This window comes from Flagellimonas taeanensis, from assembly GCF_003584105.1.
Lineage (GTDB): Bacteria > Bacteroidota > Bacteroidia > Flavobacteriales > Flavobacteriaceae > Flagellimonas > Flagellimonas taeanensis.
Genome location: NZ_QXFO01000024.1, coordinates 57,672 through 115,342, shown reverse-complemented (window position 1 = coordinate 115,342; position 57,671 = coordinate 57,672). Strand labels below are relative to the sequence as shown.

Annotated in this window: 49 protein-coding genes and 2 riboswitches (1 of these 51 only partly in view); of the genes, 8 read left to right on the top strand and 41 right to left on the bottom strand. The window is 46.0% G+C overall.

What is annotated here, in order from left to right; genetic code table 11:
- The 8 genes from queA to rsgA all read right to left on the bottom strand — a co-directional run.
- On the bottom strand, positions 1-59 hold the 5' end (the start) of the coding sequence (gene queA, locus D2V93_RS12515) for a tRNA preQ1(34) S-adenosylmethionine ribosyltransferase-isomerase QueA (protein ID WP_072878487.1). 991 nt of this gene lie to the left of the window's left edge; only the first 59 of its 1,050 coding nucleotides appear in the window; the start codon lies at positions 57-59; its stop codon lies off the left edge, out of view.
- 87 nt (positions 60-146) lie between these two features.
- Entirely contained in the window at positions 147-1,376 is a 1,230-nt protein-coding gene (locus D2V93_RS12510; protein WP_119619749.1) for a 3-phosphoshikimate 1-carboxyvinyltransferase, read from the bottom strand.
- 69 nt (positions 1,377-1,445) lie between these two features.
- A complete protein-coding gene (locus D2V93_RS12505; RefSeq protein ID WP_108424307.1) occupies positions 1,446-1,772 on the bottom strand; it encodes a nucleotide pyrophosphohydrolase in 327 nt (108 codons plus the stop codon).
- A 44-nt stretch (positions 1,773-1,816) separates the two neighbouring features.
- The gene (locus D2V93_RS12500; protein ID WP_119619748.1) at positions 1,817-3,790 is read right to left on the bottom strand and encodes a transglutaminase family protein; all 1,974 of its coding nucleotides are present in this window, start codon (positions 3,788-3,790) and stop codon (positions 1,817-1,819) included.
- A 6-nt stretch (positions 3,791-3,796) separates the two neighbouring features.
- The gene (locus D2V93_RS12495) at positions 3,797-5,749 is read right to left on the bottom strand and encodes a DUF3857 domain-containing protein (RefSeq protein ID WP_119619747.1); all 1,953 of its coding nucleotides are present in this window, start codon (positions 5,747-5,749) and stop codon (positions 3,797-3,799) included.
- Positions 5,733-7,643 (bottom strand): DUF3857 domain-containing transglutaminase family protein, encoded by a 1,911-nt coding sequence (locus D2V93_RS12490; RefSeq protein ID WP_119619746.1) that lies wholly within the window; start codon positions 7,641-7,643, stop codon positions 5,733-5,735. Before D2V93_RS12490 ends, D2V93_RS12495 begins: the two co-directional genes overlap by 17 nt.
- A 77-nt stretch (positions 7,644-7,720) precedes the next feature.
- The gene (dtd, locus tag D2V93_RS12485) at positions 7,721-8,173 is read right to left on the bottom strand and encodes a D-aminoacyl-tRNA deacylase (RefSeq protein ID WP_119619745.1); all 453 of its coding nucleotides are present in this window, start codon (positions 8,171-8,173) and stop codon (positions 7,721-7,723) included.
- A gap of 6 nt (positions 8,174-8,179) precedes the next feature.
- On the bottom strand, positions 8,180-9,124 hold the full coding sequence (gene rsgA, locus D2V93_RS12480; RefSeq protein WP_119619744.1) for a ribosome small subunit-dependent GTPase A: 945 nt from the start codon (positions 9,122-9,124) through the stop codon (positions 8,180-8,182).
- A 94-nt stretch (positions 9,125-9,218) separates the two neighbouring features.
- Here rsgA and D2V93_RS12475 point away from each other — a divergent pair, with 94 nt between their 5' ends.
- Positions 9,219-9,659 (top strand): hypothetical protein, encoded by a 441-nt coding sequence (locus D2V93_RS12475; protein ID WP_119619743.1) that lies wholly within the window; start codon positions 9,219-9,221, stop codon positions 9,657-9,659.
- Positions 9,660-9,726: 67 nt separating this feature from the next.
- Here D2V93_RS12475 and D2V93_RS12470 read toward each other — a convergent pair whose 3' ends face one another.
- From D2V93_RS12470 to D2V93_RS12450, 5 genes are all read right to left on the bottom strand, one after another.
- Entirely contained in the window at positions 9,727-10,401 is a 675-nt protein-coding gene (locus D2V93_RS12470) for a head GIN domain-containing protein (RefSeq protein WP_072878700.1), read from the bottom strand.
- Between the two features lie 191 nt (positions 10,402-10,592).
- Positions 10,593-11,675 carry a bifunctional 3-deoxy-7-phosphoheptulonate synthase/chorismate mutase type II gene (locus D2V93_RS12465; RefSeq protein WP_072878471.1) on the bottom strand — a complete coding sequence of 361 codons (1,083 nt, stop codon included), beginning with the start codon at positions 11,673-11,675 and terminating at the stop codon, positions 10,593-10,595.
- An 8-nt stretch (positions 11,676-11,683) separates the two neighbouring features.
- Positions 11,684-12,544 carry a prephenate dehydrogenase gene (locus tag D2V93_RS12460; RefSeq protein WP_119619742.1) on the bottom strand — a complete coding sequence of 287 codons (861 nt, stop codon included), beginning with the start codon at positions 12,542-12,544 and terminating at the stop codon, positions 11,684-11,686.
- A 1-nt stretch (position 12,545) separates the two neighbouring features.
- Positions 12,546-13,688: a pyridoxal phosphate-dependent aminotransferase gene (locus D2V93_RS12455; protein WP_119619741.1), complete on the bottom strand. Its 1,143-nt coding sequence runs from the start codon at positions 13,686-13,688 to the stop codon at positions 12,546-12,548.
- Complete coding sequence (locus D2V93_RS12450) at positions 13,685-14,515, bottom strand: prephenate dehydratase (RefSeq protein WP_119619740.1); 831 nt, start codon at positions 14,513-14,515, stop codon at positions 13,685-13,687. Before D2V93_RS12450 ends, D2V93_RS12455 begins: the two co-directional genes overlap by 4 nt.
- 375 nt (positions 14,516-14,890) lie before the next feature.
- Between D2V93_RS12450 and gldA the strand changes: the two genes are divergently transcribed.
- A complete protein-coding gene (gene gldA / locus D2V93_RS12445) occupies positions 14,891-15,784 on the top strand; it encodes a gliding motility-associated ABC transporter ATP-binding subunit GldA (protein ID WP_119619739.1) in 894 nt (297 codons plus the stop codon).
- Between the two features lie 11 nt (positions 15,785-15,795).
- Here the strand turns inward: gldA and D2V93_RS12440 are convergent, their stop codons facing one another.
- Positions 15,796-16,197, bottom strand: coding sequence for a group III truncated hemoglobin (locus tag D2V93_RS12440; RefSeq protein WP_119619738.1), 402 nt, complete (start codon positions 16,195-16,197; stop codon positions 15,796-15,798).
- 130 nt (positions 16,198-16,327) lie between these two features.
- On the opposite strand from D2V93_RS12440, the gene D2V93_RS12435 reads away from it, so the two are divergent.
- Complete coding sequence (locus tag D2V93_RS12435) at positions 16,328-17,779, top strand: pyridoxal phosphate-dependent decarboxylase family protein (RefSeq protein WP_119619737.1); 1,452 nt, start codon at positions 16,328-16,330, stop codon at positions 17,777-17,779.
- Here D2V93_RS12435 and D2V93_RS12430 read toward each other — a convergent pair.
- The 23 genes from D2V93_RS12430 to metK form a co-directional block, all read right to left on the bottom strand.
- Positions 17,776-18,861, bottom strand: a complete 1,086-nt coding sequence (locus D2V93_RS12430) for a serine hydrolase domain-containing protein (RefSeq protein ID WP_245978226.1) — start codon at positions 18,859-18,861, stop codon at positions 17,776-17,778. The two genes, D2V93_RS12435 and D2V93_RS12430, sit on opposite strands and share 4 nt — an antisense overlap.
- Before the next feature lie 79 nt (positions 18,862-18,940).
- Positions 18,941-19,744, bottom strand: coding sequence for a head GIN domain-containing protein (locus D2V93_RS12425; protein ID WP_119619735.1), 804 nt, complete (start codon positions 19,742-19,744; stop codon positions 18,941-18,943).
- Positions 19,741-20,841 carry an acyloxyacyl hydrolase gene (locus D2V93_RS12420; protein ID WP_119619734.1) on the bottom strand — a complete coding sequence of 367 codons (1,101 nt, stop codon included), beginning with the start codon at positions 20,839-20,841 and terminating at the stop codon, positions 19,741-19,743. Before D2V93_RS12420 ends, D2V93_RS12425 begins: the two co-directional genes overlap by 4 nt.
- Positions 20,842-21,016: 175 nt before the next feature.
- Positions 21,017-21,970 (bottom strand): methylenetetrahydrofolate reductase [NAD(P)H], encoded by a 954-nt coding sequence (metF, locus tag D2V93_RS12415; RefSeq protein ID WP_119619733.1) that lies wholly within the window; start codon positions 21,968-21,970, stop codon positions 21,017-21,019.
- A gap of 5 nt (positions 21,971-21,975) precedes the next feature.
- Positions 21,976-24,663, bottom strand: coding sequence for a methionine synthase (gene metH / locus D2V93_RS12410; protein ID WP_119619732.1), 2,688 nt, complete (start codon positions 24,661-24,663; stop codon positions 21,976-21,978).
- Between the two features lie 9 nt (positions 24,664-24,672).
- Positions 24,673-25,143: a hypothetical protein gene (locus tag D2V93_RS12405; RefSeq protein WP_119619731.1), complete on the bottom strand. Its 471-nt coding sequence runs from the start codon at positions 25,141-25,143 to the stop codon at positions 24,673-24,675.
- Positions 25,127-26,140, bottom strand: coding sequence for a homocysteine S-methyltransferase family protein (locus D2V93_RS12400; protein ID WP_119619730.1), 1,014 nt, complete (start codon positions 26,138-26,140; stop codon positions 25,127-25,129). The genes D2V93_RS12405 and D2V93_RS12400 overlap by 17 nt, the downstream gene beginning before the upstream one ends.
- A 104-nt stretch (positions 26,141-26,244) precedes the next feature.
- A riboswitch (SAM riboswitch) is annotated at positions 26,245-26,356 on the bottom strand.
- Between the two features lie 141 nt (positions 26,357-26,497).
- Positions 26,498-27,259: an SDR family NAD(P)-dependent oxidoreductase gene (locus tag D2V93_RS12395; protein ID WP_119619729.1), complete on the bottom strand. Its 762-nt coding sequence runs from the start codon at positions 27,257-27,259 to the stop codon at positions 26,498-26,500.
- An 84-nt stretch (positions 27,260-27,343) separates the two neighbouring features.
- The gene (locus tag D2V93_RS12390; protein WP_119619728.1) at positions 27,344-28,261 is read right to left on the bottom strand and encodes a helix-turn-helix domain-containing protein; all 918 of its coding nucleotides are present in this window, start codon (positions 28,259-28,261) and stop codon (positions 27,344-27,346) included.
- 91 nt (positions 28,262-28,352) lie between these two features.
- Positions 28,353-29,414, bottom strand: coding sequence for an NAD(P)/FAD-dependent oxidoreductase (locus D2V93_RS12385; protein WP_119619727.1), 1,062 nt, complete (start codon positions 29,412-29,414; stop codon positions 28,353-28,355).
- A gap of 70 nt (positions 29,415-29,484) precedes the next feature.
- The gene (gene cobA, locus D2V93_RS12380; protein ID WP_182849991.1) at positions 29,485-30,261 is read right to left on the bottom strand and encodes a uroporphyrinogen-III C-methyltransferase; all 777 of its coding nucleotides are present in this window, start codon (positions 30,259-30,261) and stop codon (positions 29,485-29,487) included.
- A complete protein-coding gene (locus D2V93_RS12375) occupies positions 30,254-32,344 on the bottom strand; it encodes a HEPN domain-containing protein (protein ID WP_119619726.1) in 2,091 nt (696 codons plus the stop codon). Before D2V93_RS12375 ends, cobA begins: the two co-directional genes overlap by 8 nt.
- 73 nt (positions 32,345-32,417) lie before the next feature.
- Positions 32,418-33,665, bottom strand: coding sequence for a sulfate adenylyltransferase subunit 1 (locus D2V93_RS12370; RefSeq protein WP_119619725.1), 1,248 nt, complete (start codon positions 33,663-33,665; stop codon positions 32,418-32,420).
- Between the two features lie 10 nt (positions 33,666-33,675).
- Entirely contained in the window at positions 33,676-34,584 is a 909-nt protein-coding gene (cysD, locus tag D2V93_RS12365) for a sulfate adenylyltransferase subunit CysD (protein ID WP_072878696.1), read from the bottom strand.
- Between the two features lie 94 nt (positions 34,585-34,678).
- Entirely contained in the window at positions 34,679-35,302 is a 624-nt protein-coding gene (locus D2V93_RS12360) for a phosphoadenosine phosphosulfate reductase domain-containing protein (RefSeq protein WP_119619724.1), read from the bottom strand.
- Positions 35,303-35,313: 11 nt separating this feature from the next.
- A complete protein-coding gene (locus D2V93_RS12355) occupies positions 35,314-35,577 on the bottom strand; it encodes a DUF2061 domain-containing protein (RefSeq protein ID WP_072878429.1) in 264 nt (87 codons plus the stop codon).
- Positions 35,578-35,752: 175 nt separating this feature from the next.
- The gene (locus tag D2V93_RS12350; protein ID WP_119619723.1) at positions 35,753-36,160 is read right to left on the bottom strand and encodes an RrF2 family transcriptional regulator; all 408 of its coding nucleotides are present in this window, start codon (positions 36,158-36,160) and stop codon (positions 35,753-35,755) included.
- A gap of 54 nt (positions 36,161-36,214) precedes the next feature.
- Positions 36,215-37,378, bottom strand: a complete 1,164-nt coding sequence (locus D2V93_RS12345) for a trans-sulfuration enzyme family protein (protein WP_119619722.1) — start codon at positions 37,376-37,378, stop codon at positions 36,215-36,217.
- A gap of 40 nt (positions 37,379-37,418) precedes the next feature.
- Positions 37,419-37,721: a GIY-YIG nuclease family protein gene (locus D2V93_RS12340; protein WP_245978223.1), complete on the bottom strand. Its 303-nt coding sequence runs from the start codon at positions 37,719-37,721 to the stop codon at positions 37,419-37,421.
- Between the two features lie 168 nt (positions 37,722-37,889).
- Positions 37,890-41,276 (bottom strand): bifunctional aspartate kinase/homoserine dehydrogenase I, encoded by a 3,387-nt coding sequence (thrA, locus tag D2V93_RS12335; RefSeq protein ID WP_119619721.1) that lies wholly within the window; start codon positions 41,274-41,276, stop codon positions 37,890-37,892.
- Between the two features lie 41 nt (positions 41,277-41,317).
- Positions 41,318-42,598, bottom strand: a complete 1,281-nt coding sequence (locus D2V93_RS12330; RefSeq protein WP_119619755.1) for an O-acetylhomoserine aminocarboxypropyltransferase/cysteine synthase family protein — start codon at positions 42,596-42,598, stop codon at positions 41,318-41,320.
- 107 nt (positions 42,599-42,705) lie between these two features.
- Positions 42,706-42,812, bottom strand: a riboswitch (SAM riboswitch).
- 97 nt (positions 42,813-42,909) lie between these two features.
- The gene (locus D2V93_RS12325; RefSeq protein WP_119619720.1) at positions 42,910-44,847 is read right to left on the bottom strand and encodes a CocE/NonD family hydrolase; all 1,938 of its coding nucleotides are present in this window, start codon (positions 44,845-44,847) and stop codon (positions 42,910-42,912) included.
- A 110-nt stretch (positions 44,848-44,957) separates the two neighbouring features.
- Positions 44,958-46,211: a methionine adenosyltransferase gene (gene metK / locus D2V93_RS12320; RefSeq protein ID WP_119619719.1), complete on the bottom strand. Its 1,254-nt coding sequence runs from the start codon at positions 46,209-46,211 to the stop codon at positions 44,958-44,960.
- A 332-nt stretch (positions 46,212-46,543) separates the two neighbouring features.
- Between metK and D2V93_RS12315 the strand changes: the two genes are divergently transcribed.
- From D2V93_RS12315 to D2V93_RS12305, 3 genes are all read left to right on the top strand, one after another.
- Positions 46,544-47,158 carry a deoxynucleoside kinase gene (locus D2V93_RS12315; protein WP_072878413.1) on the top strand — a complete coding sequence of 205 codons (615 nt, stop codon included), beginning with the start codon at positions 46,544-46,546 and terminating at the stop codon, positions 47,156-47,158.
- A gap of 92 nt (positions 47,159-47,250) precedes the next feature.
- Positions 47,251-48,000: a phosphatase PAP2 family protein gene (locus D2V93_RS12310; protein ID WP_119619718.1), complete on the top strand. Its 750-nt coding sequence runs from the start codon at positions 47,251-47,253 to the stop codon at positions 47,998-48,000.
- A gap of 142 nt (positions 48,001-48,142) precedes the next feature.
- Positions 48,143-48,859, top strand: coding sequence for an energy transducer TonB (locus D2V93_RS12305; protein ID WP_119619717.1), 717 nt, complete (start codon positions 48,143-48,145; stop codon positions 48,857-48,859).
- An 87-nt stretch (positions 48,860-48,946) separates the two neighbouring features.
- Here the strand turns inward: D2V93_RS12305 and D2V93_RS12300 are convergent, their stop codons facing one another.
- From D2V93_RS12300 to D2V93_RS12285, 4 genes are all read right to left on the bottom strand, one after another.
- On the bottom strand, positions 48,947-51,340 hold the full coding sequence (locus D2V93_RS12300; RefSeq protein ID WP_119619716.1) for a sodium-translocating pyrophosphatase: 2,394 nt from the start codon (positions 51,338-51,340) through the stop codon (positions 48,947-48,949).
- A 112-nt stretch (positions 51,341-51,452) separates the two neighbouring features.
- A complete protein-coding gene (locus tag D2V93_RS12295) occupies positions 51,453-51,980 on the bottom strand; it encodes an inorganic diphosphatase (RefSeq protein ID WP_072878405.1) in 528 nt (175 codons plus the stop codon).
- 76 nt (positions 51,981-52,056) lie between these two features.
- The gene (locus tag D2V93_RS12290) at positions 52,057-54,552 is read right to left on the bottom strand and encodes a DUF5686 and carboxypeptidase-like regulatory domain-containing protein (RefSeq protein WP_119619754.1); all 2,496 of its coding nucleotides are present in this window, start codon (positions 54,550-54,552) and stop codon (positions 52,057-52,059) included.
- Between the two features lie 157 nt (positions 54,553-54,709).
- A complete protein-coding gene (locus D2V93_RS12285) occupies positions 54,710-55,690 on the bottom strand; it encodes a pyruvate dehydrogenase complex E1 component subunit beta (protein WP_072878403.1) in 981 nt (326 codons plus the stop codon).
- A gap of 172 nt (positions 55,691-55,862) precedes the next feature.
- Between D2V93_RS12285 and D2V93_RS12280 the strand changes: the two genes are divergently transcribed.
- Together D2V93_RS12280 and D2V93_RS12275 are read left to right on the top strand one after the other, a co-directional pair.
- Positions 55,863-56,609: an electron transfer flavoprotein subunit beta/FixA family protein gene (locus D2V93_RS12280; RefSeq protein ID WP_119619715.1), complete on the top strand. Its 747-nt coding sequence runs from the start codon at positions 55,863-55,865 to the stop codon at positions 56,607-56,609.
- A 73-nt stretch (positions 56,610-56,682) separates the two neighbouring features.
- The gene (locus D2V93_RS12275; RefSeq protein ID WP_119619714.1) at positions 56,683-57,651 is read left to right on the top strand and encodes an electron transfer flavoprotein subunit alpha/FixB family protein; all 969 of its coding nucleotides are present in this window, start codon (positions 56,683-56,685) and stop codon (positions 57,649-57,651) included.
- Positions 57,652-57,671 lie beyond the last annotated feature (20 nt).

Genomic DNA, 57,671 nt, shown 5'->3' with positions numbered 1-57,671 from the left:
GCGGGGTATTCGGCCAATAGTTCCTTGGGCAATTCAAAATTGAAGTTGGATAATTTCATCTAGACTTTTTTTGGATTTTTTTAAAGAGGGGCAAATATACGACCTCGTGATAGCGGATGTCAAGTAATTTGATGATTAAATGTCTGTTACATTTCGGACACGTCAAATCCGAGGGTATTGAGATCCTTCCAAAAGTCAGGATAGGATTTGGAGACCACTCCCGCATCATTGACAATCAAATCGGTCTTTAGCGCAAGTGGACCGAAGGCCATAGCCATCCGGTGGTCATTGTAGGTATCCACATCCACCCCCGATTTGATGGCAGCTATGGGTTGCAGGGTAAGGCTCTCGCTATCAATGGTCACCTTTGCACCAAATTTGGACATTTCGGTTTGCAGTGCTGCCAAACGATCAGTTTCCTTGATTGGAAGGGTGTGAAGTCCTGTGAGATGACAGCCCATACCCAATCCCAAACAGGTCACTGCAATGGTCTGGGCAATGTCCGGAGCGTTGGAAAGGTCGTAAAAGACGTTTTCCTGTCTGCTCTCTTCGGTTTTTTCCAGGGTAATCTGATTGTCCGAAAAAGTGGTGACAACGCCAAAGTCCGTGTAGATCTTGCTCAACACACTATCGCCTTGCAGTGAATCTTGTTTGTATGATGACAGCTTGATCTTGGTCCCCACCTCACAAAGAGCGGCAATACTATAAAAGTAACTGGCAGAGCTCCAATCCGATTCCACCACCAATTTGATGGCATCTACCTTTTTTTGGGGCTCCACACGGATTTTGTTTCCCTCAAAGGTGGTCTGTACCCCAATCTGGGCCAATAGACCCAAGGTCATTTTGATATAGGGCACCGAAGTTATTTTGCCCACGAGCTCCAGTTCCAGTCCGTTCTCCAAACTTGGGGCGATCAGCAAAAGTGCCGAAATATATTGGCTGCTGATGTTTGCCGGAAGGGACACTTGGGACTTGGTCAGTTTTTTCCCCGAAATCTTCAATGGCGGATACCCATCTTGCTTGACGTATTGGATGTCTGCACCAAGGGATCTTAGGGCCTCCACCAACACCTGAATGGGTCGTTCTTGCATCCGTTGAGATCCTGTGAGCACCACTTCCTTGTTGGGTTGTGAGGCAAAATAGGCCGTCAGGAACCGCATTGCGGTCCCGGCATGGTGGATGTCCACCTCGCCAGAAGATATTTGGAGTCCCTTTTGCATGACCTCACCATCATCCGAAATGGACAGGTTCTCTATGCTGATATTGGGAAAAAGTGCCCGTAGCAATAAAGAGCGGTTGGTCTCACTTTTGGAGCCCGTGACCTGTATTGTTTTTTGGATGTTTTTTGTGGAGGGTGCAGAAAGCTGGAGTCTCAATGTTCTATGGTTTGATTGAAACTTCAAAACTAGAAAAAACAGCCCTAATGTTCCCTTTGGGACACAACTTTATTTGAGCTTTTTGTTATTTTGATGCCGGTCGTGGTCGCGTTTGGTCTTCAGGTCCAATTTTTTGTCGAAGGCCTTTTGAAGATCGATCCCGGTTTGGTTGGCCAAACACAGTACCACAAAGACCACATCGGCCAGTTCCTCGCCAAGGTCCTTGGCCTTGTCCGATTCTTTTTCGCTCTGTTCGCCGTACCTGCGGGCAATGATTCGGGCCACCTCTCCTACTTCCTCCGTGAGCTGCGCCATATTGGTCAGTTCGTTGAAGTAACGGACCCCATGGTTTTGGATCCATTCATCAACCGCTTTTTGTGCATTTGCTATGTCCACCGTTTCAATTTTAAGATTTGGCCACAAAGGTAAGGACAAGCTGCTTATTCCTTTTCCAAAACCAGATAACTGTTGTTTTGTGTGGTCACCGCATTTTCAAAAAACTCCTTTACATAGGCATATCCCGCACTTGTATATTGTGTCGAGCGGAGTTGTAGGCTGAACTGGACCATCACCTGGCCCTGGGATTCACTGCAATTGAACCGCATAACACCACTGTTTTCAGGAAGGCCCAGATTGATGGGCTTGGGTATTTCCTTGACCTTATACCCTTCTGGAACCTTAATTTTCGCATAGTACATGTAGGACCTTAAATACCCAAAGTCCACTGGATAGTGACGGGTCTCTGACATGAAGGGATTGCTTTCAAAAAAACGAACAAGGAAGGTATTGAAGAAAAGGTTCTTGTTTTGGCCCAGCCCCTCCATTTCAAAGAAAAAATTCTCCACCAATTTTCTATCATCGGACTGCAGGGAATCCACTTCATAGGATTTGATAAAAATGTCCCCGTTGGAACTATCCTCTATTTTATCCAGGTATTCATCTTCGGACAACGAGGCCAAACGCTCCCTTTTGAAGAAAGCTTCGTACCCGGTTGTTATCTCTTGAAAGTTACCTGACACCAAACTGTTTTCAGGATCCAGCGACATTTCTATCCTTACTGTCTTCATATTGGGTTCTATGGGGACAATGTCATACCAATAGCTCTCCTCTTCCAGGTCCATTACCCTTCCATGATAATTCAGGCAGCGATAGGGCAACATCCCGAAGGGCAATTGCTTTTCCGTTGCGTCCAACAAATAGGTGGTCCCGTCTATCTCCGTCTTTGCAATGAGGTAATTGAAATCCGACATGACGGGATGGGATTTTTTGGGCAATCCGTTATCTCGGGTGGAGAGCACCATCATATCGGTATCTATTCCCGCTGCATTGAGCAGGTTGATCAAGGTGATGTTGATTTCCGCAACATTGCCTTTATGCTCATCAAAGGCCTGTTTTACGCGATTGTCCAAAAAAATGCCATAATCCCCGTTCCAAACATAATGGTCCTTTACAAACTGATAGATCCGTGTCGCGCGTTCCAGAGGATCTCCCGGACCGCTGATCAGGTCCACAGGGATGTTCCGTTCAAAAAAGTTGACCTTCTTGAGCTGTCTTCCAATATCATTATCAGTTTTGAACTCTTTGTCCACATCCTTCCATGTTTTGGTATATCTTTCCTTGGTCCCATCAAATCGAAGAAGCTCCGACAGTTCAAACTCCAAAGCAGAACGGTAATTGCTTGGGGACAACATATAGCTTTCATCCTCCTTAAATGCAGGGACATCCTTCATCACATATTTCAAAACCTCACAATCGGCACTTTCCGTAGCGCTTGGTATCGAAAAGCAGTCCTTTTTTATGGTTGCTTCGTTCACATCCAGGGCAATCTCCCCTATCAAGGCCCTATTGTACCTATAGTTTCCAGGAATTTTGGCATTGTATTCCGTATAGACCTTTGGGATTGCTTCCTGGAACTTCCATCCAGTGAGGTTAAAGAAAAACGGGGACTGTATCTCATAGGAATATTCCAGAATGGAGCCTTCTTTCACGTCTGGAAAGGTAAATTTTTTCACGGACCACCTTTCGCTCACATCGGCATCGAATACATTTTCTTTTCTGAGGCTATGCTTTACCACCCCATTGTGGGTAAGTGCCCTTATGTCCTTTACAATTTCCTTTGATTTGTCCGAACGGTAATAGGGTATGGTGATATTGGCCTCATCCATTCCTTGTTTGTCCAAAATTTTCTTCTTTGCATGGTATTTTTTGATCAACCACACATAATTGCCCCTGACCTCAAAATAATTTTCCCCTTTTTCGTACAGGTAAACAGCATGGGCAGTGGTATCTTTGGCATAGGTAGTGAACGCTTGCTCACTTGCCGAGAGCAGCCCAAATTCCACTTTTTGCTGTCCCCTCAGTTTTGTACCGTGGAACAGCACTGCAAGCACAAAGACTTTCAGAACAGATTTCATATAGGTTTAGGTTTTGGCAAGGATTATTTTTTCAGACTCCTTTTCCACCACTTGTCGGTAAAACTCTTTTAGGTTTTGATAGTATTGTGGAGGGAAAACAGGGGTGTTCATTTCGATTTCGACCCTAACCGAAATCTTGTCCTGGACAGTGGAGATATTATAAGTGAACTTGCCCAGGCTTTCCGGAAGTACCATACTAATAGGTTCTGGAAGATGTTCGACCTTATAACCTTCGGGAATGTTGATGGTGATCATATGCCTATCTTCCCAAGGAAAACCATAATCCACAGGAAACTCCCTTTTTTCAGTTTTGAACGGGTTCTCTTGGACAGCAAAGTGGAACAGTGGCGAAAAATAGATCTTCCCTCCTATGGTCTCATAGGCGTCTTCCTTATAAAATTCATAATCCTGTATAATGGGTTTATCAAAATCAAAGTTGTTTTTCAGTTCGTATCCATCTATCTCCACATCACCGTTCTCTTTTTCCAGATCCGAAAGATAGCTTTCCTCGGTACCACCATTGTATAGGTTCCTGAACAAAAAAGCGTTGTTATTGGTAAACTGTTGCCTAAACTTGGCCGTGATGGCGCCATCGTCGGTCAAATCCACATTCATCATTACAATGTCCATCGATTTTTCTTTGGGCATCAGGTCTATGATATCAGAATTGCCATCTTCTGATATGATCCTGCCAAACCAATTCAGGGCCCTAGTGGGCAAAACATCGATTGCAGTGAAACTGTTTGTGGCATCCAGCAAATAATACCTGTCTTCTATCTTGGCCGCTGCCACCACATAATTGAAACCTTGCAGAGTAGGGAAAATCGGCACACCATGGTCCCGTGTGCTCACCAATACGGGGTATGCCTTCACATTGGCATGGTTGAGCATGGATATCAACATCAGATTGATATCGGCACTGTTACCCACTCCTTCTTTATATGCTTTTCTGGTTCCTTCATCAGAACCAACTCCCAAGTAAGAGTTCCATTTCACCTTTTGCTTCACGAATGACAGAACTTTGCCCATTCTTGTATATGGGTCTGAGGTGTCAGCCAAAACAGCATCCAATTCTTCTTCAAAATAGTTCTTCCTTTTCAGTTCGTCCCCAAAGGAACTGCTCTGGTATATAGTTTTTACAACATCTTCCCAAGTTTTGGAATACGATTCATAAACGGAACCCGGAACTTCCAAAGAAACTATCTCAAACTTTACACCTGCACGGTAATTTGCGATGTTTGATACGAAGATCTCATCCTTCAATGCAGGTATGTTTTCCAGATCAAAGGTCAATTCCGTGACCTTTGTTCCAATGGTATGATCCGTAAACTCCCTGACCGTTGGCCTAAAGGCAAGAAATCCTTTGGATCTTTGGTTGAACTTGAAATATTCCAAGATCCTCATTTCGGCTTCCAGTTTTTTAATGGGGATGCCATGCTGGAAAACAAACTCATCAATGCTCTGCACGAATGGGGAGGTTATCTTGTACTCATATTCGACCACTGACCCTTCCTTCACATTGGGCATGGTGAACTTAACTTGGTTCAAATTCTTGGACTGCTCTGTCTTGAAAATATCCTTTTTGTCCAATTTGGTCTCCACAATTTCACCATCTTCCAAGGTATAGGTATACCCTTTGACAGAGGATACACCTTCATCGGAACTACCTGATTCATATAGATTTATGATTTCACTGGCATAGTCAAATCCATCTTTGTCATAGATCTTGATCCTGTTATGGACTTCCGTGATGAGTCTTAAACCTATGGATTTGTTATAACTATAGTATGAAGTCCTTTTTTTCAAGAGGTATGCTGCCGATGCCGAAGAATCACCCGGGTACACTTTTTCTTGGAGCTCTTCCATGGAAACTTTTCCAAACTTGTAATCTTGGGCATTTGTAATTCCCAATGCCAGCAGAGCTACTATCAGATGTATTGGTTTAATCCTGAGGTTCATTTTTTAGAAGTATTTTTTGGTTGTCCATTTTAGCTACAGATCGTAAAAAAGATCTGAATTCATCATACGATTCCTTGGGGTACTCGCCCGCTTTTAAAAGCAGCTTTCTTTTGTATACCAACTCCCTGTCATTTCTTTTCTCGACCTCTGCAACATAACTCCCAAATTCGGTTTCCATGCTGACCTTATCGGGCAAATCTGTAAAGTGGAAGCTTTCAGGTATCTCGATCGTGGTCTCATCCTGGTCATAAAAACCCCTCTGTACCATAAAAGGCAGCTTTCTGTCCCGGTACCTAGGGGGCACATAGGTGTTGTTGTTGAAGGCGTTCAAGATGAGCAGGTAATCATTTCCGTTCTTGGAAACATAGTTTCTGGCACTCAAATTCACGGTTTCGGTAAAGGAAACTTTCTCCTTATCGTTATCAAAGGAATAGTCACTGACCTCCAACCCGTTGATGTTGTCCCAAAAGTCCTTATAATATTTTTTGATGTCGTCCTTTGAACTTCTTTCCAACACAAACCGGTTATCGTACTGTGTGCCCTTGGTTTCTATGGCCACCTGTGCATCAATGGACAGGTTGTCCAAAATCTTGTAATTGGCCTTTATGTACTGCGCATTGTCAATGTCCAAATAGGAATCGGTCCTCACCAGCTCGCCACCATCGGGAGTCACCACCAAAACCATCCGGTCGTCCGTAAAGTCCCCAATAAATCCGAAGGGATGGATCTGCGACGTACAGTCCACCCAATAATATTTCCCCTTATAGGGAATGGCCAAGATGACATGGTTTCCCTGAAGCAAATCGGGAAAATCCTCTTCAAAATCAACCTTGGTCCGCCCAGATTCCACCACGGTGTAGTAGGATTCCACACCTACTGCCCTTAACAATGCCTTGGTATAATTGGTGAGCCCTTTACAGTCCCCATACTTTACTTTGTCCACCTCAATAGCGCTTATGGGCTGTAGCCCTCCTATCCCAATTTGGACGCTTATATATCTGGTATTGTCTTGGACATATTTGTAGATTATCTTGGCTTTTTCCAAGTCATCGTCGATACCCTTGACCAATTCCTTGGCCTTGGAAATGGTGCTTTCCTCCAATTCGTCCCTACCTGATAAAAGCTCGTCTTGGATCCAACCACCCAAACCCTTCCAATCGGTCACTTCCGCATCAATCCCCTTGTAATGGAACTTGGGCAACCGAACAGACAGTCTTGGCGAAAAGGTTTGAAAGGGTGGACTAAGACCCTCCTCGACAAAAGCCGGAATCCCTGAAGAGGTGTAGCTCAACATAGTCGGGGACTCCTCTTTTTTAAAATCGATTTCCTGAAGATTTTCCTCCTTGATGATGGGTTTTAAATCATTGGATGGATATGTAATGGTGTAATTACTATTTTCAACACTTACCCCATAGCCCGACACAAAGTACCACTGCGGCATCATCCCCGTATCGGAGGTCTCTATTTCATAGGTGAACTCAACTGTATAGGGATATTGTACAGGAACATAGTCATGGTACAACAACCTGTCATCCAAGTAAAGTGAAAAACCATCAGCAGCGGCCACTTCCTTGAAATCGCGCCTTTTTACCTGCTCCACTTCGTTCCCGAATGCGTCATAGATGGTGGCCTCTATTTTTTTTATTTTTTTATCGTCATCGTAAAATACCCTGGCCGCGGCATGTCCATCCCCAGATTTGTTCAGCACCGTCACAATTTGCCTGACCTGATAGGACATTTGGTTGATGGAATGAACCTGTATGGCCAAATGATCCAGTCTGATCACTGCATCCGCATTGTCCAAAAGCTCTTTTGGTATGGATTCTACACTATGGTCTTGGGAAAAAGAAAAACTGCACCATAAGAGCGCGGAAAGTATGGCAAGAAATCTCATTAAGCAATTTGGTTAGGCTTGGTTGGCTAAAGTGCTTGATTTCTTACAAAATAGATAACTTTTTCGATAAAAAACAATTATTCTTTGTTTTTGGTGTCCATCATAATGGTCACAGGACCATCGTTGAGCAGTTCCACTTTCATATCGGCCCCAAATATTCCGGTCCCGACTTTTTTGCCCATGTCCTGTTCCATCCTTTGGACAAATGCTTCATAAATGGGAATGGCCACGTCCGGTTTTGAAGCCTTGGTGTAGGATGGCCTATTGCCTTTTTTGGTCTGGGCATGCAGGGTAAATTGGCTTACCACGATGATATCCCCGCCCACGTCAAGTACGGAACGGTTCATCACTCCATCTGCATCATTGAATATCCGTAGATTGGTGATTTTTTGGGACAACCAATCCGAATCTTCCTTGCCATCGGCATCCTCGATGCCCAACAGCACCAACAAACCTTGCCCGATGGCGGAGACCACTTGTCCTTCCACGGTTACACTTGCCCTTGAAACCCTTTGGATCACTGCCCTCATCTGTCTTTATCTGTAATTGTCCGTTCGATAGTTTTCTTCCTCACCCGTCAACATTTGCACATAGCTACGGTATCTGCTCCAGGCCACCTCATCTCTTTCCAAGGCTTCCTTCACGGCACATTTGGGCTCGTCCAGGTGCAGGCAATTGTTGAACTTGCATTTGGATTTCAACTGGAAGAACTCGGGGAAATAATCCCCTATCTCATCCTGCTCCATATCCACGATACCAAATCCTTTGATTCCGGGAGTGTCTATGATCCTTGCCCCGAACGAGAGGTCATACATTTCGGCAAAAGTGGTGGTATGTTGTCCCTGTAAGTGCTGTTCGGAGATTTCGGCTGTCTTCAGGTGCAGTCCCTTTTCCAGGGCATTCACCAAAGTGGATTTCCCCACTCCGGAATGTCCCGAGAACATACTGGTCCTGTCCTTCATCAGTTGTTTTACCTTATCGACATTTTTTCCGCCCTTGGCCTCTATCGGTATGCATGTGTACCCGATCTGTGCGTATAGGTCCATCAAATACGCCACCTCTGCCTTCTCACCCTCACTATAGGTATCCATTTTGTTGAACAAGAGTACAACGGGGATGTCATAGGCTTCTGCGGTCACCAAAAAACGATCTATAAAACTGGTAAAGGTGGGCGGATTGTTCAGGGTCACCAACAAAAATACCTGATCTAGGTTGGAGGCGATGATATGGGTCTGTTTGGACAGTTTTACCGATTTTCGGATGATATAATTTTTCCTTTCGAGAATTTCGGAAATGACCCCGACCGATTCGTTCCCATGGTCCTCCAGTTCAAAGACCACTTGGTCCCCAACGGCCACTGGGTTCGTACTTTTGATCCCCTGCGTCCGGAACTTGCCCTTTATCCTGCACTCATAAAAAACACCATCTTCCGACTTCACGGTGTACCAGCTCCCTGTTGATTTATAAACAGTTCCGTTCACGATTTGTTCATATTTTCATTACAAAGAAACAATAATCCTTCTTCTTGTGCGCATATCTTTGTTAACAGTTTTAACAATCAACAATCTATCAATCATGAAAAAAATCGTTTTTATCGCAGTGATGACCCTAGCTGCCGCGTTCAGTGCGAACGCACAACAGTACAAGGTAATTACCAGTGTGGAATCCATCGTTCCCAATGGTCTTGGCCGATCTAGGATCATCAATGCCCTCGAGGACAAGGATTACAAGGAATACACCAGCGTACAGACCGAAGAGGACAACACAAGGAACAAGGCCGACAGGGGCGACATCCGGGTGAAGAACTTTGAAGAGACCAAACTGTTGAACTTCTACAACTTGGGCGGTATCCGTTTTCAGAACATCGCTGCCAACGATGCCCTGATCACCTCCATGATCAACGATATGATCTCCAACGGATGGGAACTGGCCTTTGTGGTAAGTGGTGTGGAAAGTGAAGGCGGAAAAGGGGATGGACAAGGTATCTTCATTACCCGCTACATTTTCAAGAAATAAGGGAAAGGACCCAAATAAAAAGCCCGCCTTGGATCTCCAGGGCGGGCTTTCTGTTTCATTATCAATGTCAATCCACAATGTGGATCCTTCCACCCACAAAAGTCTTTTTGTACACTTTTTTCGGCTTGCCGTATACGTTCACATCACCACCAGCCCTCACATTGATGTCCACCACTTCCGAAGCGAACACATCGGCCTCGCCACCTGCAGAAATTTTGATATCGGTATTGGCTGTCCTAAGATCGCGGCCGTCAAAAATTCCGCCAGTATTCAATACCACGGTCTGGTTCTTGGCCAATCCGGAAGCCTCTACGATGCCTCCCGTGACCGCACGGATATCGGCATAATCCACATCCATACCGATATGGATCTTGGCCCCTTCTTGGACCCTTAGTTCAATTTTGCTCTTCTGCACCATTTCGTTGCAGGTGATCTGCGCCCCTTCATTGCCATCGATTACGTCCAGGTTGGTATAGTACACCTCAATCATGGTGTCCTCGCCCTGGAATTTTTTATCCAATTGCATGCGGAGTTTCAACACACCTTTCTTGTTGGTCCAAATGATATCGTCCACGTTCCACCCCTTGATCATGATCTTGTTCTCATCGGATTGGATCAAGTTCACCTCAATCAGGTCAAAGACCTTGATTTCCTTGAATTCCCCTACCTCTGTGTCTATGATCCGTTGGGCGAACGTCAATAAAGGAAGCAATAGAAGCCCCAATGTGTATAGTTTTTTCATCTGCATAAAGTTTTTAAGTTATTGAAAATGAATGTCTTGAAATTTGAAGGTGTTTAGTGATACAGTGTTTTTACTCCATAAGGATGAACGGTTCTTCCAATTGTTACAGTTCCAAACAAAAAAACTATCTGCAATCTTGATAAATAGGTCAAGCCACAGATAGTTTTGATGAGAATCGAGAAAAAATCAGACTATGCGTTGATGATTTTTTCTTGGTGGTTGATGGATTCTTGGTGAATGGCCTTGAACATCTTCAGGATGAACTCCTCGCTCAATCCCCTCTGCTCCCCTTCGAGGATCATATTGCCCAAGATGGCGTTCCATCGGTTGCTCTGCAACACGGCAACGTTCTTTTGTTTTTTCAGTTCACCGATGCCGTCGGAAACCTTCATCCGTTTTCCGAGCAGGTCGATCAATTGGTTGTCCAACACGTCTATCTGTGCTCTAAGGTTGCTCAGTTTGCTGTTGTATTCGGCCTCTTCGTCGGTTTCCTTTCTGATGCGAAGATCCTTCATGATCTGTACCAATCGCTGAGGGGTCACCTGCTGTGCGGCATCGCTCCAGGCATTGTCCGGATCGTGGTGGGTTTCGATCATCAACCCGTCAAAGTTCAGATCCAAAGCTGTTTGGGACACGTCAAAGATCATGTCGCGCTTTCCGGTAATATGGCTCGGGTCGTTGATGATGGGCAGGTCGGGGAACTTCGTTTGAAGTTCGATGGCCAACTGCCATTCGGGAATGTTTCGGTATTTGGTCTTCTCATAAGTGGAAAATCCGCGGTGGATCACCCCCAATTTCTTGATATTGGCCGTATGCAAACGCTCTACAGCGCCCAACCACAAGGATAGGTCAGGGTTCACGGGGTTTTTCACCAATACGATCTTATCGGTACCTTCAAGGGCGTCCGCAATTTCTTGGATGATAAAAGGGCTCACGGTAGATCGCGCACCGATCCACAAAAGGTCCACATCGTATTCCAAGGCAAGGTCCACATGGGCCTTATTGGCCACCTCGGTAGCGGTTTTCAGGCCGGTTTCTTCTTTTACCTTCTGTAACCATTTCAATCCAATGGCCCCCACTCCCTCAAAATTTCCAGGGCGCGTTCTGGGTTTCCAGATTCCGGCACGGTAGTAGCTTACATCGGTATCCTTCAGTTCGTGTGCGATCTTCAGCACCTGATCTTCTGTCTCGGCACTGCATGGCCCGGCTATTACCAATGGATGTGACAGGTTCATATCATCCAACCATTTCCTCATTTCCTTTTTGTTTTCCATAATGCTTCCTATTTTTTTGTAAGTGGAATTCCTTTAAGTATTTGTTTTATTTTGTTGGTATTGCTCATTTCCAGATGGACATTTTCAAAATCGTTGTCCATGATCAATTGTTTGAAGGTGGTCAGGTTTTGGATGTATTCCTCCAAGGTCTCCACCACATTGTCCTTGTTCTGTTCAAATATGGGTGTCCACATATCAGGTGAACTTTTGGCCAATCGGACCGTGCTCTCAAAACCACTTCCCGCCATGTCAAAAATATCACGCTCATTTTTTTCTTTCTCAATAACCGTCTTTCCCAACATAAATGAACTGATGTGTGATAAATGTGATACGTAGGCGATGTGCTTATCGTGTGCGACGGGATTCATGTACCGGATTCGCATCCCCATTTCCTGAAAAACGGCCAAGGCCCTTTCCTGCAATTTGAATGCTGTTTTCTCCACCTCACAAATGATCATCGTCTTTTCCGCATACAGTCCTTCCAAGGCGGCCGATGGTCCTGAAAACTCCGTTCCTGCAATGGGGTGACAGGCCATAAAGTTCCTTCGCTTGGGATGATCGGCCACACTTTCACAAATCAACCGTTTGGTGGAGCCTGCATCCATCACCACGGTTTCGTCCCCCACTGCATCCAAAATCTTGGGCAGTTCCGTGACCAGAACATTTACAGGAATACTCACATAGACCATATCTGCAGTTTCCAAGGAACCATAGCTTCCTTTCCCGTCGATGATCCCAAGGGACATGGCTTCTTCCAAGTGGGCCTCATTCTTGTCCACACCAATGATTTTGGCATGGGGATGCATTTTTTTCACATCTTTGGCGAACGACCCCCCAATCAATCCTATTCCTATTACGACTACGTCCATGTTAAAATCTTTCTATCGCTTCTTTGATTTTTTCTTCCTTCACACAAAGGGAAAACCGAATATATCCTTCGCCATTGCTGCCAAAGATGGTCCCCGGCGCGATGAAGATGTACTTCTCATACAAAACTTGGTCAATGAACGCTTCGGAAGAAAGCGACCCCACGGGGAGTTTGCACCAGACGAACATGCCCACGGCATTTCGGTCGTATTCACAGCCCAGTTTATCCGCCAATTGGAACATCAGCTCCCTTCTTTTCGTGTACACTTTATCCAGTTCCTCAAACCATTCGGGGCCACTTTGTAGTGCAGCCACCGCACCTTTCTGAATACCGTAGAACATACCCGAATCCATATTGCTCTTCACCTTGAGCACAGCATTGATGTGTTCGGCATTACCAAGCACCATCCCCACACGCCAACCGGCCATGTTGAAGGTCTTGCTGAGACTGTTCAGCTCCAAGGTGCATTCCTTTGCGCCATCAATGGACAAAATACTCATCGGATTGTTGGACAAAACAAAACTGTACGGATTGTCATTGACCAGCAAAATATCGTTCGCCTTGGCAAAATCCACCAAAGATTTCAATTGCTCCATTGTTGCTGTGGCCCCTGTGGGCATGTGTGGGTAGCTGACCCACATCAATTTCACTTTGGAAAGGTCTTTTTGGGACAGTTCTTCCAAATTGGGGAACCAACCATTTTCCAGGTTCAGGTCATAGGTCACTGGAACGCCGCCCACCAAATTTGTGACCGATGCATAGGTCGGATAACCCGGATTGGGCAACAACACTTCGTCCCCCACATTCAAGAACGCCATGCTGATGTGCATGATGCCTTCCTTGGAACCCATCAAGGGCAATATCTCTGTGGAAGGGTCAACAGTAACCCTAAATTTTTGTTGGTAAAAATCGGCAATGGCCTTTCTGAGCTCTGGGAGTCCCTGATAGCTTTGGTATTGGTGTGCACCTGCATCGGCAATACAGTCCCTCAACGTTTCCATGACCTTTGGCGATGGCGCCAAATCTGGACTTCCAATACCCATGTTGATGATGGGCCTCCCCTGATCCATCAACCCCCTTACTTCCCTCAACTTTTTGGAGAAGTAGTATTCTTGCACACTGTGCAGCCTGTCAGCTGTAATCATATCAACAATGCGTTTTTATATTCACCCAAGACCGTAAAATCTTCGGCCATGATCTCTAGCAAGGATTTTGCCTTGGAAAAGTGATCGTATTCTTCAAAAGTCACATCCACAAAAAAAGCATACTTCCATGGAGTCTCTATCACAGGGAGGGACTGTATCTTGGTCAGGTTCATGTTACAATCGCTCATCACGTTCAGTACCGTGGCCAAGCTCCCCCTTTTGTGATCGGTCATAAAACGCAACGATGCCTTATTGATTTCTTCCTTCGGCAGGACCTTGTTCTGCTTTTTAAGGATGATGAATCGCGTGGCGTTGTTCTTTATGGTCTGAATTTCAGGAGCAATAATATCCAAATCATAGAGATCGGCAGCCATTTTTGGAGCAATTGCAGCAATATTAGCCAATCTGCCTTCTTTGATACGTTTGGCCGTTTCGGCAGTGTCCACGCTCTCTACCAATTTGATATGTGGATAGTCCTTGAAGAACTCCTTGCACTGTAGCAGGGCCATGGGATGCGAGTGGACTTCCTTGACGTCTTGCATGGTGGTTCCCCTGAGCACCATAAGGTTGTGGTGGATGCTCAGATAATGCTCCCCAATTACATGTATGTTATTGTGATACACTAGATTATAATTCGGGATAATGGAACCCGCGATGGAATTTTCAATGGCCATGATGCCTTTGTCCGCGGTCCCATCCAACAGATGGTCGATGATGGCATCAAAGGTCATGCATTCCAATAATTCGATGTCCTCCCCAAAAAAATCCTTTGCGACCTGATGGTGGTTGGACCCCTTGATTCCCTGTATGGCTATTTTTAAACCCATGGCAAAAAAAAAGCCCCGATTTGTATCGGGACTTCATGTATTGGTTATACTTTAAACGCATTCACAACAGTCCCGCACCTCTCTTAAAAAAGAAGTAAAAATAGAAACCGTTCCAGAAATACGTGTTTGTCATTTCGATGTAAATTCCCGGCTAATTTAGGTATTCAATCCGAAAGTGGCGATCATTCCTAAATTTTTTTTGATTTTTTTTGAAAAAGCCGATTTCATTGCAGATTGTATCCAAGAAAACGACCTTTTTTGAGAATTCATTTCCCATAGCGATTTGACCTCTCCAAAAGTTTCAACATTTGAGACCGAACAAAGGAATGGATTGAAGCGTCTAAAAGTGTATTTTTGGTTTCCAAACCCAATTGAATGTCCATCACCGTAAAGAACATCACCAAGACCTTTGGTCAGCAAAAAGCTCTGAACAACGTTTCCTTCTCCATCAAAAAGGGGGAAATTGTTGGTTTTTTGGGTCCCAATGGGGCAGGAAAGTCGACCATGATGCGGATATTGACCACCTACTACAAAGCGGACAGTGGTGATGCCGAAGTGAACGGACATGATGTACTCACTGCCGAAAGGGCCGTTCAGGAGAGCATTGGTTATCTCCCCGAACACAACCCCCTTTATTTGGAGATGTATGTAAAGGAATATTTGGCCTTCAACGCAGATGTGTACAAGGTTCCAAAATCAAAGATCGAGGAAGTGATAGAGCAGACTGGGCTTACCCCCGAAGCCCACAAAAAAATAGGACAGTTATCCAAAGGATACCGCCAGCGTGTGGGCCTTGCTGCTGCCCTACTCCACAACCCAGAGGTACTGATCTTGGATGAGCCCACCACAGGACTTGACCCCAACCAATTGATCGAGATACGAAAAATGATCCGCGATATCGGAAAGGAAAAGACCATCCTTTTGTCCACACATATTATGAAGGAAGTGGAAGCTGTCTGTGACAGGGTCATCATCATTAACAAAGGAAAACTGGTGGCCGACAAAAAATTGGAAGAACTGCGCGAAGCGGAAGAACAGATCATTGAAGTGGAGTTCGATTACCGGGTGGAGGAACAATTGCTACAACAGCTGCCCCACGTGTCCAAGGTGACCAACATTGGCGGTTTCGTCTATGAGATCACCTTCAGCACCTCTACGGACATGCGACCTGCCGTTTTCGATTTTGCGCATGACAACCAATTGAAAACCCTTCAGTTGAGTAGGAAGAACAAAAATTTGGAAAGCCTTTTCACCGAGCTTACCCGCTAATTATCGGAATATTAAAGAACCCCATCCCGTTTTCGCTGTTCATATATCGCAAAGAACATTCGAACACTGATGTTTCTGGCCCGTTGTTTCGCCTTTTCAGCATTTGGACCACTAAAATGGGTGTCCAGGGTTGCAAACCAATGTCTGAGCCATATCCCAAAATGATAATTGTCAATGGTCCTGCCCATATCCCTGTCCAACTCGGCGTGGACCTGCATGGGGTTCCCTTTGTATTTTTGGACGAAGAACAGGTTCATCTCCCAAAAATCGGTCAACTTTTCCATGTGTTCCGGCCAATCGGTAATGGTTTCATTGAAAAAATGGCCAATTTCTGCATCAGCACGCACTTTTTCATAAAAGCGATGCACCAATAATGAGACATCCTCTCTGTTCGCTATATCCTGTTTTTCCATATCAAAAATGCCTCAGGGCAATTCCATTGGCAAAGTTAGCATTACTGGCCCTAAAAACATATTTCTCGCCTTTTCCCGTTTACGACCATTCCAAATATGATATTTTTGCAGTTCAACAGAAGTAGGGCACATGAAGAAGAACACTGCAAGATTAGAGCTTTCCAAAGAGGAGATGCAAAAGTATGGCTACCAGATTGTGGATGCGATCGTGGAGCACCACCACACCCAACACCAAAAATTTCCCGTGGCATGGGGCTCGCGGGAGGAAATGGACAACCTCTTTTTGGAAGAAGCCCCAGAAGCGGGCATGGAAGCCTCCAAGGTTTTGGATTTTGTGTTGGAAAAAGTGATGACCAACAGTGCCAATATGGCCCACCCAAGGTCCTTTTCCTTTGTCCCGGGTCCCAGCAACTATGTCAGTGTTATGGCCGATGCACTTGCCACAGGCTACAATATCTTTTCAGGTGGATGGTCGGCTTCCCCAGCTGCTGCTGAACTGGAAATCGTGACCATTCAATGGCTGTTGAAGATCTTTGGTTTTCCTGGAAAAAAGGGAGGAGGAATTTTCACCAGTGGCGGTTCCATGGCCAACTTAACGGCAATGGTGACGGCCCGAAGGATCAAATGTGGGGACGATTTTTCCAAAGCAGTCATCTACCTGTCCGACCAGGCCCACTCCTCCAACATCAAGGCCATCCATGTGCTGGGCTTCAAAAAAGAGCAGATCCGGATCATACCCACCGACAATGAGTTCAAGTTTGCGGTGAACAAACTCAAAAACTGTATTGCCAAAGATCGATTGGAAGGCCTGCAACCCTTTTGTTTGATCGCTTCTGCTGGAACCACCAACACGGGTACTGTTGACCCACTGTCCGAATTGGCAAAAATTTGCAAGAAAGAAGATATTTGGTTCCATATTGATGGCGCTTATGGTGGTGCGGCCATTTTATCCGCCAAGGGCAAACAACTGTTGAAAGGCATTGAAAAGGCCGATTCCTTGACCGTTGATCCACACAAATGGTTCTATCAGCCTTACGAAATGGGTTGTTTGTTGGTACGGAACCACAAAAACCTCAGCCATACCTTCACTGAAAAACCGGAGTATCTCCGTGATATTGAAGGAAACACTTCGGAAATCAATTTTTATGACCATGGCATCCAACTCACCCGAAGGTTCAGGGCACTCAAGTTCTATATGTCCTTAAAGACCTTCGGACTCAAGGAGTTCAGGGATGCCGTCACCTACAACATTGACCTTGCCGAAGAGGTGGAAAATCTATTGCGGGGCAGCAAAAGTTGGGAAGTGGTCTTTCCGGCAACCTTGGCCGTGATCAATTTCAGGTACAACCCCATCCAGCAAAACTATAAGGAGAAAGAATTGGACGAGATCAACCAGTACATCTCAAAACATGTGGTGGACTCCCGGAAGGCATTGTTGGTCACGACCCTGCTCCATGGGCAGGTAGTGTTGCGTATGTGCCTCATCAACCCCAGGACCAGCATGGAGGATGTGACCGAAACTCTTGACCTCTGCAAAAAATTCGCATTGGAGAAAGAGGAACTGATAGCGGGCAAAGTCTAAGTCCTGTCCCCTACAATGGACGAAATGGCCATATCCAGTTGTTCTTGCACCTTCGGGTCGGTACAATTGATCAATATGGAAATTACTTTTTCCTCTTTCGGATAAACAAAAAAGTTGGTATACGCCCCTACACTATTGCCCACATGACCTACAAACTCCCGGCCATTGGCATCTCGGCTCACCTGAAAGCCCAGACCATAGTAGGTGGGCCTGCCATTCACCATTTGTGAGGTCAATATTTGTTCGTAAGTTCCTTTTTTGAGCAGTTTCCCTTCCAAAATGGCCTGCCCCATCTGGGCAATATCGGTACTGGTCGATAAAAATCCACCGCCAGCCAATTTATAGGCATTGTCCACTTCTATCGATTTCTTGAAACACAGCGAGCTTTTGGTATAGAATTGTGCCGTGCTGCCGATTACGCTCGAACCGACATCCATTTCTTGGGGTGAAAAGGTACTTTGCATCCCTAAAGGGATGAGCACTTTTTCCCGAACGTATTTTTGAAACGGGACTCCACTGGCCTCTTGCATGGCCAAGGAAAGTAGCACAAAGTCAAAACTATTGTACAGGTATCCCTTTCCCGGTTCGAAAACCAAAGGGTCATGTTGAAAGATTCCGATGCTGTCCTTGATGGAAAAGCCTTGGTTCAGTGCGAATTCCTTACCGCGATATCCTCTGATCCCTGCCGTATGGCTTGCCAGTTGGCGCAACGTGAAATCATGGTCCTTTTTTGGATAATACGGGACATACCTATGAAATGAGGTGTCCAACTCCACAAGCCCCTCTTCCATCATTTTGCCCAAAGCCAACCCAGTGATGCATTTGGAGATACTGGCTATCCTGAACACCGTTTGCCTAGGATCAACAGGTTTTTTTCGTTCCAGGTCAGCCTGGCCATATCCTTTTTGCCATAGCACTTTCCCCTTTGCCATGATGGTGACGGCCAAGCCGGGCACTTTGTTTTCGGCCACGAGGTTGTGAAAAAGGGCATCAGCCTTCTCCAGGCCATGGAGCCCATACAAAGACCTCACTTTGGGTGCAAAGGAAAACAAACGCTTGATAAAGGGAACAAATCTGCCCAAAGGTGCCATTTTTAGATATCCGAAAAGTACTGAGAAAACTTGGGAGTTCCTGAAGTTTTGGGCCGTTATGGCCTCCTGCTTATTCCTGAAAAATCAAACGGCCATTGAACAGCTCCTCCACGTCCACTTCTGGAGGGCGGTTGACACTGATTACATCCCCGGTACCACGAATGACCCCGCTCAATCGTTGCTGCGGGTTCACAAGGACATCGTTGGAGCCCCTATGGTTGATGGTGACGTTTTCTGAAATCAAATTCTCTGCTTCAATTCTGGAATCACCCGCAGCTACGGTGACATTGAAATTTTCCGTAGTCCCCCGTAGTTTGAAATATGCTATCCCATTGACCACGATGCTGACCGATGTTGTATTCAGGTTTAGGTCAAAGGAACCATCCGTGGTCTCGGCTTCTGGATTATTGAAACTTTCGGCAATTAAAGCCAGACTTGGATAAGCCAAAACACCGTCACTGGAAATCAACAATCCCGTACTGCTTCGGATTTCGGTGATATTTGGTGAGGTGACATATACCGTGGTCAAGCCATATTCCCGGACATAATTGCAACTGTTTTCGTTCCTTAAGATCAAACGACCATCTTCAACCTCAGCGGAAACATCGCTCAACAGGTATTCCCCGGTTTCAATTTCCACCAATGGTTCATCGCCTTGTTTCAGAACCACATTCAGGTTCTCAAAAACCGTAATGGTGGTGAAATTAGAAACATCAACGGGTCGGCGGACCATATCACCTGCATTTTGAAAACAATCGGGCACCTTTTCGCCATTGCAGGATACCATCAAAAAGGTGAACAGTATCAAAAACACCCCTAAAGTCCCCTCAAGGGGACACTTTGTATTTTGTATTTCGTGCTTTCCAACTTTCATAACCTGACTCCGATTCCAAATTCTATGGCCTCTGCTTTGGCCCCATGCGACTTTAAGGTGACCGCCCCGAACATCTTATCCCCAAAATACCGTTTCAACCCGACCCGGTTGTACATTCGTCCTTCAAAATCAAACGGATAGTACACATAATATCCCAGTTGGGCCACCACACTCAATTTGTTCACAAACAGCTCATGTCCCAAAAACACGCCCACCCTTTTGTAATCGGTATCGGGAGCCACATCCAGTTCGGGGAAAGAGGTTGACTGGTAACGGATCAATTCCTTCAGAAAATTGGAGAAGAAGACATCGGTCCCCAGTTGAATGGCACTCCGATTTCCCAAACGCTTATCGGCATAAGCTGAAACAATGGCAAAGCCATATCGCCCCATATCGATCACATCACTTTCGTTGGCTCCACCGCGGAGCACCAAATTATAGCGAATGGGCTCCTTTATTTTTTCCTTTTCTTCCGGCACTATATATTCAATGGCGGCATCTTGGTCCAAATCGTAGGTCAGGCCAAAATTAAAGGCCATGGTGTTGGTAGATGTGTTTGGGGCCTTGAAATTGGCATTGGAGTAATGAATGATCGAAATACCGGCCTTGAACCCCAATCCCGCTACAATATTTTCCTTCTGATAATTGAACATCACCATGGTGGAACTCAATAGATGGCTGCCATAGGCGTTGTTCCTGAAATTTTCATTTTTGTCGTACGGATTGGTGTTGTAGGCGACTCCCTGACCAATCCGTAGTTGAAGGTTTCTCTTTAAAAAATAAAAATTGTAGTGGGCATACAACCCAAAATGTTCACCAAGGGTGGGATTGTTCATATCTTGGTACACAAAGGAAAAGCCGGTATCGGGATAGCCGAGGGCAGCCTCCCAATTTTCATGTCCAAAACGCTTACGGTTAAAACCCAAAATGATACCACCTGGATGGTTGGTAATCAGGTGGGAAATGTCCGTGTTGTGCAAGAGTATGGAACCATAGAACTGGCTCATGTCCAATGTGTATTTTTTTGGAACATCCCCGTCTTGGGAAAAACCAATGCAAAAACACAGCAGAAATACTGGATAGAGTAGGTATCTCATGGAGGGCTAAAGTAGGGAAATAAAAAAACAGCCTACTCATTGAATTGGAAAATTAATACAAAAGATTGCCCAGTCATTCTGAACGCAGTGAAGAATCCAACCTGTCAGGAAAGCACTTCTACTTATTTGATTTCTTTGAGATTCTTCGGTCACATTGTTCCCTCAGAATGACATCTTAAAAAAGTTCCTTGGCAATGGCCTCCACATTATCTGATTTTCCCATGGAATAGTAGTGCAGTACGGGCACACCATACTCCCTTAGTTCACGTGATTGCTGAATGGCCCACTCCACCCCAACTTGTCGCACGTCTTGATTGGTCTTGCAGGCTTCCACGGCGTCGATGAGATCTTGCGGGATGTCCACTCGAAAGACCTGTGGCAACAACTGCAGGTGTTGCTTTACTGCAATGGGCTTTATGCCCGGTATGATTGGCACATTGATGCCCATTTCCTTGGCCGCTTCCACAAAAGCAAAGAATTTTTGGTTGTCAAAGAACATCTGGGTGACCACATAATCTGCTCCCAAATCCACTTTTTCCTTCAATCGCTTAAGATCGGACTGGAGGGACGGTGCTTCCATATGCTTCTCGGGGTAGCCGGCCACACCAATACAGAAACTACTCAAATCACTAGTTTCAATGGTGTCGTGCAGGTAATTCCCTTCGTTGATGTCTTGAATCTGTTTGACCAACTCGGTGGCATATTGGTGGCCTCCTTGGGTCGGTGTAAAATATTTTTCCTCTTTCCGTGCATCACCACGAAGTGCCATCACGTTCTCTATCTCCAAATATTGGCAGTCCACCAATAGGTATTCGGTCTCCTCCTTGGTGAACCCTCCGCACAGTACGTGTGGCACGGTGTCCACATTGTATTTATGCTTCAGGGATGCACAGATTCCCAACGTTCCTGGTCGGGTACGGGTCAGCTTTTTGTCCAACAATCCATCTTTTTCTTTGTAGATGTATTCTTCCCTGGAAGTGGTCACATCAATGAACGGAGGTTTGAACTCCATCAAGGGGTCTATATTGTTGTACAGCTCCTGTATGCTCTTCCCTTTCACGGGCGGTACTATCTCAAAACTGAAAAGGGTCTGCCCGTTGGCCTTTTTTATATGGTCGGTAATTTTCATCGGTCTTAATCAACTATGTTGGGAGCCAGCCATTTTTGGGCTTCCTCCAGTTTTATATGCTTTCGTTCTGCAAAATCCTTTACTTGGTCCTGTTCTATTTTTCCCAGTCCAAAATACTTTGCCTCCGGGTGTGCAAAATAGTAGCCGCTCACACTGGCCGCAGGCCACATGGCCAAACTATCGGTCAATTTTACGCCTATTTTTTCTTCCACGCCCAACAAATCCCAAATCGCCAATTTTTCCAAGTGGTCAGGGCAGGCGGGATAACCCGGCGCCGGACGGATGCCACGGTACTTTTCTTTGATCAGGTCATCGTTCCCTAAATCCTCGTCAACGGCATAGCCCCAGTATTTGGTGCGGACTTCTTTGTGCAGGTATTCCGCAAAGGCTTCTGCCAACCTATCCGCCAAAGCCTTGATCATGATGGAATTGTAATCATCATGGTTCCTTTCAAATTCAGCGGCCAGTTCTTGCGTCCCAAAGCCGGTACTCACACAAAAACAGCCGATATAATCTTGGATGCCTGATTCTTTAGGCGCGATAAAATCTGCCAAGGCGATATTGGGAACCCCCTCACGCTTTTTCAATTGTTGGCGAAGGGTCCTAAAAATGTTGGTTTTTGTAGTGTCGTCCTCGACTGCGCTCGAACTGACAACTTCAATATCATCGTCCTCAATTTGATTGGCAGGAAACAGTCCGAAGATGGCCTTGCCCTTCAACAATTTTTCATCCAACACCTTTTTCAAAAGCACTCGGGCATCCTTGAAAAGCTCTTTGGCCTGTTCCCCCACGACCTCATCGGTTAAAATATCGGGGTATTTGCCGTGCAGGTCCCAACTTCTAAAAAAGGGGGACCAATCTATGAATTCCTCCAATCGGGTCAGATCAACATCTTCCCAAACCTGAATTCCCAAATGGTTCGGCTTTTTGATGTCGGCAGGGTTCCATTCAATCTGGAATTTGTTCTTCCGAGCCTCAGCCAATGTCAAATATTCTTTGTGTTTGGAACGGCTCAAAAATTTATCCCGAAAACTTTCATAGTCCAATTTGATGGCCTTCTTGTACCCTTCCGATGTCTTGTCCTGCAATAGGTCTCCTACCACGGTCACTGCACGGGATGCATCGTTTACATGGACCACGGAGTGACTGTATTGTGGGTCGATCTTCACTGCGGTATGCGCCTTGCTCGTCGTTGCACCCCCGATCAAGAGGGGTACCTCGAAGTTTTGACGCTCCATCTCCTTGGCCAAAAACACCATTTCGTCCAGGGATGGCGTGATCAATCCGCTTAGACCGATAATATCTACTTGCTCTTCCTTGGCCTTGTTGATGATCTTTTCCGGGGGTACCATTACGCCAAGATCCACAATCTGATAATTGTTGCAGGCAAGCACTACGCTCACAATGTTCTTTCCAATATCGTGCACATCTCCTTTTACCGTAGCCATCAATATTTTACCAGCAGCTTTGGCATTCTTTTCTTTGGATGCTTCAATATAGGGAGTTAGGTAGGCTACTGCCTTTTTCATAACACGAGCGGATTTGACCACTTGGGGCAAGAACATTTTCCCGCTTCCAAAAAGGTCACCGACCACATTCATTCCTGCCATCAGATTCCCCTCGATGACCTCCAACGGTCTTTCAGCTTGTTGACGGGCCTCTTCCACATCTTCGATGATATATTGATCGATCCCCTTGACCAGCGCACGGGTGATTCGGTCCTGAAGGGGTTCTTGTCTCCAAGACAGATCGACCTTGCTTTCTTTTGCGGTCCCTACAACGGTCTCTGCAAATTCCAGCAATCTTTCAGTGGCATCGTCCCTTCTGTCGAGCAGCACATCTTCCACATGCTCCAATAAATCCTTGGGAATATCATCGTACACCTCTAACATGGTCGGGTTCACAATGCCCATATTCATTCCAGCTTTGATGGCATGGAACAGAAATGCAGAATTGATGGCCTCGCGTACGGGGTCGTTGCCCCGAAAGGAAAAGGAAACATTGCTGACCCCTCCACTGACGCTGCAATGGGGGAGATTCTCCTTTACCCAACGGGTGGCCTCTATGAAATCAAGGGCGTTACGCCTGTGTTCCTCCATTCCGGTGGCCACTGGAAATATATTGAGATCGAAGATGATGTCCTCGGGGGCGAACTTTACTTTGCCCACCAAAATATCATAGGAGCGCTTGGCAATTTCAATCCTTCGCTCATAGTTGTCCGCCTGCCCCACTTCGTCAAATGCCATCACGATGACCGCAGCACCATAGCGCTTGATCAATTTCGCTTGTCGTATAAAGCTCTCCTCCCCTTCTTTCAAGCTGATGGAATTCACCACACATTTACCCTGCACCACTTGAAGGCCCGCCTCAATGATTTCCCATTTGGAGCTATCGATCATGATGGGCACACGGGCAATATCGGGCTCGGAAACGATCAGGTTCAAGAACCTGACCATAGCTTCTTTTCCATCTATCAACCCATCATCCATATTCACATCGATGATCTGGGCACCTCCTTCCACTTGATCTCGTGCGACATCCAAGGCCTCATCAAACTTTTCCTCTTTGATCAGCCTCAAAAATCGTTTGGAACCAGCAACATTGGTACGCTCTCCTACATTGATGAAATTACTCTCGGGAGTAATCACCAAGGGCTCCAGACCCGATAATTTCAAAGCTCTTGTTTCAGCCATGCGTTGGTTTTACTTGATTCTTACGTATTTCTCCACAATATGCCTCTTGATGCCTGCCTCGGGCACATCCTCTATTCCTGATTGGATGAGTGTATCCCCTTTGACCTCTATATCAAAAGTAAATTCATGTCCGCGTAATTCCTTCACGCCGATGTAGTCCAACCGTTCTGTGTATACATTTCCTTTCAGGGCATATGTTCCTCCGCCTCCGTAAAATCCTTCGGCCGTATCTTTCTTTTGGTTGAAAAAGGCAAAATGGTCCTCGTTCAATATCTTTATGAATTCGGTATTGGATAAATCCTTCACTTCTATGATATCCGCTGTCCTTGTTTCCCCATAGACCAAAAGCCAATTGCCCATGATTTCATTTTTGGTTTCAACGATTACAGTTTCTTTTTCTTTGGGTTTTTCTTTCTCCCCACAGGAAATAAAAATAACCATGGCAATGATCAGTGCGGATATACTAAATGGTTTTTTCATGGGTGGTTTCCAATTTTCTGGGTGTGTATTCTTTGACAAGATCGGCAATGGCCTTAATGTGTTCCGGTGTTGTTCCGCAGCAACCGCCTACAATGTTCACCAACCCCTTTTCCACATATTCCTTGATCTGGGCGGCCATCTGCTCCGGAGTTTCGTCATATTCGCCGAAGGCATTGGGCAATCCAGCATTGGGATGGGCCGAAGTGGCAAATCCGGATTTGGCCGAAATCACCTCCAAATGGGGCACCAATTGTTTGGCACCTAGGGCACAATTGAACCCAACGGATAAAATCGGAATGTGTGAAATTGAGATCAAGAAAGCCTCCGCTGTTTGTCCGGACAATGTCCTTCCCGATGCATCGGTGATGGTACCGCTGACCATGATAGGCACTTCAATATTCCGCTCGTCCTTTACTTCCTCAATGGCGAAAAGGGCCGCCTTGGCATTCAGTGTATCAAAAATGGTCTCCACCAATAGAATATCGGCCCCTCCATCCAAAAGTGCCTCTACTTGCTGCTTGTAGGCGACACGGAGCTCGTCAAAGGAAACGGCTCGATACCCAGGATCGTTCACATCTGGCGACATGCTTGCCGTTTTGTTGGTGGGTCCGATGCTTCCTGCCACAAACCGTGGTTTGCTGGGGTCCTTTTTGGTGAATTCCTCAGCCACTTGCTTTGCAATCCTCGCAGATTCATAGTTCAGTTCATACACCAATGCTTCCATGCCATAATCGGCCATGGCGATGGTGGTGCCCGAAAAGGTATTCGTTTCCAAAATATCCGCGCCTGCTTCCAGGTAGGCCCTATGCACATCGGCAATGGCCTGTGGCTGGGTCAAGGACAAAAGGTCGTTGTTGCCCTGTAGATCGGATGGCCAATCCTTGAAACGTTCTCCCCTAAAATCGACTTCCTTGAATTTATAGCGTTGCAACATGGTGCCCATGGCCCCGTCCAACACCAAAATCCGTTTCTCTAAAATATCTTCAATTTTTTCCATAGTACAATTTCCCTTCAAAAAAGGATATGTCGAAATCAAGAAATGCTTGGAAAATACTGCGAAGTATTCTTTACGTTATCCTTCCCCATTGGCAGGATCATGCGCCGTACCTTCCCGATAACAATTCAGGATAAGGGTAGAATGTAGCACCTTCTCGGAAGTCGAGGGTTGCTAAGGCTTCGCAGGGTCCAATCCCTCCACCTTTCTTGATAACAGTTTCAACTTATTAAAGAACTGAACTGCAAAGAAACGGCACTCGGTAGTGAAAAGCAAAAAAAGCGCTTGAATTTTTAGAAAACCGGCCATAAAAAAACGGGTTGATCGCTCAACCCGTTTCCTATGATCCACATGCTTTGTTTAAATCATCATTCCGCCTGAAACTTCTATACGCTGTGCGTTGACCCATTTGGCATCCTCGGTGCACAAAAAGGCGACCACACCACCTATATCGCTGGGTATGCCCACACGGCCCAAGGCGGTGAAATTGGCAATGGCCGCTCTTTTGCCCTCATCGGTTTTGTTGGTACCGCCACCAAAGTCGGTCTCTATGGCTCCTGGTGCTACCACATTGGACCTGATTTGTCTTGCGCCAAGCTCTTTCGCTTGATATCTGGTAAGTGTTTCCATGGCTGCTTTCAAGGCTCCATAAACCGAATACCCAGGAAAAGAGAATCGTGCCAATCCGCTGGAAATATTCACGATCCCTCCACCATCCGCCATAATAGGCAACAACTTTTGGGTCAGGAAAAATGCCCCTTTGAAATGGATATCCACCAAAGCATCAAACTGCTCCTCCGTAGTATCCGTGATCATGGCATTGATGCCAATTCCTGCGTTATTGATCAAATAATCGATGTGGTCCGCTTCAAAATGGGAACCAATCACTTTTTTGACCTGATCCACAAAAGTGTCAAAATTGTCTACTTGGGACACATCCAATTGCAGCGCATAGGCTTTTTGACCCAAGCTTTCGATTTCCTGAACTGTTTTGTCCGCTTCTACCTTATTGCTTTGGTAGGTCAACACAACATCCAAACCTTTTTTGGCCAAGTTGATGGCCATATTTTCTCCGAGGCCTCTACTGCCTCCAGTTACCAGTGCTATTTTGTTCTTGCTCATTTTATTTGATTTTTGATTCAGGTACAAAGTTCCGAAACGAAGTACCCTTATGGATTGCGAGCATCAATCCATTTTTTGCGAAAATCAAATGGCAATACGGCCTCGATATTTCAATGGGGAAGTGTGGGAAAACTTTTTGAAGAAATTGGAAAAGTGGGCCACTTCCTCAAACCCCAAACTGAACGCGATTTCGGAAATGTTCCAATCCGTGTTGTTGAGCAAGATTTTGGCCTCCTCAAAAATACGGGCATGGATGATGGCCGTGGTGGTACTTCCGGTAGTCTCTTTGAGCACTTTGTTCAGATGGTTGGCATGTACGGCCAATCGCTCCGCAAAGTCGTTCGCCGTTTTCAACACCAACCGTTGGGCCGGGGTGTTGATGGGAAACTGACGTTCCAGCAGTTCCACAAAAAGGTCTGTGATCCGGGTCGCTGCATTTTTTCCATTGTCCACAGGTTGAACGGGTTGCAGCTTTTGTCCCATGTGCAACAACTCCATCACATAGGCACGGATCAGGTCAAATTTAAAGGGATATTCCGAGGACAGCTCCCTGTCTATCTTTTGAAAAAGTTGTTCCAATTCGACATAATCCTCCTCGGAAATAGTGAAGATGGGAAAACCACCGGGTTGAAAAAGGGGCAGTTTTTCCAAAATGATCCCGCTTTTATCTTTAGATAAAAAGTTCTCAGTGAACACACAGAAGTAGCCTGATTGGTTTTCATCCTGTGGCACGTAGTGGTATGGAATGCGGGGAGAGGCAAACAAAAGGGCCTTGTCGGCAATGTCGATGACCTTATCGGCATATTCGGCGCGGTTCTTTCCGTTGATCAAGCTGATCTTAAAGTAGGATCTCCTATCGTACCGCATCTCTCCTTTATTGAGCCTGACACGGTATTCGGCAATATTGAACACATTGAAATGTCCGATATCCTTCCCAATGTTCTCGGGAATGGGCAGACTGAGCTTGCCATAAAAATCCGTAAGTGTAAATGGACCGGACATTTCTTGTAAAATTCAAATATAGTCCAAAAAAAAAGAAAAGCCCTCCAAAAATTGCTTTTGGAAGGTGCTTACCCTGCTAATATAATTAGTTCTAGTTGATGCTCTGCACCACTTCTTTCTTGGCTTCTTTTTTGGAACCATCGAATCCTTCCACACCACCAACGGTAGTATATTTCATCACAAAACGCTTGTCGGGATTGATGATCTGATAGGCAAACTGGCACATCACCGCTGCTTCATGGAAACCGGACAGGATCAATTTAAGTTTACCTGGGTAGGTATTTACGTCGCCAATGGCAAATACGCCTGGGATGTTGGTCTGGTAATCCTTGGCATTGTTCACCTTGATGGCATTCTTTTCGATTTCCAAGCCCCAATTGCCAATAGGTCCCAATTTTGGGGACAATCCGAACAAAGGAATGAAGAAATCAGTCTCCACATAGGAATCTTCCTTGGCTTCATCGTTGTACTTGATCACCACGGCCTGTAGCTCTTCCTTACCATGGATTTCCTGTACTTCTGCTTCGGTATACAATTGAATCTTGCCTAATTTGGCCAATTCCCTTGCCTTTTCCACGGAATCCAAAGCCCCACGGAACTCATTTCTACGGTGTACTAAAGAAACTTCGGAAGCTACATCGGCCAAGAAAATGGCCCAATCCAAAGCGGAATCCCCTCCACCGGAAATGACCACTTTCTTGTCACGGAACTGCTCGGGATCCTTCACCATATACTCCACACCTTTGCTTTCAAAGAGTCCAATATTGGCAATCAATGGCTTTCTGGGCTCAAAAGATCCCAATCCCCCGGCGATGACCACAACAGGCGCTTGGTGTTGAGTACCTTTGTTGGTAGTGACGATAAAAGAACCGTCCTCTTGCTTATCCAAGGTTTCGGCACGCTCACCCAAGGTAAACCCCGGCTCAAAAGGCCTAATCTGTTCCATCAGGTTGCTCACCAAATCCCCAGCTAGGATTTCCGGAAAAGCTGGAATATCATAAATCGGTTTTTTAGGATAAATTTCGGCACATTGACCACCCGGTTGTGGAAGTGCGTCGATCAAATGGCATTTCAACTTTAACAAGCCCGCCTCAAAAACGGTGAACAACCCGGTTGGTCCCGCTCCAATTATAATGATGTCTGTTTTAATCATACTACTGCTTTTAATGAGTCTGGAAAGTCCCGTCGACTTCGCTCAGGTTTCCATCTCTACCTGACAATTTTTAAACTTTAACTAGCAATTCTTTTCCCTTGTTCTGATATTCCTTTTGAATATCCAATATTCTTTGGCGATGGTTCACCACCTCTCCGATGATGATGATCGCTGGGTTGGACAACTGCTGCTCCCTTGCCTTGTTCTCAATGGAAGCAACAGTGCCAATTCCAATTTTTTCATGCTCCGTGGTCCCATTTTGGATGATGGCCACTGGCGTATTCTCTTTTCCTTCTTGCCTGAAGAGTTCCATGATCTCCCCCAACTTTGACATTCCCATAAGGATGACGACCGTAGCGCTCGATTTCGCGGCCAAGGCTACATCATTGGAAAGTTTATGTTCCTTGGTGGTACCTGTAATCACCCAAAAACTTTCGGCCGCACCACGTTTGGTCACCGGAATGTTTTGGGAAGCAGGAACCGATACCGAGGATGAAATCCCAGGAACCATGGCCACTTCAAGTCCCAATTCCGCAGCATATTCCATTTCTTCGGCACCACGTCCAAATACAAATGGGTCGCCCCCTTTTAGTCGGACCACATGAAGGCCTTGATCGGCTCGCTGCACGATCAGTTCATTGATCTGTTCCTGTTGGTAGGCATAGCAACCTTTGCGTTTGCCTACAAATATTTTTTCGGCACGGGGAGCATAATCCAACAATGCTGCGGACACCAAAGCATCGTACAACACCACATCCGCGGCCTGCAATGCCTTCACACCCTTTAGGGTGATCAAATCCACATCCCCGGGGCCTGCCCCTACTACTGTCAATTTTCCGTTACGCATGTTCCAACTCCAATTTTCTATAGGCTTCCAATCGTTCCAATACGGTTTTCGCATCTTCCAAATAGCTTTTCGCAAATGCTTCGGAAGGCTCATTTTGATTCAGTTGAAGAGCAAGTCTTTCAAATCCACCTTCAAATGTTATTTTCCCTGCGGCCACATAGAGTTCATCAAAATCCTTGATGATACTCGCATGGGTGTTCACTTTTTGTTTCTCCGCAGTCAACAATGCCTTGGCAGAGTTAACCATGGATTGATAGGAATAGTAAATACTGGCAGCCCATTTACCTTCTTCTAAGGCCTCCTCGGCACTTTCTATTTTTTCTTGGCTTTCAAAGAACAGGGTTGCCACCAAGTCCACGATGACTCCGGCACATTCCCCCACCCCGATTTCCTGAACGTATTTTTCCTCGTTGCCCCAATCGATAAAATCTTCTTGGGTAAGGTTGTCCACATCGGTCAATGGTTTTAAGAAATCATAGAAATAAAGCTGTCCTTTTTCTTCATAATACTCGGTGAAGTTGGCCCCGTTTCCGTTGGCCTCAAAATCATCCAAGATCAAACGGAGGGCCTGAGGTCCTCTTTTACTTGGGATTTTGGCCACTTTGTCCGCGAACTTTCCGTTTCCGTTGCCCAAGTTGCCACCGCCCAACAACACCTGAAGGGCTGGTGCCACCAATTTATCCTTGGTACGGATGGACATTCCCTGGAACCCGATGTGGGCCATGTTGTGTTGTCCACATGCGTTCATACATCCACTGATCTTGATCACTACATCAGCATTGTTGATGTATTGTGGGTATTCGGCCTTGATCACTCTTTCCAATTCATCGGCGATACCGGTACTGCTCGCAATACCCAAATTACAGGTATCCGTTCCTGGACAGGCGGTGATGTCCAAAGCTTTGTTGTAACCTGCTTCGGCAAAGCCTAATTTCTTTAGTTCCTGATAGAAGAAAGGAACCAATTCCTCCTTTACGAAGGGTATCAATATATTTTGTCGCAAGGAGAGGCGAAGCTCACCTGCTGCATAATCCTGCACCAAACGGGCCAATTCCCTTGCTTTATCGGTATAAAAATCACCCAATAGCACCTTAATACCGATGGCCACATAGCCTTCTTGTTTTTGGGGCACCAAGTTGGTGGATTTCCACTGTTCAAATGCTTTGGTATCCTCAATTTCAACCTTGGGCGTTTCCACCTCGGCCACTTGTACCTGCGGATAACTTTCAAAATCGATAGGATAGGATTGAATAGGAATGGCTGTCTGTTCTTCTTCCAATAGTTGTTTGAAACCATCCAAACCGATATCCTTCAACAAAAATTTCATACGTGCCTTGGCCCTACTCTTGCGTTCCCCGTAACGGTCGAACACACGAACCACGCCTTCCATCATCGGGATGATCTTATCCGTAGGCAAAAAGCTGTACAGTTCATCGGCATGGCGAGGTTGGGAGCCCAAACCACCGGCCAACATTACTTTGAACCCTCTTACCCCATTTTCAATTTTGGCGATAAAACCTAGATCGTGCATGTAGGACAATCCGGTATCGGCATCGCTGGCAGAAAAAGAAACTTTGAACTTTCGTCCCATTTCCTGACCGATGGGGTTTCTTAAAAAGTATTCGAACAAGGCCTGTGCATAGGGCGATACATCGAATGGCTCATCCACATCGATACCTGCTGTTTCACTGGCCGTTACGTTACGAACGGTATTCCCACATGCCTCGCGGATGGTCACTTCATCTTTTTCCAGTTCAGCCCACAATTCTGGTGTCCGTTCCAAATCCACATAGTGGATTTGGATATCCTGACGGGTGGTGATGTGCAGACGCCCTCGGGAATATTCGTCGGAAACATCGGCTATGCGAAGTAACTGCTTGGAAGTGACTTTACCATAGGGCAATTTGATACGGATCATCTGCACCCCAGGTTGACGCTGGCCATAGACCCCACGCGCCAAACGAAGGCTTCGGAATTTTTCTTCATCGATGTTGCCATCCTTGAACTGGCGAATTTTTTTCTCCAAATCAATGATATCCTTTTCTACTACCGGGTTCTCTATTTCTGTTCTAAAACTTTTCATTATCCTATTTTTCCTATCACTTTTATAGGTTTATAATAAAAATCTTTCCTATTGTTCAATTGGGCATTACCTGTTATTCTATGAAACCTACGCCTGCTGTATGATTCGTCCTGCTATCGATAATGATAAAGGAACCATTGGTGCGGTGCTCCTTGAACCTATCATAAAAAATGGGTTTGTTCAATCGTAAACGCACTTTGGCAATATCGTTCATATTAAGAGAGGACACATTTTCCTCGATACCTGAATAATCTGGGTGGATCTTATGGTCGATGGCATCGACTTTGGCCAATGCCTTGTTGACACCGTGTTGCAACACATACTTTCCACCGATGGTCAATTGATTGGAGTCCATCCAAGAAATGGTTGCCGTCAATTGCTTGTCGATGATAGGAAGGTCTCCCACTTTCACCAACATATCGCCACGGCTCACATTCACCTCATCTTCCAAGGTAATGGTCACCGAGGAACGGCGTGGTGCGGTTTGGTATTCGGTATCGTAAAAATAAATGGCCTTGATCTTGGATCGGGTCATGGATGGCAACACCACCACTTCATCACCCACGCTCAACTCGCCACCGTACACCTTCCCTGCAAATCCACGGAAATCATGGAATTCTTCGGTCTTTGGTCTAATGACATATTGTACAGGAAAACGAGGCGTTCCCACGTTGTAAATATCCTGCAGATCCAATTCCTCCAAATGTTCTAACAAGGTCTGGCCTTTGTACCAGTCCATGTTTTGGGAACGGTTCACCACGTTATCACCCTTTAGGGCACTCACCGGAATAAAGGTAATTTTCTGGTCCTGATAATCCCTTTTGCCCATCAATTCCTCAAAATCGGCCTTGATATCATTGTAGGCATCTTCGGAGAAATCTACCAAGTCCATTTTATTGATGGCCACGATCACATCCTTGATACGCAACAGGTTATTGATGAAAAAGTGCCTATTGGTCTGCTCTATGACCCCTTTTCGGGCATCGATCAAAATAATGGCCGCCTGCGAGGTGGAAGCACCGGTAACCATGTTACGGGTATATTCCACATGCCCAGGGGTATCAGCTATGATGTAGCTTTTGGTTGCCGTGGAGAAATAAATATGGGCCACATCTATAGTGATGCCCTGCTCCCTTTCGGCCACCAAACCATCGGTCGCCAGTGAAAAATCAAGGTAATCGTACCCCTTTTGTTTACTGGTCCGTTCAATGGCTTCCAATTTATCGTCGGTCAAGGATTTGGTGTCGTACAACAATCTTCCGATCAAGGTACTTTTACCGTCGTCAACACTTCCTGCCGTTGCTATTTTTAATACTTCCATCTTCGTCTTCTTAAAAGTAACCTTGTTGTTTACGTTTTTCCATGGCCGCCTCGGAACGCTTGTCATCGATACGGGCCCCTCTTTCTGATATTTTGGAATCCCTGATTTCGGAAACCACTTTGTCGATGGTATCCGCATGCGATTCCACGGCAGCAGTGCAGCTCATGTCCCCTACGGTACGGAATCGCACGATTCTTTCTTCCACTTTCTCATCCTCTGCCCTAAAAACCACACCATCCTCAGCAGACCAGATCAGTCCGTCACGAAGGAAGGTATTCCGTTTGTGGGCGAAGTAAATGGATGGAATCTCAATATTTTCTTTTTGGATATAGCTCCAAACATCCAACTCAGTCCAGTTACTGATCGGGAACACCCTCACGTTCTGGCCCATTTCAATCTGTCCGTTCAACATGTCGAACAATTCCGGACGCTGGTTCTTTTCATCCCACTGGCCAAAATCGTCGCGAACGGAAAAAATACGTTCCTTGGCCCTGGCCTTTTCTTCATCACGTCTGGCTCCACCGATACAGGCATCGAACTTGAATTCTTCGATGGCATCCAATAAGGTTGTGGTCTGCAACATGTTCCTACTGGCGTATTTTCCAGTTTCCTCCACTACCTTTCCTTGGTCGATGGAATCCTGCACGTTGCGCACAATAAGTTCCACCCCCAATTCCTCTACCAACTTATCCCTGAACTCTATGGTCTCCGGGAAGTTGTGGCCGGTATCAATGTGCATCAATGGAAAGGGAATCTTGGCTGGCCAGAATGCCTTTTGTGCCAATCGAACCAAGGTAATGGAATCCTTTCCGCCGGAAAACAACAACACAGGTTTTTCAAACTGTGCGGCTACTTCCCTTAGAATGTAAATGGCTTCGTGCTCCAATGCATTGGCATTGGGCCTTCCGGCACTGCTAATGGTTTTCGGTTTTTTGATTTCTTCTGCGAGTGTACTCAAAGCTTTTTATGTTTTAACCTCTCGACTGCGCTCGAGGTGACAATTCATACTATTTTTAGGTATGCAAACCACATTCGCGGTTGGCCAATACTTTTGTGGGGTCGAAATATTTGTGTTCGTTCGGCAGGCCGTGTTCCTTAAGGTAGGCATCCAACTGCACATCGCTCCAATGATAGAAAGGGCTAACCTTTAGCACACCGTCCTTGCTCATGCTCAACACGTCCAAAGAATCCCTAAGGGCTGTCTGTCCTTTTCTAAGGTTGGTGAACCAAACGTCGGGTTTGTGCTCATCCATAGCTCTACGGAAAGGCTCCAATTTGACCTGCTCGGTAAATTCTTGGTGACGGGGATCATCTATTTGTGGTATTCCCATGACAGCATCACGGTGTGAGCTGGTCTGTTTGGGCACATACAATTTAATGTTCAATTCCAAACGGGCAATCAATTCTTCAGCATGTTTGTAAGTCTGAGGTGTATTGTAGCCCGTATCGCACCAAATGACCGGGGTACTCCTGTCCACTTCGGTGACAGCATGTAGAATGGCCACTTCATAAGGTCGGAAATTGGTGGTGACCACCGATTTTTTTCCATGTTTGATGGCCCAAGAAATAATTTCTTCTGGCGGGATGCCCTTGAACTGGCGGTTCAGATTCTGTATTTCATCTTGTGTCAATGCCATATCCGTTCTATTTATTTACCCCACTTGATGGAGTTCCATATTCTTTCATGAAAAAAATAAAGCACCATTTTGGTGACCAATTCTACCATACCAATGGAGAAGGCCAACGTCAAGGTCCCTGTCACGATCCAAGAGATGATAATGGTATCGATGGTACCCACAATCCTCCAGCTAATGGATTTTGCTATGCTCCTTTTGGGGCTTTCGGACCTCAAATCCTTGGTATAGGAGGTTTCTTCTTTGCTATTCTTTATTACCAGTTGGTCTGTGATCATCAGTATTATTATTTTCCTATCGATTTACTAGGAAATTCAAAAGTAAAATTATTATTTAAAATGGAATGCAAAATGTTCCTTAAATTTATTTTTATCCTATAGTTTTAGTAGATTATCGAAAATCAAATTGGATTTTTAGAATATTCTCATCCTATTTTTATAAAAAGAAAGGGATTTAGAGGATGTCCGCCAAGGTATTGTTCCTGTATACATCCAAAGCACTGTCCCTGATCTGTAGCATCAGTTTGTGTACGGAACAGGTTGCCTCATCTGGGCAATCGTCGCATTTTTCGTAGAAATTAAGGCTGACGCAGGGCACCATGGCAATAGGTCCTTCCAATACGCGCATCACGGTGGTCATCGGGATGTCCTCTGGATCTTTGATGAGATAGTAGCCTCCTCCTTTTCCCTTTTTGGAACCTAAAAAACCGTTCCTTCTCAAGGTGAGTAGGATACTTTCCAAAAATTTCTGGGAAATATTCTCGTGCTTGGCAATCTCGGCAATTTGGACAGGTTCCTTACCTTTTGCCCTTGCGAGATAGGTAAGCGCCTTTAAACCGTATTTTGTCTTTTTGGAGAGCATCGCACGAATATAGCGAAAATTAACAATCGCCTTTTAAAATATTCCCGGAATGCCCTATTCCAATGCTTGTTCTATGTCCGCAATGATGTCATCAATATGTTCCAATCCAACGGATACTCGTACCATACCGTCCGTAATCCCAACCGCCTCACGTTCTTCCTTTGATAATTTACTATGCGTTGTGGATGCCGGGTGGGTAACGATACTTCGTGAATCGCCCAAATTGGCGGAAAGAGACAGCAATTCAATGCTATCGAAGAATTTTCTACCTGCATCCAATCCTCCTTTCACCTCAAAAGCCACTACACAACCGCCAGCTTTCATCTGTTTTTTTGCGATTTCATATTGGGGGTGCGATTTCAGGAAGGGGTATTTTACCCATTCAATCTTTGGATGGTTTTCCAAAAAAGTAGCCAATTCCAACGCATTTGAACAGTGCCTGTCCACCCGAATGGCCAAGGTCTCCAAACTTCTGGACAATACCCAAGCATTGAAAGGGGAAAGCGCTGGACCCGTGATGCGTGAAAAACGGTACACCTTATCCATCAATTCATTGTTTCCCACGGTGATACCGGCCAAAACCCTACCCTGCCCATCCATCAACTTGGTCCCTGAATGGATTACCAAATCAGCCCCGAACTTTATGGGCTGTTGGAGATAGGGCGTCGCAAAACAGTTGTCGATAATGAAAATAAGTCCATGTTTTTTGGCTATGCTCCCCAACACTTCCAAATCCAGGACATCCACTCCCGGATTGGTGGGCGATTCCGCATAAATGATCTTGGTATTGGGTTGGATCAACCCTTCAATGGACGACAGATCAGTGGCATCAAAATAACTCGTGGTGATGTTCCATTTGGGAAAAAACTGGGTGAAAAGCGTGTGTGTGGAACCAAAAATACTCTTGGACGAGACCACATGGTCACCTGCATTCAACAAAGCGGCCAAGGTGGAGTACACGGCAGCCATGCCAGAGGCAAAGGCAAACCCGCTCTCTGCACCTTCCATTTTGCACACCTTGTCTATAAACTCCGAGGAATTGGGATTGGAATATCTGGAATAGATGCTCCTGTCCTTTTCCTCTGCAAAGGAAGCGCGCATATCCTCCGCATCCTCGAACACAAAACTGGATGTCATGTAAATTGGACTGGAGTGTTCCAAGTTCTGGCTACGCTCCATTTGTGTCCGTATTGCTTCTGTCTCGAATTTCTTTTTCATTGTATTATTTTTTGGGTGGCTGAGCGTAGTCGAAGCCACTTCATTTAACCTCTTTAAAATATCTATAATTTGTATGGTTCTTACACTCGGCCAAATAGGGCAGAGTTTGAAATTCTCCTTGGATGAGTGCTTCCTTCTTTGCTCTTGACCAACCCTGAATCTGTTTCTCCCTCTCAAAAGCCGATGCAATGCTTAGGTATTCCTCAACATACATCAACTCCACGGGCAGTCTTTTCTTGGTATGGTTTGCCCCCCTACCATCTTGATGCTCATTGATACGGTTCTCCAAGTCTATGGTACTTCCTGTATAATAGCTTCCATCCGAACATTGAAGTATGTACATGTAACCTTTCATCTTTAGTTTGTGGCTTCGACTACGCTCAGCCACCGTTCCAATCATATTCTTTCTATATTTCGACTACGCTCAGCCACCGTTCCAACCGTAATTCATATACCATCTCGACTATACCCATCCAAATAGACTAAACAAGGTAGCTGAGCGTAGTCGAAGTTATATTTTCTCAGCTATTCTCAATATATCGCCAAAAACACCTCTTGCCGTTACAGCGGCACCTGCTCCGGCACCTTGGATCACCAATGGGTTTTCACCATAGGATTCTGTATAGATCTCAATAATGGAATCGGAGCCCTTGACCTGTCCCAATGCACTTTGTTTGGGCACGGAAACCAATTTCACCTCCAATATCCCCTTATCCTGATGAAGGTCGCCGTGCAGGTCCCCGACATATCTGAGGACATGACCTGGTTCTTGCTTCTTTTTAACTTCCTCATACACCTTGTCCATCTCCCCGATCCGATCAATGAACCCCTCAAAATCCAAGGTCTGCAATTCCTTTGGAATCAGGTTCTGTACTTCAATATCGGAAAACTCATTTTGAAGGTCCAACTCCCGGGCCAAGATCAATAGTTTCCTACCCACATCGTTCCCGGAAAGGTCTTCCCTTGGATCGGGTTCCGTGTACCCACTTTGCATGGCTTCTTTCACAATGGCCGAAAACGAGGCCTCCTTTTCCGAAAAGGTATTGAAAATATAGCTCAACGACCCAGAGAACACACCTTTGATCCGGGTAATGTTCTCTCCCGAAAGATGCAACAGTCTAATGGTATCGATCAATGGGAGACCTGCACCCACATTGGTCTCATACAGGTATTGCTTCTGGTTTTGGTCCAAGGATTTCCGAATGGACTTGTATTTCTCAAAACTCAAGGTGTTGGCTATCTTGTTGGAAGAGACCAGGTCAAAACCTTTCTTGATGAACGTTTCGTAGTGCTCCACAAAAGCGCTGCTGGCCGTATTGTCCACCGCAATAAGGTTTTCCAGATGGTGCTGTTTGGCAAAAGTAGCGACATCCTCTATCTGGTAGGGTTCGCCTTCTTTCTCCAACCGTTTTTTCCAATCGGGACCAATTCCTGAAGCATCCAACAATACTTTTTTGGAATTGGCGACCGCAAACACACGAAGACCTATTCCTTTTCTCGATTCTATGCTCTTTTCCGAATCCAAGATTTGATCGATCAAGGTGCCCCCAACATTGCCATGCCCAAAAATGGCCAGGTTGATTCGCTTTGCGATGCCAAAAATCTGTCCGTGCACCACATTGACCGCCTTGTGCAGATCCGACTTTTTCACGACTAAGCTCACATTCTTTCCTGTCACCGTGTTATTGAACAACAGGGGAATCACTTGGTTTTTGACCAAGGCATTGAAGGGTCTATGGAAACTACTCAAATCCATCCCCACAATGGAGATGACCGATACATCCTTCACCACGGTGATCTGGTTGATGTCCTGAGAGGAATAATCGGTCTCGAATTCCTGGTCCAGTACTTTTTTGGCCTTTTCCGCTTTGGATGCATCCACCACAAGGCCAATCCCCCTTTCGGACGATCCTTGCGAAATGATGCCAACGCTAATGCCATTTTGGCCCAACGCACGGAAGATACGCATATCCACACCCACTTTGCCCAACAGCCCCCTACCCTCTAGATTGATGAGGGCCATATGGTCCAGCACGGACAAGGATTTGATGCCCCCGTTCTCGGTCTTCGGTCCAATAAGCGTTCCTTCGTTTTCATCATTGAAGGTATTGCAGATCCGCAACGGAATATTCTTTTCGATAAGGGGTATGATGGTCTTCGCATGTAGGATATTGGCCCCGAAATTGGCCAGCTCGTTGGCTTCCCCATAGGAGATCACATCGATCAAGCGGGCATCCTTCACCAAATCGGGATTGGCCGTAAAGATGCCATCCACATGGGTGTAGTTGACCAGCTCCCCGGCATCCAGAAAGTTGGCCAGCAATGCTGCGGAATAATTGCTTCCATTTCTCCCCAAAGTCGTCGTGGAACCATCCCCGTTCGACCCAATAAATCCTGTGACCACGGCTATGGTGTCCTCATCCAATTTATGGAAATAGCGTATCACATTTTCTTTGGAGGTCCGTTGGTCCACCTCGGCATTGCTAAAGGTGTCGTCGGTCTTGATCAATTTTCGGGAGTCCAGCAGTTGTGCCTTAAGCCCTTGGGCATTCAGCAAGGTGGTCACTACCTTGGCAGAGATCAGCTCGCCGTAGGACAACACCTCATCCTTGGTCTTGAGGCTATAATCCCCGGTCAGGGAAACCCCATTGAGTATTTTTTGGATGGTTTTTAGTTCTTCTTCGATATCGACCCCTGCAAAGTCATTTTTTTGATAGGCCGCGAAATGGTCAAGATCCTGTTGAAAATCCTTCCCTTTTGCCGCTTTATCCAACAAGTCTTCCAACTCATCGGTAGCCTTGCCACGCGCCGATACCACCACGGCAAAGTGCTCTTTGTTCTCCGCCCTTTTGGCAATCACTTTCAGCACTCTTTCGATGCCTTCGCCGTTGGCCAAGGATTTCCCACCGAACTTCAACACTTTGATGCGCTCTGTCTTTCCATTTTTCTGAAAAACGGTCTCCAACAACTTTTCCAATTGTTCAAACTCCATCAAAAAGGCATCGTGGCCATGGAGCGACTGCACTTCACCATAGGTGACATTGGTACTGGCTTGGGCCAATCTTTTGAAGGTCTCCCGATTTTCCTCCGCGGTGAAGAACAGATCGGAATTGACCCCGATGATATGGATCTTCATATCGCTTTCCTGCAATGCCTTGAAGGCCTCATCCCCATTACGGGTGATGTCGATGGTCTTTAGCAATTGGTTCATCAACTTGTAGGCGGACAACTGGAAACGTTCCTGGAGTTTTTTCCCGTGGTGCATCAACCAGCTCTCCACATTGAAAACCTGAAGTTCTTCGTTCGTACTCCGTTTGAATCGCTCCTTGAAAGATTCGGGTGTGCGGTAGCAAAGCATCGCATGCATGCGGGCATCGTGCACCGGCTGTTTGGAATTCACCAAGAACTGTTCCTGGATCTGGCAATTGGCAATTAACCAATCTGTTGATTTCCAATCAGATGCCACAGGAACCAAATGTTCTGTAATGTTGGGGTTGAATGCTGCCATCTCCCAAGCGATGCCGCCGCCCAAAGAACCTCCTATGATGGCGTACAGTTTTTCAATCTTCAATTGTTCCAGTCCCAAAAGAAACAGTCTGGCAATATCCCCGGCCACAAAATCCTTGTAGTTCTCGATGACAAAACCATCATAACCGTTGCCCGGAATATTGAAGGCCAAAATGGTGTACTTTTCGGTATTGATACATTTCCCTTCCCCGATCAGATCGGACCACCAGCCATTCTCCCCGGCAACATCGGAATTGCCCGTAAGGGCATGGTTCACCATCACCACCGGGGCCGAGTGCAGGGGCTGCCCGAACAATTGATAGGACAATTGCAGGTCCTGGACTTTGCCACTCTGGGTAGAAAATTGATCGATTTTCAAATACTGTAACATATATGTATGCTATGATTTATTCTTCTGCGTGTAAAAAATAATTATTTTCCTATGCCTGCAAATGCACTTTCCAAATCGGCTTTCAGGTCGGACAGATCTTCCAAACCGACGGACAAACGAATCAAGTCCTTGGTCACACCTGTTGATTCCTGTTGTGCATCATCCAATTGTTGGTGTGTGGTACTTGCCGGATGGATAATTAGCGATTTGGTATCCCCAATATTGGCCAAAAGAGAGAAAATCTTGGTTTCATCCGCTATTTTCTTGGCCGATTCAAATCCGCCCTTCACCCCAAAGGTAACAATACCACTTTGACCCTTTGGCAAATACGCATCGGACAGAGTCTTGTATTTGCTGGATTCCAGCCCAGGATAGTTCACCCAAGTGACCTCGTCTCTACTTTCCAACCATTGGGCCAAGGCCAAAGCATTTTCACTGTGCTTTTTCATACGTATTTCCAAGGTTTCCAAGCCTTGGATGATCTGGAATGCATTGTATGGACTCAAACAGGCCCCATGGTCACGCAATCCCTCGATTCGCACTTTGGCAATAAACGCCGCGGGACCCAAGGCTTCGTGATAGACCAATCCATGGTATCCTTGCGAAGGTTCTGTAAATTCAGGGAATTTTCCATTGGCCCAGTCAAATGTCCCAGCATCAATGATTACTCCTCCCATGGTGGTCCCGTTCCCGTTGATGTACTTTGTCAAGGAGTGCACCACAATATTGGCGCCGTGCGCAATGGGGTTCAACAGTGCCGGTGAGGCTACGGTATTGTCCACAATGAGTGGCACCTTGGCCACCTTGGCTTCCTTCGAAATGACTTTTAAATCCAGCACGTCCAACTTTGGATTTCCCAAGGATTCCACAAAGAAGGCCTTGGTATTGCCCTGAACCGCTTTGCCAAAATTGGCAGGGTCCGAAGGGTCCACAAAGGTGGTCGTAATGCCCAGACGGGGCAAGGTCACATTGAACAGGTTGTAGGTTCCGCCATATAAACTATTGGACGATACGATATGGTCCCCCGCCTTCAACAAGACCAACAAGGCCGTGTTGATGGCAGCCGTTCCCGAGGAAGTCACCACAGAGGCTATCCCCCCTTCCAGTGTGGCCAACCGCTGTTCCAAGATATCGTTGGTCGGATTGTTGAGCCTTGTGTAGATGTAACCCGGCTCACTTAAGGAGAAAAGATTGGCGGCATGGTCCGAATCCCTGAACACATAGGACGTGGTCTGGTATATAGGCACTGCCCGTGTCCCTCCATTAGCGGCCACATCATGGCCAGCATGCAATGCATTGGTTGAAAATTTTTGATCACTCATGACTTTTGTTTTTTTAAAAATTATAAAATAAAAAGTCAAACTCCCATGGTACGTACAGCATGGAAAAATCAAAAAGTTATAAGAAAGTGAAATCGAAAAGTCGATTGTCGTTATCTATTCCCATCGGGATAGAATGTAGCACCTTCTTGACATCGAGAGCCAAGGGTTGCTAAGGCTTCAAAGGGTCTATTCCCTCCACCTTTCTTGATAACTAATCAATACGTGTTTGAACTTTGTTGGGCAAATATACTGATGGAAAGATGGAATTTCCTAATCTTTCGGTAAAAATTCACCAAAACGTAGCTTCCCCTCTATTTCAATACCGTGAACTCAATGTTCGAATCCGTGAAAACGGTGTGGGTCTGAGTCTTGAAGTCCGATTCATCGGCCTTGAAGATATTCTCCACATAGGTCTGCGGGTTCAAATCGATGAGCGGGAACCAGGTACTTTGTACCTGCACCTGCAATTTGTGACCTTTCTTGAAGGTATGGAACACATCCTGCAACTTGATGTTCACATTTGTTTTTTGGTTGGGCGTAAAAGGTTCGGGGTCGGAAAAACTGTTCCTGAACCGCCCACGCATCACCTCGCTTCGCACCATCAAATGGTAATTGCTCATCTTGAGGTGGTTCTGCATTTCTTCATTGGTCTCGGTATCCGCCGGGTGCACATCGATGATCTTTACAATCCAATCCGCGGCAGTACCTGTTGTGGCCACTTTCAAATGGGCAAGGATATCCCCGGCCAAGGTGAGATCATCTTCCAGAATATCGGTTTCAAAAACAAGCACATCGGAACGTCTGGCCGCAAAACGTTGATCGTCTGTCATATATTTTCGCGGAGTGAACACGGTCTTGATATCTTCGGAGTAGGGCACCGGTTTCTTGATGTCACTGATGAACTGGATACCCGTTGCCCCATTTTGTGCTTCGGTCAGCTCTTGGTCCTCGGAAAGATACATGGTCTGCTTCGATGCATTTTCCGGGGGCCAAGTATCATAGGTCTTCCATTCTTTTTTGCCCGTATCGAAAACATAGGCTTCGGGCAAGCCTGAATCTGGACTTCCGTCTCCTTTCAGAAAGTGATTGAAGAATTTGGTTTCAATGTCCTTCTGGAAAAACAATGAAATGGAATCCCCAAAATAATAATTGCCCACTACGTTCCTGTCCACGGTTCGGGCCCAGCCGCCGTGATCCCATGGACCAAAGACCATGGTATTGTAGTTGCCCTCATTGTATTTTTCAATGTTCTTATAGGTCTCCAAGGGTCCGTAGAGGTCTTCCGCATCGAACCAACCGCCCACGATCATAGTGGCCACGCTGCTCTTCACATTTTTGAGATGTTGGATCAGTCCTTTGGACTGCCACATTTCATCATAATTGGGATGTTCCTTGAGTTCGTTCCAGAAATAATCATCGGTGACGCCTTCCGGACGCATGGTGGGGGTATCTGCTGTTTCGTATTCAAAAAAGTAGTCCAGATTCTTCAACGGACCTGCATCCAAAAAGAATTGGTATTGATCTTCGGTGGGCAGACTTGGCAAGGTATACCAAGCTGTATCGATAGGCTGGTCGCCATTGGGCCTAGGGGTTCCAAACAGGGAAGTCGCCCTGAAATAGCTCAGTAGATAGGCTCCATTATGGTGGAAATCATCAAAAAAGAAATCCCCGATACAGGCCTGGGGCGATGCTGCCTTCAACGCTGGGTGTGCATCCACAGTGGCATAGGTGGCGTAATAACCGGGATATGAAATACCCCAGACACCTACATTACCGTTGTTGTTTTCCACATTGTTGACCAACCATTCTATGGTGTCATACGTATCGGAACTTTCATCCACTTGGTCATTGGAGGTCTTGTCGGGAATATAGGCCCGCATGTTCTCATAGTGCCCTTCGCTGAGCCAACGTCCGCGGACATCTTGATAGACGATGATGTTCCCTTCCTTCATCAAATGCTCATTGGGCCCGATCTTGGTCCTAAAATTGCCTTCCCCATAGGGTTGTGAGCTATAGGGCGTACGTTGCATGATGATGGGATATTCCTTGGAAGTATCCTTTGGGGAATATATGGTAGTGTGCAGTTTTATCCCGTCCCGCATTTCAATGTCCACCTCTTTCTTGGTGTAATGATCGGCCACATAGGTATCAACAACTGGCTGCTCTTCGGTCTTTACAGTTTTCTTGCAGCTTACGGTAAAAACCAACAAACAAATGCTAAGAATCAGGATTTTGGCTGGACTTTTCATCATGGGATATTTTTGATTCCCTAAATCTACTAAAGTTCCCTAGAGTATGCCAATAAAAAAAGGAGCCCTTCCATAGAGCTCCTTTCTTTTTTATGTGAATGAATGTTGGATTATAACCCAAATGCTGATTTCACCTTGTCCACCATATCCAGTTTTTCCCAAGTGAAGAGCTCCACTTCTTTTTCGATCCTTCCATTGTAGGGGGACTCGAACACCTTGGTCAAGGTTTGGGGTTCTTTGCCCAAATGTCCATAAGCAGCGGTTTCCAGATATATGGGATTGCGCAGTTTTAGACGTTCCTCAATGGCAAAAGGCCGCATATCGAAAAGCTCAGCTGCCTTCTTGGCAATCTCACCATCACTTAGTTTTACGTTGGATGAACCATAGGTTTCCACAAAAATGGAGGTCGGTTCCACCACCCCGATAGCATAACTGACCTGCACTAAGATTTCATCGGCCACCCCGGCAGCGACCAAGTTCTTTGCCATGTGTCGCGCGGCATAAGCAGCACTTCGGTCCACCTTGCTCGGGTCTTTGCCACTAAAAGCACCTCCACCATGGGCTCCCTTACCTCCGTAGGTATCCACAATGATCTTTCTACCGGTCAGTCCAGTATCGCCATGTGGTCCACCAATCACAAACTTTCCGGTAGGGTTGATGTGGTATTTGATCTTATCGTTGAAAAGTTTTTGGATATCCTCCGGCAACAGGCTTTTCACCTCGGGGATAAGAATATTGATGATATCTTCCTTGATCTGGGCGAGCATTACCTCATCCGTAGCAAATTCATCGTGCTGGGTAGAAACTACTATGGTATCGATACGCTGTGGCACGTTGTCATCGGAATATTCAATGGTTACCTGGGACTTGGCATCGGGACGCAGATAACTGATCCGTTTCCCTTCCCTGCGCAAATCGGCAAGTACCTGCAAAATCTTATGTGAAATATCCAACGCCAAAGGCATGTAGTTATCGGTTTCCTTAGTAGCATAACCGAACATCATACCCTGGTCACCGGCACCTTGCTCTTCCTTACTGCCCCGGTCTACCCCTTGGTTGATGTCCTGCGACTGTTCGTGGATCAATGAGATCACCCCACAGGAATCGCCACTGAACTTATATTCGCCCTTGGTATAGCCAATATTGTTGATGACCTCCCTGGCAATGCTCTGCAGGTCCACATAAGTATGGCTCTTCACCTCGCCGGCCAAGACCACCTGACCCGTGGTCACCAAGGTCTCGCAGGCCACTTTGCTCTCAGGGTCAAAGGCCAAAAAATTATCCAATAGGGCATCACTGATCTGGTCCGCGATCTTATCCGGATGGCCCTCACTAACAGATTCTGATGTAAACAAATATGGCATTGTTCTTATTTATATGGAATTGTTCTGACAGATGCCCAATAAAGAAGTTCGCGACCCTTGAAGAGTGGTGCCGGGCAAAACCCAACACGAACTGCTTTAGCATTTTTCTTGTGCCAAACCATTTTGGCAACGGAGGTTGCAATCAGTCAAATCTTTCCTCGTTCTGATGGGCAAAAGTACGTATTTGAATCATATTTCAAAACTTTGTTCCCTGAGGTTTGCTCCTTTTCCATTTCGTCCAGTTTTTTTTCTTGAAGTGGATATACTTTGTATATTGCGCCGATTAGATTTCCCTAGTCCTCGAACACCAACATCATAAACACCAATATCTTATGCACATTGCAGTAGCAGGAAACATTGGCGCCGGAAAGACCACCCTGACCAACTTGCTTGCAAAACACTACAAGTGGGACGCCCATTTTGAGGACGTAGTGGACAATCCCTATCTGGATGATTTCTATACCCAGATGGAACGCTGGAGCTTTAATCTGCAGATTTACTTCCTGAACAGTCGCTACCGACAGATCTTGAAGATCAGGGAAAGTGGGAAGGATGTGATCCAAGATCGAACCATTTATGAGGATGCCCATATCTTTGCACCCAACCTCCATGCCATGGGCCTGATGACCAACCGTGATTTTGAGAACTACAGGAGTCTTTTTGAGTTGATGGAGAGTTTGGTTGAGCCACCGGACCTATTGATCTACCTCCGCAGTTCCATTCCCAATTTGGTGAACCAGATCCACAAACGTGGCCGGGATTATGAAAATTCCATTTCCATTGATTACCTCAGCCGCCTGAACGAGCGCTACGAGGCTTGGGCCAATACTTATGCCAAAGGCAAATTGCTCATTTTTGATGTGGACGACCTGGATTTTGTATCCGATCCTGAAGACCTGGGCAAGGTTATCAATCGCATCGACGCAGAGATCCATGGGTTGTTTTAAGACGATTAAGGGCAACGCCCATCCATTATTCCCAACCTCTTTTTATGTATTTATTTGCTTTGCAATGATGAACATCCTATGCTCTACTTGGAATGAAATGTATTAAAATATTATTATTTGCAGGGTTCCTGGTCTCGTCCCTCACATTTGGACAAAAAACCAAGACAGATTCCCTACCTCCTTCCAGCCTTCCGTTCAAATACAAATCCCTCATCATCCCGACAGCCTTGATCACTTATGGAATCATCGGTCTGGAAAGCCATCAACTGAAATTCATCAACTCCGACATCAAAAACGAGATCAGCGAACACATCGATACCAAGTTTACCATCGATGACATCTCACAGTACAGTCCATTTTTATCGGTTTATGGCCTAAATGCCATTGGCATCAAAGGAAAGAACAATTTTAAGGACAGGACTGTGGTCTTGGGCACCGCCTATCTCATTATGGGAACCACCGTGAACGTTGTCAAAAAAGTTTCCAACGAGGAACGCCCCGACGGATCTTCCAAAAACTCTTTTCCTTCTGGCCATACCGCCACGGCTTTCATGGGGGCCGAATTTTTATATCAGGAATACAAGGATGTATCCGTTTGGTATGGCATCACAGGTTATGTTGTGGCTGCCGGCACCGGTTTCTTCAGAATGTACAACGACCGCCATTGGCTCACCGATGTGACCGCAGGTGCGGGAATCGGTATGCTCAGTACCAAAATTGCCTATTGGATCCATCCCTGGGTCAAAAGGACCCTTTTCAAGGATGGGGAAACGATGGATGGACTGGTCATGCCCTTTTACAATGGGAAAGAATGGGGCGTGGGAATTTCCTTGGGATTCTAATACACTCGTATTTCTTTAAATAATTGTTCCATTTCCCTCACCCAAACGGCCCGTTCCCTCATTTCCCCTTTTAATAGGTTGATTTTCAAAGTAGTTTAGACCAACTGTTAACTACGCCCCTTGGGCCAAAAACTTGAAAATCATGGAACCGAAAAAGAACCAAAAACTGGACCCCAACCGAAACAACCTACTCTATTTTTTTGTGGGAATGACAATGATGCTACTCATGGCCTTTTTGGCCTTGGAGTGGAAGACCTTTTATTCAAGTGATGAATGGGACAGAGCTACCCTGAAAATCCAAGACGAATTGATCGAGGAAGCACCCATCACCATGCAAAAATTGCCCGACCCGCCCAAACCCAAGATCCAATCCCCTCCAGAAATTAAAATTGAAAAGGATGACACGGAAATTATAGAAACCGTCATAGAATCTTCAGAAACCGACCAGAATGAGGAGATTGCCGAAATTGAAGACATAGCCGTAGCCGAAGAAGATATTCCCGATCAGATTCCCTTTATCCTTATCGAAAACGCCCCTGTTTTTCCAGGGTGCGAAAACGAAAAGACCGAAAAAGAAAAAAGGGAATGTTTTCAGGAAATGATGCAGAACCATATCCGGAAAAACTTCCGCTACCCAGAATTGGCCCAAGAAATGGGCATAGAGGGCAGGGTGAACGTCATTTTTGTAATCCAAAAGGATGGCAGCATCGGAAACGTACAAATGCGCGGACCGGACAAGAGCTTGGAGGCAGAAGCGGCCCGAATCATTTCCAAACTGCCCAAAATGGCACCGGGCAAGCAACGAGGCACTGCCGTGAAGGTTCCCTATTCCATTCCCATCACTTTTGTATTAAACTAATTATGTTTAAGATTATATCCTTAAAACTCACCCCATAAAAAAACCACGCCTAGGCGTGGTTTTTTCAGCTTTGTGGTAAAGCGAGCGCTAATTCTTTGCCTTAGCACTGTTTTTATAGGCTTCCACCAATTTTTCCACTTCTTCCTTGGTGTCAGCGACAAATTCCTTGGTTTCTTCCTTCAACTCACCATTGACCTCAGTACTTGAGGTAACAACAGCTTTGTAGGCTCCTTCTGCCGTATTGCTCATCTCGATACGGATCTGCTTTTCGATGGTTCTGGACTCTTTCATACCATCTTCTGAAATGGTAATGGTAGTTCCATCTCCCTTGGTCATACTGATACCATCCTCAGAAGAAAGGTTCACCAAACTGGGAGCTATCACGAGGGCCACAACGGACATCAATTTCAACAAGATGTTCAATGATGGACCCGAGGTATCCTTGAAGGGATCTCCCACGGTATCCCCAACTACGGCGGCCTTGTGGGCATCGGTTCCTTTTCGTCCATCTGCCTCAATCATTTTCTTTGCGTTGTCCCAGGCTCCCCCTGCATTGGATTGGAATATCGCCATCAATACCCCGCAAGTGGTCACTCCGGCCAAGAGACCCCCAAGCATTTCGGCATGTCCTATAAAACCAACGGCCACGGGCACCGCTATTGCCAACAATCCTGGCAATACCATTTCCTTGATTGAAGCTTTTGTAGAAATGGCCACACATTTCTGGTAATCGGCATGGCCATCGGCAGCATCAAAAATAGCCCTGTCCTCGGCAGATGCCTTGGACATATCGGAGTCATATTTCCGCATCACGGCCAAAGCTGCGTTGAGCTGTGGAATATCCTTAAACTGGCGACGAACTTCTTCAATCATGGCCATCGCAGCACGCCCTACCGCATTCATGGAAAGGGCAGAAAACACAAAGGGCAGCATTCCCCCGATCAAAAGACCGGCCATCACCTTCGGTTTTGAAACATCAATGGACGTAACATTCGCAACCTGCATAAATGCAGCAAATAGTGCCAAAGCGGTCAAAGCGGCCGAAGCAATGGCAAAACCTTTACCAATAGCAGCCGTAGTATTCCCAACAGCGTCCAATTTATCCGTACGTTCACGGACTTCATGTGGTAATTCTGCCATTTCAGCAATTCCCCCTGCATTATCGGAAATAGGCCCATAAGCATCAACGGCCAATTGGATACCTGTGTTGGCCAACATTCCCACGGCGGCAATCGCAATTCCATAAAGTCCCGCAAAATGGTGCGAAACCAAAATGGCAATTGCAATCAACAAAATTGGAACCATGGTCGACATCATACCTACCCCAAGACCTGCAATGATATTTGTTGCGGCACCCGTTTCGGATTGACGCACGATCGAGCTCACCGGTTTGGTCCCGGTACCTGTATAATATTCTGTTATCTTACCAACGCCCAAACCGGCAATAAGACCTGCTATGGTGGCCCAAAAAATTCCCATCGCTCCGTATGGCAGACCCTCAACCGATTCTGGAATCATGGCATTTATTATAAAATAGGAAACTATCACCATCAAAATGGCCGAGCCAAACTCGCCAATGTTCAATGCTGTTTGTGGATTTCCCCCATCTTTTACTTTTACAAAGAAGGTTCCAATGATCGACATCACGATACCCACCGCGGCCAATACCAATGGAAGGTAAACCGCACCCAATCCTTCAAAATCCGGAGTTATGATAAACGCTCCCAAAACCATTGTACCAATGATAGATCCCACATACGATTCGAACAGGTCCGCTCCCATCCCTGCAACGTCACCGACGTTATCTCCTACGTTATCCGCAATGGTAGCAGGGTTCAAAGGATGATCTTCGGGGATTCCCGCTTCCACTTTTCCGACCAAATCTGCTCCTACATCGGCCGCTTTGGTATAAATACCTCCACCAACGCGGGCAAACAAGGCTATCGAGGATGCTCCCATGGAAAATCCTGTAAGCACATTCAAGACCATTGACAGATTATCTGCTCCCGGCCACATTTCCTGGTACAACCAGAATAAGGTACTCAATCCCAAAACACCAAGACCTACAACTCCAAGGCCCATGACGGCACCTCCGGCAAAGGCAACTTCCAGGGCCTTGCCCAAAGAGGTCCTTGCGGCATTTGTGGTCCTGACATTGGCCTTTGTGGCCACCTTCATCCCGATAAATCCTGCCAAGGCTGAACAGATGGCGCCCACAATAAAGGAAACGGCCACCATACCATTGGAACCTGCCTCATTGCTTCCCTTGAAATACAAAAGAATGGCGACGGCAACCACAAAAATGCCGAGTATCTTATATTCCGCTTTTAGAAATGACATGGCACCATCGGCAATGTTCTTGGCAATCCGTGCCATTTTTTCGTTCCCGACCTCTTGTTTGGAAATCCATACGTTTTTAATGAAAACGTACAACAGGCCCAAGACACCGAACACGGGCAGAAATTTTACGATCAAATCCATAATTTGAGTTGTTTAAGAAATTTTTAACGGCTGCTAAAGTAGTAAAATACGAAGTAATAAAAAAAATACGCCATTGTTTATAAATGGCGTATTTTTTTATCTCTATTATTATCTATATGGTATAGGTTCGTTTCTTTTTGTGCTCACTTTCATCGTAGCGTTTCACACATTCGTGGTAAATCTGGATGGCCTCTTCCACACCACCCCAGCCACCGGTGTCCACTTTCTTTTTTTCAAGGTCCTTATACACTTGAAAAAAGTGCTCTATTTCCTTCAACCTGTGCGGGTTAAGCTCACTGATATCGTCCCTCTTGCTCCAGATGGGATCGGACACGGGCACACAGATCAATTTTTCATCGGGTCCTTTTTCATCGGTCATGTGAAAGACCCCAACGGGCTTCACCTCCATCACCACCATAGGGTAGGTAGGCTCCGTTCCCAGCACGAGGACATCCAAGGGATCGTGGTCCAGGGCCAAGGTCTCTGGCACAAAACCATAATCGCCGGGATACATCATGGAAGAAAACAGGGTACGATCGAACCGTATTTTATGTAAAGTGAAATCGTATTCGTATTTGTTTCTGCTCCCCTTTGGAATTTCGATGAGCACGTCAAAGGTGACTGTTTGTTTTTTGGACATTCTTGAAGTTTTAATTTGGTGCAAAAATAACCAGTATAGCTGGAATAGGGCAAATAAATTGCTGTATTCGCATCAATTAAAAGTTAAATCCGAAGGTTCCCGTGATTCCGAAGCGACGTGCATCGGGATTGTCCAAATAATTGCCCCTAAAATTAAAGTCGATCCGCAATATCTTGAAAATGTTCCCCACCCCGATGGAATATTCCCAATAGATCTGGTCTTCTGGGGCCATTAATGGGATATTGGTGGGTGCACTAAGTGCGATGTTCTCATCGGACAATTGTCCCCAAGCCCCCCTGAGCCCCACAATCTCCCGTAGGTTGAACTTGCGCAACAAGGGAACCCGAGAAAATAGGCGCCCATTGAAATTATGTTCCAAGTGCACGGTGGCATAGGTGTCGGTCACAAACTCATAAAAATCGAGGTTGGGAAACACATTGTACAGTGAAAAAAGGGTCTGGTTACCGGGAATGACGCTCAATAGACTCAAAGGGACCTCGCCAAAGGTCTTGCCCAGTTCCACACTACTCGTCAAACGGCCCAATCCCCCAATCTGCCAGGGCTGCCTGTATGAAAACTGTAATCGTTCGTAATCGAAGTCGCTTTCCAGAAAACCGCTGATACCTTTGGTATAGTTGAGCACCAGGGTGCTGTAATCGTCATTGATGTTGGCCCTTTCCACCCCATACCCAATGGTCCGTTTGCCCGGGGTATAGATCAATGTCGTGTTCAGGTCCAGCTGTTTTACTTCGGATGATATACCCGTTGGGGAGCTAGGGTCCACATAATCCAGATTGAAGGCTTCGGGCAATGCGGAACTCAGGGTCCGGAACGAGCTGCCCACACTGATCCTAAAGTTTTTCACGGGCTCCATCTCCACATTGAAGGTGGACAGGTTGATGTTGGTCAGCCTATTGTTGGAACCGACCGTGACCAAGGAAGACGATGCAATGCTCCTCCCCAAGACGTCGTTGGTACTGGTGAGACTGAGGCCCAACTGCTCAATGTCCCTTCGGTTACCTCCCGAAATGATGAGCCTGTTCTTTCGGTCCAGCAGAAACTTGCCCGAAAATCCGTGCTTGAACTTCTTGTCATCAAAGCCATAGGCCATGTAGCCTTCCAGACGCCAAGTGTCATTTTGGCCAAAATAGGTCCGTGCACCGCCCCTCAACCGGATTCCTTCGGCATCGTTATACCCAAAAGTGCTGTAGATGTCCCCGATGTCGATGTTCCATTTGTCTATTTCGACATAGCCCGAACCCAAGATGCTGACAATGTCATAATAGGTCCTGAATTTGGGTACGGTCTTCAAAGTGTCCAGCAATTTGAAGATCCCGGACTCATCATCGTTCAGGTTTTCCAAACGGGCATTCTTCCAGAACACACTGTCCTGCGAGAACACCCTTGGATCATAGGGATCGGAGGCCGCTTTGTAAAATTCCTCTGGGCGGTTGGTATTGAAATTATAATTGTCATAGACCGTCGTGCGCTTGCCATAGACCCCTTTTGATTCTTCCTTTTTGGAGAAACTGAAATCGCTCAGCATATAGTCCCGTTTGAGCAAAAAGACCGAATCGCTCACCACGTTGAACTCCTGCTCAATATAGATTTCCTTCACCCAGTTGATGTTGGCACTTTTAGTGACCTGCATGTTGATCTTCTTAATGGCGAAGGTGGTGTCGTTCACCCAAAAATCCCCTTTGAAGGTGAGCTCGTTCTTCCGCCTGGGGTAATAAATGATGTTATAGCACCATTTGTTGTCGATGAAGGTGCTGTCCGAAAGCACATAATTATAGGTGTCGATCCCGGTTTTGGACAGTGGACTGGTAAAACTCTTGTCAAAAAATTTCAGATAGTTGTCATAAATGTCATAATCCGAATACAGGTCCTCCACAAAGGCCGTGATGGCCTGGTTGCCACTGAACCCGGAACTCTTGTTGCCCAGCACATCTTCTTTTTCCTTTTCAATCGTGTTGTCCCCATAGACTTTTGAGAAAGTCTCGTTCAAAAAGATGGGGAGGTAGGTTTTCCCCGTTATCCGGGAAGTGTCCAAATCCTCAAACATGAACTCCAACCCTCTGAAGAGTTTACTTTTAATCAAGGCACTGTCAATCGTGTTGAGATCGAACTCCACCTTTTCGTATTTGTCATACTGGTACTGCTTGAACTTCCGAACCCCGTTCACGCGTTTTTTTTCCCATATTTTCTTAAGGATATCAATAGCAGGGTTGTTCTTTTTGGATTGTTTACCGGTATAGATCACCACTTCCTTCAACTGTTCTGCAGATTCCGTCAGTACGATCTCCATCCCATAGTTCACTTTTTGCGTGAGCGGGATCTCTTTGGCCTCATAGCCCATAAAAGACACCTTTATGGTTTTATAGGTATTGTCCGATTCAAAATAGAAACGGCCATTATCGTTCGTGATGGTGCCTTCGGTCGAACCCGTGAAGATGATATTGGCAAAGGCAATGGGCGTTCCAAATTCATCCAAGACGATTCCCTCGATCTTTGTCTGGGAAAAGGCAGTTAAAAAAGTAAGGCAGAAAAAAACAAGGAGATATCTTTTCATGTTCAGATATATGGGACAATAAGGGATAACCACCAAAGGTTTCCCGTTCTCAATTTCGGTCAAATTTGGTTCAAAAGTAGTTTCCTATCAAAAATTGTTCCCTAAAAAAGCCCCGACAACTCTGTTGACGGGGCTAATATACCTTAGAAATAGGATACTATAGCTTATATAACACTTTCTTAACAGCCTTGATCACGTCCTCGTGATTGGGCAACCATTCGGCCAAAAGTACAGGCGAATAGGGGGCTGGCGTGTCCGCAGTGTTTATTTTCACAATCGGTGCATCCAAATAATCGAATGCCTTGTCCTGAACGTGGTAGATGATTTCGGTTGCCACGTTACCAAACGGCCAAGCTTCTTCCAAAATCACCATTCTATTGGTTTTTTTCACAGAAGTGATGATGGTATTGATGTCCATCGGACGAACGGTACGCAAATCGATGATCTCGCAGCTGATACCTTCTTTTTCCAATTCCTCGGCTGCCTTGTAGGCTTCTTTGATGATTTTTCCAAAGGAAACAATGGTAACATCTGTTCCTTCCCTCTTGATATCGGCCACACCCAATGGAATGGTGTACTCTCCCTCGGGAACTTCCCCTTTGTCTCCATACATCTGCTCGGATTCCATAAAAATCACGGGGTCATCATCGCGAATGGCGGATTTCAACAAGCCCTTGGCATCGGCAGGGTTTGATGGCACCACTACCTTAAGACCGGGACAGTTGGCGAACCAACTTTCAAAAGCCTGGGAGTGCGTTGCGGCCAATTGCCCCGCAGAGGCCGTTGGTCCCCTGAACACAATCGGGCAGTTGAACTGCCCAGCTGACATTTGACGGATCTTGGCTGCATTGTTGATGATCTGGTCAATGCCCACCAAGGAGAAGTTGAAGGTCATGAATTCTATGATCGGTCTGTTCCCGTTCATGGCAGAGCCAACACCGATACCGGCAAAACCAAGTTCCGAGATTGGGGTGTCCAATACACGCTCGGGGCCGAACTCGTCCAACATTCCTTTGGAAGCCTTGTATGCACCGTTATATTCGGCAACTTCCTCCCCCATCAAATAAATGGTGTCGTCCCTTCTCATTTCCTCGCTCATGGCCTCGGCTATGGCTTCCCTGAATTGAATTGTCTTCATTATATCGTACTAATATGATTCGTCAGTATGCTTAAAAATGCAAGCAAAAATAGGAAAAACTAAAAGAACAAAGCTTTGGATGAAACTAAAAAAAAGAACAAAATTTACTATGCATGCATAGTAAATTTTAGATTTATATGACTATATTTGAAACCATAAACCTTAAGCATATATGAAGATTCTAGTTTGCATCAGTAACGTACCGGATACTACGTCCAAGATAAACTTTACGGAAGGTGATACTAAATTTGACACAAACGGGGTCCAGTTTGTTATCAATCCAAATGATGAGTTTGGCTTGACACGCGCCATGTGGTTCAAGGAGAAACAGGGTGCCGCTGTCCATGTGGCCACTGTGGGCGGTGCACAGACAGAGCCTACCATACGAAAAGCGTTGGCCATTGGGGCCGATGAGGCCATCCGTGTGAACGCAGAGCCCACCGATGGTTTTTTTGTAGCCAAACAGTTGGCCGAAGTGGTCAAAAATGGCGGGTACGACCTGGTCATCGCAGGAAGGGAATCCATTGACTATAACGGAGGAATGGTTCCTGGCATGCTGGCAACCTTGTTGGACATGAACTTCGTGAACACCTGTATCGGGCTGGAAATTGATGGCAACAATGCCATCGCCATGCGCGAAATCGATGGAGGAAAGGAAAAGATCAATACTACGTTGCCCTTGGTCATCGGCGGACAGAAAGGACTAGTCCAGGAAAGCGACCTCCGCATTCCCAACATGAGGGGAATCATGATGGCACGCCAAAAAGCCCTTAACGTGATAGAACCTGTGGAAGCCCCACAACCCACCCAGGACCAGAAATTTGAAAAACCTGCTCCTAAAGGTGCGGTCAAGTTGATCGATGCGGACAATGTAGGCGAACTAGTAGCCCTTTTGCACAACGAAGCGAAAGTCATCTAAACAACAACATCAAGATCCCAACCCCAAGACCCATTTGGAAATCGGGATTTGAACATTGAAAATTTCAAAAAATATGTCAGTTTTAGTATATACCGAATCCCTTAAGGGAAAATTCAAGAAAAATGCCTTTGAAGTGGCTTCCTATGCCCACAAAGTGGCCCAAGATATGGGCACAAGTGTCACAGCAGTCACCTTCAACACCAATGACGATGCCTCCTTGGGCAACTATGGCGTGTCCAAGGTCCTAAAAATAGCAGACGACAAACTGGAAACCTTCAACGCAAAGGCCTATGCTGATGCACTCGCGCAAGCTGCCGAGGCCGAAGGTGCCAAGGTCATCATATTGAGTTCCAGTGCCGACAGCAAGTTCTTGGCGCCCATACTCACCACCAAATTGAATGCAGGCTATGTGCCGAATGTAGTCGCCGCCCCGGACAGCATCTCTCCTTTTGTGGTCAAAAGGACCGCTTTCAGCAACAAGGGGTTTGCCCACACCGAAATCAGTGCGGACATCAAGATCATCGGGGTGTCCAACAATGCTTTCGGCGTTGTGGAAAACGGAGGCTCTGCCGCTGTGGACAGTTTCAGTCCTTCGTTGAAAGATGGCGATTTTGCAGTGAAATCCGTGGAAGTGGACAGAGTGGTCGGAAAAGCGACCATTGCGGATGCCGATATCGTGGTATCCGGCGGAAGAGGGCTTAAAGGCCCGGAAAACTGGGGAATGATCGAAGAACTCGCCGATGTTCTAGGGGCCGCAACGGCATGTTCCAAACCGGTATCCGATCTTGGATGGCGTCCACATGGCGAACACGTGGGCCAAACCGGGAAGCCCGTGGCAAGCAATCTTTATATAGCCATCGGCATCTCAGGAGCCATACAACATTTGGCCGGGGTAAGTGCCTCCAAGACCAAAGTGGTCATCAACAACGATCCTGAGGCCCCCTTCTTCAAGGCGGCCGATTACGGCATTGTCGGGGACGCCTTCGAGGTAGTGCCCAAGCTCATCGAAAAATTAAAGGAATTTAAAGCCCAAAACGCTTAAATTTTGTTAATTTGCCCATT

Bases quoted from the DNA above. Each gene is read 5' to 3' on its own strand.
- D2V93_RS12420 (WP_119619734.1), bottom strand. From the start codon at position 20,841: ATGAGATACCTACTCTATCCAGTATTTCTGCTGTGTTTTTGCATTGGT.
- D2V93_RS12325 (WP_119619720.1), bottom strand. From the start codon at position 44,847: ATGAAAAGTCCAGCCAAAATCCTGATTCTTAGCATTTGTTTGTTGGTT.
- D2V93_RS12450 (WP_119619740.1), bottom strand. From the start codon at position 14,515: ATGGGTTTAAAAATAGCCATACAGGGAATCAAGGGGTCCAACCACCAT.
- dtd (WP_119619745.1), bottom strand. From the start codon at position 8,173: ATGAGGGCAGTGATCCAAAGGGTTTCAAGGGCAAGTGTAACCGTGGAA.
- D2V93_RS12330 (WP_119619755.1), bottom strand. From the start codon at position 42,598: ATGAGTGATCAAAAATTTTCAACCAATGCATTGCATGCTGGCCATGAT.
- D2V93_RS12465 (WP_072878471.1), bottom strand. From the start codon at position 11,675: ATGGAAAACAAAAAGGAAATGAGGAAATGGTTGGATGATATGAACCTG.
- D2V93_RS12350 (WP_119619723.1), bottom strand. From the start codon at position 36,160: ATGCTCTCCAAAAAGACAAAATACGGTTTAAAGGCGCTTACCTATCTC.
- D2V93_RS12345 (WP_119619722.1), bottom strand. From the start codon at position 37,378: ATGAAAAAGAAATTCGAGACAGAAGCAATACGGACACAAATGGAGCGT.
- thrA (WP_119619721.1), bottom strand. From the start codon at position 41,276: ATGTTACAGTATTTGAAAATCGATCAATTTTCTACCCAGAGTGGCAAA.
- D2V93_RS12455 (WP_119619741.1), bottom strand. From the start codon at position 13,688: ATGATTACAGCTGACAGGCTGCACAGTGTGCAAGAATACTACTTCTCC.
- D2V93_RS12340 (WP_245978223.1), bottom strand. From the start codon at position 37,721: ATGTACATACTTCAATGTTCGGATGGAAGCTATTATACAGGAAGTACC.
- D2V93_RS12370 (WP_119619725.1), bottom strand. From the start codon at position 33,665: ATGGAAGTATTAAAAATAGCAACGGCAGGAAGTGTTGACGACGGTAAA.
- metH (WP_119619732.1), bottom strand. From the start codon at position 24,663: ATGGCTGAAACAAGAGCTTTGAAATTATCGGGTCTGGAGCCCTTGGTG.
- D2V93_RS12460 (WP_119619742.1), bottom strand. From the start codon at position 12,544: ATGGACGTAGTCGTAATAGGAATAGGATTGATTGGGGGGTCGTTCGCC.
- D2V93_RS12490 (WP_119619746.1), bottom strand. From the start codon at position 7,643: ATGAGATTTCTTGCCATACTTTCCGCGCTCTTATGGTGCAGTTTTTCT.
- D2V93_RS12495 (WP_119619747.1), bottom strand. From the start codon at position 5,749: ATGAACCTCAGGATTAAACCAATACATCTGATAGTAGCTCTGCTGGCA.
- D2V93_RS12500 (WP_119619748.1), bottom strand. From the start codon at position 3,790: ATGAAATCTGTTCTGAAAGTCTTTGTGCTTGCAGTGCTGTTCCACGGT.
- D2V93_RS12435 (WP_119619737.1), top strand. From the start codon at position 16,328: ATGAAGAAGAACACTGCAAGATTAGAGCTTTCCAAAGAGGAGATGCAA.
- D2V93_RS12275 (WP_119619714.1), top strand. From the start codon at position 56,683: ATGTCAGTTTTAGTATATACCGAATCCCTTAAGGGAAAATTCAAGAAA.
- D2V93_RS12280 (WP_119619715.1), top strand. From the start codon at position 55,863: ATGAAGATTCTAGTTTGCATCAGTAACGTACCGGATACTACGTCCAAG.
- D2V93_RS12360 (WP_119619724.1), bottom strand. From the start codon at position 35,302: ATGGCATTGACACAAGATGAAATACAGAATCTGAACCGCCAGTTCAAG.
- D2V93_RS12385 (WP_119619727.1), bottom strand. From the start codon at position 29,414: ATGATTAAAACAGACATCATTATAATTGGAGCGGGACCAACCGGGTTG.
- D2V93_RS12290 (WP_119619754.1), bottom strand. From the start codon at position 54,552: ATGAAAAGATATCTCCTTGTTTTTTTCTGCCTTACTTTTTTAACTGCC.
- D2V93_RS12405 (WP_119619731.1), bottom strand. From the start codon at position 25,143: ATGAAAAAACCATTTAGTATATCCGCACTGATCATTGCCATGGTTATT.
- D2V93_RS12475 (WP_119619743.1), top strand. From the start codon at position 9,219: ATGAAAAAAATCGTTTTTATCGCAGTGATGACCCTAGCTGCCGCGTTC.
- D2V93_RS12400 (WP_119619730.1), bottom strand. From the start codon at position 26,140: ATGGAAAAAATTGAAGATATTTTAGAGAAACGGATTTTGGTGTTGGAC.
- gldA (WP_119619739.1), top strand. From the start codon at position 14,891: ATGTCCATCACCGTAAAGAACATCACCAAGACCTTTGGTCAGCAAAAA.
- D2V93_RS12425 (WP_119619735.1), bottom strand. From the start codon at position 19,744: ATGAAAGTTGGAAAGCACGAAATACAAAATACAAAGTGTCCCCTTGAG.
- D2V93_RS12440 (WP_119619738.1), bottom strand. From the start codon at position 16,197: ATGGAAAAACAGGATATAGCGAACAGAGAGGATGTCTCATTATTGGTG.
- metF (WP_119619733.1), bottom strand. From the start codon at position 21,970: ATGAAAATTACCGACCATATAAAAAAGGCCAACGGGCAGACCCTTTTC.
- D2V93_RS12355 (WP_072878429.1), bottom strand. From the start codon at position 35,577: ATGATCACAGACCAACTGGTAATAAAGAATAGCAAAGAAGAAACCTCC.
- D2V93_RS12300 (WP_119619716.1), bottom strand. From the start codon at position 51,340: ATGGATTTGATCGTAAAATTTCTGCCCGTGTTCGGTGTCTTGGGCCTG.
- metK (WP_119619719.1), bottom strand. From the start codon at position 46,211: ATGCCATATTTGTTTACATCAGAATCTGTTAGTGAGGGCCATCCGGAT.
- cobA (WP_182849991.1), bottom strand. From the start codon at position 30,261: ATGCGTAACGGAAAATTGACAGTAGTAGGGGCAGGCCCCGGGGATGTG.
- D2V93_RS12305 (WP_119619717.1), top strand. From the start codon at position 48,143: ATGGAACCGAAAAAGAACCAAAAACTGGACCCCAACCGAAACAACCTA.
- D2V93_RS12375 (WP_119619726.1), bottom strand. From the start codon at position 32,344: ATGAAAAGTTTTAGAACAGAAATAGAGAACCCGGTAGTAGAAAAGGAT.
- D2V93_RS12390 (WP_119619728.1), bottom strand. From the start codon at position 28,261: ATGTCCGGTCCATTTACACTTACGGATTTTTATGGCAAGCTCAGTCTG.
- D2V93_RS12395 (WP_119619729.1), bottom strand. From the start codon at position 27,259: ATGAGCAAGAACAAAATAGCACTGGTAACTGGAGGCAGTAGAGGCCTC.
- D2V93_RS12295 (WP_072878405.1), bottom strand. From the start codon at position 51,980: ATGTCCAAAAAACAAACAGTCACCTTTGACGTGCTCATCGAAATTCCA.
- D2V93_RS12285 (WP_072878403.1), bottom strand. From the start codon at position 55,690: ATGAAGACAATTCAATTCAGGGAAGCCATAGCCGAGGCCATGAGCGAG.
- D2V93_RS12310 (WP_119619718.1), top strand. From the start codon at position 47,251: ATGAAATGTATTAAAATATTATTATTTGCAGGGTTCCTGGTCTCGTCC.
- D2V93_RS12315 (WP_072878413.1), top strand. From the start codon at position 46,544: ATGCACATTGCAGTAGCAGGAAACATTGGCGCCGGAAAGACCACCCTG.
- D2V93_RS12470 (WP_072878700.1), bottom strand. From the start codon at position 10,401: ATGAAAAAACTATACACATTGGGGCTTCTATTGCTTCCTTTATTGACG.